Source organism: Streptomyces olindensis (assembly GCF_040645895.1).
Classification (GTDB): domain Bacteria; phylum Actinomycetota; class Actinomycetes; order Streptomycetales; family Streptomycetaceae; genus Streptomyces; species Streptomyces olindensis.
In genome coordinates this window covers 54,712-99,586 of the sequence record NZ_JBEYZD010000017.1, presented here as the reverse complement: position 1 = coordinate 99,586, position 44,875 = coordinate 54,712, and the positions used below count along the sequence as shown (strand labels likewise).

Genomic DNA, 44,875 nt, shown 5'->3' with positions numbered 1-44,875 from the left:
GGGGACCGGGCCGGGGCGCGAGACCGGGGACCGGGCCGGGGCGCGAGACCGGGGACCGGGCCGGGGCGCGAGACCGGGGACCGGGCCGGGGCGCGAGACCGGGGACCGGGCCGGGGCGCGAGGCCGGGAACCGGGGTCGCCGGGACTACCATGGTCATGCCGCTGAGCTGCGGCGCGGGTCGAAGGACGTGGCGGGGAGGACTCCTGAACAAGGTCACCATCAGGGATGTCGCCGAGCTCGCCCGGGTGTCCCAGTCATCGGTGTCGAACTACTTCCACAAGCCCCACAAACTCTCCGAGGCCACTCGGGAGCGCATCCGGCAGGCGGTGGAAGCGCTGGGGTTCGTGCCCAACGACGCCGCCCGCATGCTGCGCACCGGCGTCAGCCCGGTGATCGGGTACCTCGCGTTCGAACTCGCCAGTGCCACCACGCCGCAGATCGCCGCGGCGATCGAACAGCGCGTGTCCGCACGCGGCATGTACCTGTTGATGGCCAACGACACCGGCTCTCGGCAGCGGGAGCGGGACTACCTGCAACTCTTCGAGCAGCAGCGCGTCGGCGGCATCATCGTCTCGCCCGTGGGCGATGTCGAGCCGGAACTCGACCGGCTGCGCCGGCGCGGCATCGCCAGTGTGCTCAGCGCACGGCGCGCGGTCTCCCCCAGGCAGGCCTCGGTCTCGACGGACCACGTCGCCGGCAGCCGGCTGGCGGTCCGGCACCTGATCGGACTGGGCAGGCGGAAGATCGGGTTCGTCGCCTCCTCACTGGACCTGCGACAGGTCGCCGACCGGCAGCGCGGCGCCCTGTCCGTGATCGAGAACGTGCCGGACGCGAGCCTGGAGATCATCTCCGTACCGGAGCGGTCCGTGCAGGCGGGCATCGCCTGTGCCGACCGGCTCGCGGCCCGTGCCCCCGCCGACCGCCCGGACGCCCTGTTCTGCGCCAACGACCTGCTGGCCATCGGTGTCATCCAGTCCTTCGTGACCGGCGGGCGGGTGCGCGTCCCGGACGACATCGCCGTGGTGGGCTACGACGACATCGAGTTCGCCCAGTCGACCGTGGTACCCCTGACCTCCGTGCGCACCCCGCACGCCCGGCTGGGTGCCGCGGCGGCCGATCTGCTGATCGACGAGATCGCCGCGCTGCGCGATCCCGGCGCGGCGGGTGAGGGACGCACGGTGCCACAGATCGAGTTCTCGCCCGAACTCGTGGTACGCGCCTCCACCGGCGGCTGAACCCCCGTCTCCCCGGGAAGCGGGCCTTTGCGGTCCACCCTGCTAGTAAATCGTTTCACCTTTTGCCGACCGACCCCTTGACGGGTGCACGGACTGTCGGGCTCCCTTGTACGCAACCTTGGTAAAACGTATTACCAGCGGAGGCGCGGGACTGCCTCCGTGCAGAATGGAGCACCTCATGGCGCAGATCAACGCGACGCCGCCGCAGCTCGACCGGAGACACTGGATGCTGGCCGTGGCCGCAGGGATGGCCTCGTTCCTGGACTCCGGAGCCATCATCTCGGTCGGGCTGGGGCTGGCCCTGTGGCAGGACAGCTTCGGGCTCGACCTCTGGACGGTCGGCCTCCTGGGATCGGCGCTGACCCTGTTCATCGCCGTGGGCGCGCTGACCGGAGGCCGGCTGGCGGACCTCCTCGGCCGCGGCCGGGTCTTCTCCCTGACGATCCTGCTCTACGCGGTGGCCGCCCTCGCCGTGGCGTTCGCACCCGGCGCGGGCGTGCTCGTCGTCGGTGTCATCGTGATCGGTGTCGCCGCCGGAGCGGACCTCCCGACCTCCATCGCCGTCCTCTCCGAGCGGGCGCCGGCCGGTGCCGAGGGCAGGCTCGTCGCGTTCACGCACGTCATGTGGACCGCCGGGGTGGTCTTCGCGACCTCCCTGGGCTTCGCCGTCGCCACGCTCGGCACGTTCGGCATCCGGCTGATCTTCGCCACCCTCGCGGTGCTCGCCGTCGCGACCTTCGCCTTCCGGGCGTTCTACCCGCCGTTCCGGCAGCTGGAGGCCGAAGCCGACTCCCGACACACCGCCGAGGGGGTCGACCCGTCCCGCGCGCTGCCGCTGCGCGCCCTGTTCCGCGACCGCCGCCTGGCCGCCATGATGCTGCTGACCGCGCTCTTCTACCTCTTCTTCACCCTGGTCGCCAACACCTTCGGCTCGTTCAAGACCTACTTCCTCGTCACGGTCGGCGGCTCCTCGCAGTCCTTCGCGACCGGCCTGTCCTTCGGGACCACCCTCATCGGCCTGGCCGGCACGATCGTCTTCACGCGCATCGCCGACACCCGGTGGCGCAGCCGCTTCTTCGCGGCGGGCGTCGTGATCTTCACGTCCTGCCAGCTCCTGATCGCCGTCACCGGCGGCGTCGTCCTGCCGGTCATGATCGTCGCGCTGGTGCTGTACAACATCGGCTTCCCGTTCGTCGGTGAGGCGCTGTACAAGATCTGGACCCAGGAGTCGTTCCCGGTGAACGCGCGGGCCACGGTGCAGGGGGCCACGATGGCCGTCGCCCGCCTCGTCGCGTCCGGGTTCGCGCTCGTCACCCCGGCGCTGATCGACTGGAGCCCGTCGGGCCTGTACGTCCTGCTGACCTTCTTCGCCCTGGTCTCCGGCGGGATCGGCATGCTGATCATCCGGCGTGTGCAGCGGCCCCCGGCCGGGACAGGGGCGACGGCCGGCGCCCTGACCGCCACCACCACCGGAGACGCCCGATGACCCGTGCCGCCATGGTGCAGGCCGGAGCCCCGCGCATCGGCCACAGCGACGAACCGTTCGTCCCCGACTCCCGTCCCCCGCTGTCCTGGAAGACCACGACGGAGCTGCCCTCATGGGTGCAGGCCGCCGCCGACATCGAGGTCACCCGTGCCGGCGGGACCACGACGGCGCGGGTCGACGGACCCGAATCCGTGCTGGTCGACTGGCCCTTCACGCCCCTGCGGCCGTGTGAGACGGTCCAGGTCCGCGTGCGGGTGCACGGCAAGGACGGCTCCGTCTCCGAGTGGAGCGCGGCCACCGAGGCGACCGCCGGGTTCCTGGCCCCCGGCCAGTGGCACGCCCGGTTCGTCGGCTCGGGATCCGAGGAGCCGCAGCTCCTGCGCGTCACCTTCGAGGTGCCCCGCCCGGTCCGCCGCGCCCTGCTGCACTCCACCGCGTTCGGCGCCTACGACCTCCGCCTCAACGGCGCCCTGGTCGACGACGCCGAGCTCAAGCCCGGCTGGAGCAGTTACCAGTGGCGCGTCCTCCTCGACGTCGCCGACGTCACCGCGCTCCTGCGCCCCGGCCGCAACGCCCTCGGCATCACGCTGACCGGCGGCTGGTACACCGAGCGCTTCGGGTTCCGCGACGCCGCCGCCCGCTTCTACGAAGGACCGCCGGCCGCCGCCGCGCAGCTCACACTGGAGTACGAGGACGGCGGTGCGGAGACGGTGCTCACCGACGAGCGGTGGCACTGGGCGCGGGCGCCGGTCGTGTCGGCCGGTCTCTACCAGGGCGAGACCTACGACGCCCGCCTGGCCGTCCCCGGCTGGTCGGACCCGTCGTTCGACGACGCGCGCTGGAGCCCCGTCCGACTGCCGGGCGTCCCCGAGGTGACGCCGGTTCCCCGCTCGGCACCGCCGGTCCGCGTGACGGAGCACCGTGCCGTCGAACGCGTCCTGACCTCACCGAGCGGCCGGACCATCCTCGACTTCGGCCAGAACCTCGTCGGGCGGGTCCGGATCCGGGTCACCGGTCGGGCCGGGCACACCGTCACCCTGCGCCACGCCGAGGTCCTGGAACACGGAGAACTCGGCACCCGGCCCCTGCGCAACGCCGCCGCCACCGACCGGTACACCCTGAGCGGCGACGGGGAGGAGGTCTGGGAACCGAAGTGGACCTTCCACGGTTTCCGCTACGTCGAAGTCGGCGACTGGCCGGGCGCGTTCGCACCCGAGGACGTGACGGCCGTCGTGCTGCACACCGACATGGTCCGGACCGGCGACTTCAGCACCTCCCACTCGCTGTTGCAGCGCTTCCACGACAACGTCGTATGGGGCATGCGCGGCAACTTCCTCTCCCTCCCGACCGACTGCCCGCAGCGCGACGAACGCCTCGGCTGGACCGGCGACATCCAGGTCTTCGCCCCGGCCGCCGCCTTCCTCTACGACTGCGACGCCTTCCTGCGGTCCTGGCTGGAGGACGTCAGGCTCGAACAGCGGGCCGCGGACGGGGTCGTGCCCATGGTCGTGCCGGCGGTGATTCCGCAGGTGCCCGGGCTCCTCAAGCCGGTCGCGGCCTGGGGGGACGCCATCACCGTCGTGCCGACTGTGCTGTGGGAACGCTTCGCGGACCACGAGACGCTCCGGGACTGTTACGCCGCCATGGCGGCCTGGGTGGACGTGGTGCGGGACCGGGCGGGCAGCGACCTGCTGTGGGAGGAGGGACTGCAGTTCGGCGACTGGCTCGACCCCGACGCGCCGCCCGAGCGGCCCGGTGACGCCAAGACCGACGCGGGCATCGTGGCCACCGCCTACTTCCACCGCTCGGCACTGCTGACCGCCCGGGCCGCGGCCCTCCTCGGCCGGGAGGCCGACGCCCGGCACTACGGCGACCTGGCGGAGCGGATCGCCGAGGCCTTCCGCGGCGCCTACGTCACACCGCACGGACGCATGATGTCCGACTCCCCCACCGCCTACGCGCTCGCCATCGTCTTCCGTCTCGTCCACGGCGAGCGGCGGCAGGCCCTGGGCGACCGGCTGCGCGACCTGGTCCGCGCCGCCGGTTACCGCATCGCGACCGGCTTCGTCGGGACCCCGATCGTCTGCGAGGCCCTGACGGAGACCGGCCATGCCACCGCCGCCTCACGCCTGCTGACCCAGACGGAATGCCCCTCATGGCTGTATCCCGTCACGATGGGCGCGACCACGGTGTGGGAACGCTGGGACTCGATGCTGGAGGACGGCTCGATCAACCCGGGCCAGATGACGTCCTTCAACCACTACGCCCTGGGTGCCGTGGCCGACTGGCTGCACCGCGACGTCGCCGGACTCGCCCCGCTCGAACCGGCGTACCGCGTCATCAACATCGCCCCGACCCTGCTCGACGACCTGGACGACGCCTCGGCCCGGCACGAGACCCCGTACGGGCCGGCGGAAGCGGGCTGGCGGCGCGACGGCGACGAGGTGTCCTTCCACGCCCGGGTCCCGCCCAACACGCGGGCCGTCGTCGAACTGCCCTCCGGAGCACGGCACGAAGTCGGCAGCGGGACGTACACCTGGGTCGAGCGTCATCCCCGGCCGTCGTCACCGCGCGGCAGGCTGACGCTCGGCAGCGGCCTGGACACGATCATCGACGACCGGGCGGCGTACCAGGCCGTGCTGGACGCCGTCCGCGGCATCGACGAGGCGCGCGCGGAGGCGTTCCGCCGTACGACGCGGTGGTGGCGGGGCCGCGAGCTGCGCGAGCCTCTGGACAAGGCGCCGCTGCCGGTCCTCGCGGCGGTGGAGGAGGCGCTCGCGGACCTCCCGGCCCTCGACCGGTGACGCGAGGGCAGTCGGCTCCGTCGCCCGTGGGCTGCGCTGTCGCGGCCTGAGGCTCCGGTGCTGTGAGCGCTCGGGCACCCTCTCCCCGGGTGCCCGAGCCAAGATCGATTGTCAGTGGTGGGTGAGAAGGTGAGAACACCTAGCCGGAACGAGGGGGAGCTGTGACGACCGGAACCCAGAACTACATCAACCACGTTGCGCTCGTGCTGGATGCCAGCTCGTCCATGTCGCATCTGAGCGGCAAGGTGGTCGAAGTCGCCGATCAGCAGATCGCCTATCTCGCCCGCCGTTCGAGGGAGTTGGACCAGGAAACGCGCGTCACGGTGTACGTCTTCGCCGACAAGGTGGAGTGCGTCATCTACGACAAGGACGTGCTGCGCATGCCGTCGCTGAAGCAGCTGTACCGCCCTGGTGGCATGACGGCCCTGCTGGCCGCCGCGCTGAAGTCGCAGCGGGAACTGGCCCAGACGGCCCAACTGTACGGCGACCACAGCTTCTTGACGTTCGTCCTGACCGACGGACAGGAGAACGCCAGCCATCGGAGCGCGGACTCCCCCACCCGGGATCCGCGTGAACTGGTCAAGGCCGTCGCCGAGATGATGGCGACCCAGCAGGACAACTGGACGCTGGCCGTCCTGGTGCCCGACCAGATGGGCAAGCGCGAGGCCATGCAGTGCGGCTTCCCCAAGGACAACATCGCCATATGGGACGCCACCAGCACGCAGGGCCTGGAGGAGGCCGGGCAGGTCATCCGGCAGGCCACCGAGAACTTCATGGTGGGGCGCACCCAGGGCATCCGCGGATCGCGGGCGGTGTTCTCCACCGGCGCGGACGCGGTCAACAAGGACACCATCAAGGCGGCCGGTCTCATCCCGGTCGAACCCTCGAAGTACCAGCTGATCCCGGTGGCTCGCGACGCGGGGATCCGGGAGTGGGTCACCGAATGCGGGCATCCTTACCGCACCGGCGCGGCCTTCTACCAGCTGAGCAAGTCCGAGAAGATCCAGGCGCAGAAGCAGATCGCGGTGCTGGAGAAGAAGACGGACCGGGTGTACACGGGGCCGGCCGCCCGAAGCCTGCTCGGCCTGCCGAACACGGAAGTGCGCGTCAAGCCGGACCACAACGACGACTTCACCATCTTCGTGCAGAGCACCAGCGTCAACCGGAAGCTGGTGTCCAACACGCGGCTGTTGCTCATGCTCTGACACCTCGTCGTTCCCGGGGGCCGGAGGCTTAGCCGTCACCGGCCCCCGCCATCAGCGACGTGTCGTCCGTCGTCGGTGCGGCTCGGCACCGACGGGCCGTACCGGCCCGTCCCGAGTCGCGCCTGCGACGGTCGCGCTCACCTGGCATCCTCCGCAGAGGCGTCGGACGGCGCCGCGAGCCCCGGTTCGTGCCGGAGGCCGGCACCGCTGAAGAACCGCTCGACGTCGGCGTCGGTGACCTCGGCGAGAGTCTTCGGCGACCAGCGCGGCCTGCGGTCCTTGTCGACGACCTGGGCGCGGATTCCCTCGACCAGGTCGGGTGTGCCGAGCGCGGCGCAGGACACGCGGTACTCCTGCTCCAGGACGCGGTCCAGCGAGCCGAGGGCCCGGGCCCGGCGCAGGGAGGCGAGGGTGACCTTGAGGGCGGTCGGTGACCTGGTGAGCAGGGTCTCCGCGGCCTCCTTGGCGGCGGGGTCGCCGTGCGCGAGGAGCCGGTCCACGATCTCTTCGACGGTGTCGGCGGCGTAGCAGGTGTCGATCCAGTCCCGCTGGTCGGCCAGGGCTCCCTGCGGGGGCGTCCGCACCAACCCGGCCAGCGCCTCGCTCGCGGGCAGCTCGGTCAGAGAGTCGAGGAGGCGCGGCAGCGAGGCGGAGGGCACGTAGTGGTCGGCGAGCCCGCACAGCAGCGCGTCGGCGGCGCCGGCCTGGGTCCCGGTCAGGGCGAGGTGGGTGCCGCACTCGCCGGGTGCCCGGGCGAGCAGATGGGTGCCGCCGACGTCCGGTACGAAGCCGATGCCGGTCTCCGGCATGGCGACCCGGGACCGCTCGGTGACGACGCGGACGCTGCCGTGGGCCGAGACACCGACACCGCCGCCCATCACGATGCCGTCCATCACGGCGAGGTACGGCTTGGGGTAGCGGGCGATCCGGGCGTTGAGGCGGTACTCGTCGCGCCAGAACGCGCGGGACGCCGAGCCGTCGCCGTCGCGGGCGTCGTCGTGGATGGCGCGGATGTCACCGCCCGCGCACAGGCCGCGCTCCCCCGCGCCGGTGATGACCACGGTCTCCACGGCCGGGTCGCCTTCCCACGCGGTCAGTGCCTCGTCGATGCGGCGGACCATGGTGTGGGTGAGGGCGTTGAGGGCCCGGGGCCGGTTGAGCGTGATCCGGGCGGCGCGTCCGGTGACGTGGAAGAGGACGGGGTCCTCGGCTCCGCTCATCGGAACGCCTCCTCCAGGTCGTGGACCGGGATGGTGCGCATGTGTGCTGCTTCCTTCCGTCTCCGGTGGCGGACACCGCGTCCGCCACCGCCGGCGACGACCGTCTCGTCACCAGGTCCCACGTTGCCTGATGGCCGGCGTGGGCGACCCGGCGGGGGTGGGTGAGGCCGGTTTCCCGGAGAAGGCCCGCGAGCGGGGCCGGCCCCACCGGCGGGCCGGAGGCCGGACCCGGCGCACGCTCTCCCTCCCCCTCCCGCCTGCGCCTTCCCGGTGCGGCCGGTCACCGCACGGAGGGGGTCGGTCAGGACACCGTGCGGCCGGTCACCGCACCGTGGGGCCGGTCACCGCACCGTGGGGCCGGTCACGGCAGGAGTTCGACGTACCCGTCGCTGCCGTGGACGCGGATGCGCTGGCCGTCCCGGATCAGGCGGGTGGCCTGGTCCACGCCGACGACGGCCGGCAGGCCGTACTCGCGGGCGATCACCGCGCCATGGGTCATCAGGCCGCCCACCTCGGTCACCAGGCCCGCGATGCCGACGAACAGCGGCGACCAACTGGGGTCCGTGTAGGCCGTGACGAGGATGTCACCCGCCTGGAGATCGGCTTGCGCCATGTCGAGGACGACGCGGGCCCGGCCCTCGACGGTCCCGGCGGAGACCGCCAGGCCGATCAGGGCACCGTCCGGCGCGTCGTCGCGCCGGTAGGCGCCGTTCAGGGCCTCGCCGTCCGAGGTGAGCACCCGGGGCGGTGTGAGGGCCTGGTACGTGCGGAACGCGTCCTCGCGCTGCCGGATGAGCCGGTGATCCACCCGCTGCGAGCGCACCACCTCGTGGAACTCCTGGAAGGTGAGGTAGAAGACGTCCTCCCGCTCGGCGAGCACGCCGGCCCGCACGAGCCGCTCGGCCTCCTCCAGCAGGGCCTGCTTGTAGACGAAGTAGCGGCTGACGATGCCGTACTTCGGGTACTCCCGGTACCCGATGAACGTGCGGACCCGGTCGATCATCCGCTTGGTCTCGTCGGCTTTCCGGTCCCCGTCCGGCAGGGCACGCAGGCGTGACAGCACGTCCTGCTCCTTCTTCCGCGCCTCCCGCAGACCCTGCTCGAAGCGCTGCCGGGCGGCGCCCGGTGCGAAGTTCCTGACGTTGTCGAGAATCGCCGGCACGAGCGTGCCGGGGCGCTCGCTCCAGCGGGGCCTGGTGATGTCGATCTCGCCGGCGCAGCGCATGCCGTACCGGTCGAGGTAGGCCTCGATCGCGTCGCGCGCTTCGGTCCCGCCCGGGAGTTTCGCCAGCTCGTCCAGGAAGTTCTCGTCCCCGACGCCTTGCAGGAAGGCCACCACCTGGGGATGCGGGCGGATGACGTCCGCGACGTCGAGCAGTTCCAGTCCCATCTCCGACGTGATGTTGCCGGGGGCGGACAGCGTGAGCGTGTCGGCCGCGTTCTTCTCCCCCAGCCACTCCTGCAGCTTGTCGTTGAGCCACCATGTGGCCTCCATCCCGGCCATGATCACCTGCATGCTCAGCCGATCACCGAGGACCCGCTTGTGCTCCGCGAAGGCCTCCAGGAGGAAGTCGAACAGCTCCGGTCCGCTCTTCGTCCGGATGTCGCGCCTCAGGGCGGCGACGGATTCCTGGCTGCGCTCGATCAGCTCGGTGACGATCGCCGGGTCGGTCTCGATCGGGGCGGAGGCGCCGCCGCGCGGCGGTCCGGCGGGGCTCTGGTCCGGCCGCGACGGGACGAAGTCGCCCCGGTCGAGGACGGTTTCGAGCGCGTCCCTGACCAGTGGGTCGCCCCTGCCCACGATGTCCAGGAGGCCCGCGCGGGCCGCGGGCGAGGCCAGGCGCGGCGTGACGTCGACGAACAGCCTCCCGCCGGCCTCGTGCATGGGCGCCATGGCCGTCAGCCGCCACATGGAGAGCCCGAGGGGCTTCATGGCATCGGTCATCATCTGCTGGTGACCGACGGAGACATAGACGTGATTCTCCTGATCTCCGGTCTCGGGGACGGGGAACAGTGTCGTGATCGGCCGACTCTGCACGATCCGGAAGTCGTCGTCGACCAGGCACCACTCGATGTCCTGGGGACGGCCGAAGTGCGCCTCGATCCGCCGCCCGAGCCGCACGAGCCGCACGGCCTGCGCATCCGTCAGCGCCGGCTGCTCCTGCCGCTCGGCGTCGATCGTCACTTCCTGCGTGCCGCCGCCCGGCAGGGCGTGCACGGCGCGCTGTTTGGCGGCGATCTCCTTGGCGACGACTTCGCCGTCACGCACCTTGAAGACGTCCGGGTTCACCAGGCCGGAGACCAGGGCCTCGCCGAGGCCGTAGCCGGCGTCCACGGTCGCGACCTTCCGGTTGCCCGTGACGGGGTCGGCCGTGAACAGGATGCCGGCGGCCTGCGGGAAGACCATCCGCTGCACGACCACCGCCATGTGGACCGTGCGGTCGTCGATGCCGTTGCGCCGGCGGTAGGTCACGGCCCGCTCGGTGAAGAGCGAGGCCCAGCACCGGCTGACGTGCCGCAGGATCGCCGGTGTGCCGACGACGTTGAGGTACGTGTCCTGCTGGCCGGCGAACGAGGCCGTCGGCAGGTCCTCCGCCGTCGCGCTGGACCGGACGGCGCAGGCCGTGTCCTCGCCGAGGCGCGCGAGCGCGTGGGTGATCGCCGCCGTGATGTCGTCCGGGACGGCCGTCTCTTCGATGGTGCGGCGGATCCGCGCGCTGAGGGTGCGGATCGCATCCCGGTCGTCCGGGGCCACGCGTGCCAGTCGGTCGAGCTCGTCCTCGATCGACGGTGCCTGCGCCATGGTCCGCCGGAAGGCGTCCGTCGTCACGCAGAAGCCGTCCGGGACCCGGACGCCCTCGATCCGGGACAGCGCTCCCAGGTGCGCGCCCTTGCCGCCCGCGACCGCGAGCTGCGTCCGGTCGATCTCTCGAAGGTCCAGCACATACTGCTCGTTCACCGCCGCACCTCCGCTACCGCCGTGCTCCGATGCGACAACAACTCACGCATGTAGTGCCCCGTTTCCGCAGGTGCTGGTCTTGGTCGCCGATGATTCTGCGCCGTGCCCCGGGCCTTGCCGCAAGCCCCCCTATGCGCTATAACTTGAGACAGGCAAGGAGAGGTCTCCTTGCCTTCGCTGTTTTCTGCCGCCGGTTCGCGCCGCCTCGTCGACCAGATCGACTTCCGAGCGCACCGCATCGCACCGAGGCCGTCACGTCAACGCGGGTTCTCCATACGCTCGTTGACGCCGCTGATTAACGTCGATAAGTTAACGCCGGTAAGTTAACTTCGTTCATTCACAGCGCTGACAGGGGTGGCGGATGCTGACGATCGACGCCGAAGAGGTGTACGCGCTCGCGCCGTACGCGAAGACGCTCGGAGTCGTGTTCGACGAGATCACGCCGGCCGCCGTCCGGGCCACGCTGGTGCACGACGTCTCCCTGTCCACGGTGGGCGGAGGGCTCCACGGCGGAGCGCTGATGGGACTGGCCGACGTCTGCGCTGCCGTGTGTGCCGCGCTCAACGGCCCGCCCGGCGCCGCACCGGCCACCGTGGAGTCGACGACGCACTTCCTCAGTCCGGCCCGCACGAGCGTCGTTGCGACAGCCAGCCCCTTGCGTACGGGGCGCAACACCGTCGTCGAGGTCGACATCCGTGACGCCGAGGGCGAGCTGTGCGCCAAGGTCACCCAGGTGGTCACCGCGGTCACGCCACGGTCGTCCTGACCCCGCCTCACATCCCGCGGAGTCCCAGCTGTGACCAGCTCCCGAGTTCGCGCCGCGAAGGGCCAGGGCGGTGCGCTCCGGAACCAGTTCCTCGACATCGCCGGTGAACTGCTCGAAGAGGGCGGCGCCGACGCGTTGACGATTCGCGCGGTGGCGGCCAGGGCGGGGGTCAGTCCCCCGGCCGTCTACCTCCACTTCGCCTCGAAGACGGAGCTCGTCCACGCGACATGCCTGCGCGTGTGGGCGTCGCTGTTCGCCGAGTTGGAGGCCGTGTCCCGGGCGGTCCCGGACCCCGTGACGGCGCTCTACGAGAACTGCGCCGCCTACATCTCGTTCGGACTTCGCCACCCCGCCCAGTACCGGCTGGTGATGACCGGCGAGGCCACGGAAGCCAGCCGCCGGAACGCGGACGCGTGCTTTCGGCACTTCCGCGAGAAGGTCGTGGCCTGTCTCGAGTCCGGAGTGCCGGTCGAGAGCCCGACCGAGACCGCGAGGCAGGTCTGCGCCGGTGTGCACGGGGCGGTCTCCCTGCTCATTCACCAGGAGCACGACGTGTGGCCGCCCGATGTCGCCGTGTACGTCGGCCGAGCGGCTTCCTCGGCCGTCCACGGCGCGCTTCTCACCGCGTCCCACGCGTCCGGGCCACCGTCGGTCGGCGCCGTGACGCGGTTGCACGCGGCTCGTTGAGGTCGCCTGCGCGGCGCGTGGTCAGGTCGCGCCGCGCAGGTGCGGGCAGGGGTCAGAGATCAGGATGGGGTGTCGCAGTTGCTGGCCGAAGTCCGGGCGCGCGGTGCCGTCTTCCGGCAGACGATCATGCGACCGCCCTGGGCCCTGCGCATCGCCACCGGCGCTCCGCTGACGCTGGCCGTGATGCTGCGCGGCCGGGCCTGGATCGTTCCCGACGGGCACGAGCCGGTGCCCGTCGGGGTCGGAGACATCGCGGTCGTCCGTGGCGACGCTCCCTACACGGTGGCGGACGACCCCGCGAGCACACCCTCGGCGGTGGTGACCGGCGCCGACTACTGCCCGGGGGCCGGGGCGCCGGGCAGGCCACCGGGCCCGCCCGGACGTGCGGGACACCGGCTGACGGAGCCCCCGTGCTCCTCAGCGGGGCTTTCGAGAGTCGCGGGGAACTCAGCGAACGACTGGTGCGGGCGCTGCCTCCCGTGCTGGTGGTGCCGGGCGAGGACAGCCCGCACCCGGCGGTGCAGCTGGTGGCTCAGGAGATCGCCCGGGAGCGGCCGGGACGGCAGCTCGTGCTCGACCGGCTGCTGGATCTGATGCTGGTCTCCGCGCTGCGCGGCTGGTTCGACGATCCCGATGCCGATGCCCCGGCCTGGTGCCGCGCGCTGGACGACCCGGTCGTCGGCGCGGCGCTGCGGTTGCTGCACGCGGCGCCCGCCCGCCCCTGGACGGTCGCGGACCTGGCCGCCGGGGCGGGGGTGTCGCGGGCCGCGCTCGCCCGGCGGTTCACCGCGCTGGTCGGCGAACCGCCCATGGCCTACCTCACGAGCTGGCGCATCGCCCTGGCCGCGGACCTGCTGCGGCAGACCGACCACACGGTGGGCACGATCGCGAGGAAGGTGGGCTACTCCAACGCCTTCGCGCTGAGCATGGCGTTCAAGAGGCTGCGGGGCACGAGGCCCAGCGACCACCGCGCCGCCGGGTCAGGGCCGGCGGCCGGATGAGGACCGCCCACCCCGGCCGGGACGGGTCAGGAGCGGACGTTCGCCCGGACCGCCTCCTCGATGGGCGTCGAGCCCGTGTTCAGTTCGAGGATCTGCCGGCCGATCCGGGGCTCGTGGAGCAGCTCGGCGAGGGTGGCGGCCACGTCCTCGCGGGTGATCTCACCGTGGAACTCGGCCGGCCCGAGGGACACGGCGCCGGTGCCCGGGCCGTCGAGGAGGAGCGAGGGGCGCAGGATCAGCCAGTTCAGGTCGCTGCGGCTGACCGCGATGTCGGCGTGCTTCTTGACGGCGAAGTAGTACTCGACCTCTTCGCCGAGGTCGCGCTCCCGCCATGACTCGGGGAGGACCGACACCAGCACGAAACGCTCCACACCGGCCAGGCGCGCCGCGCCCATCGCCTTGACGACCCCGTCGCCGTCGACGGCCTTCGTGACCTGCGTGCCGCCTCCGTTCGATCCGGCGCTGAAGACGATCACGTCGGCGTCACCGAAGGCCGCCGCCAGGTGTTCCTCGCTCAGGGTGGAGAGATCGCCGACGTGTGCGCGCACGCCGTGCGTCGCGAGTTCGGTCCGCTGCTCGTCCCGGCGGACGAGCCCGTGGACGTCGTCTCCTCGCGCCCGCAGTTTCCGCGCGAGCAGGCTGCCGATGCCGCCGGTGATGCCGATGATGAAGACGTCCACGGTGGATACTCCGTTCTCTCGACAGGACGCTGTTCTCCCGACAGGACGCCTCGGCTCCGTCGTCGGACCGATGCACCAGCGATCAACCGGCCGCGCCGTAGGGGCTATTCCGCGCCTCGAGGGGCCGGTGGGCCGGTCTCTGCGGGTGGGCTGACGGCGGCGTGGGCCAGGGCCGCGGTCTCCTCGGGCGTACCGTCGATCGGTACGGCCGCCCCCGCTTCGTCCTCCCCGAGCGGTTCGAGGTCTGCGTACTGGGTGCGGAGCAGCTCGGGCGGCATGAAGTGGCCCCGCCTGGCGGAGAGCCGCGCGGCGATCAGCTCGGGTGAGCCGTCGAGGTGCAGGAAGAACACGCGCGGGGCGGCGGAGGACAGCCGGTCACGGTAGCGGCGCTTCAGCGCCGAGCAGGTCACCACACCCCCGCTGTCCGCGTGATCGGCCAGCCATCGTGCGATCTCCTCCAGCCAGGGGCGGCGGTCCTCGTCGTCCAGGGGTTGACCGGAGCGCATCTTCGCCACGTTGGCTTCGGGGTGGAAGTCGTCCCCCTCGGCGTAGGGAACACCGAGGCTCTGTGCCAGCGAGCGGCCCACCGTGGTCTTCCCCGAGCCCGACACACCCATGACCACGACCAGCGGAGCGGAGTTCCGGGACATCCAGAACCTTCCCTTCGAGATCTCGTTGCCAGTGTCTAGAGATCGACGACTGCCTTGACGTCGTCCGGTTGCGGCGTGAACGCCTCCGTCGCGCGGTCCAAGGGCACCCGGCGGGTGATCAGGCGCTCCAGCCATGCCGGGTCGGCCTCCGCGAGGGCGTCGGCGGCCTGCCGGTAGTGGCGCAGGTTGGCGTTGACGGAGCCCACCACCGCGTCGTTCTGCAGCACGATCTCCCTGTTGATCGCACCCGCGTCCACGGTGATCCTGCGTCCTGCGGGCGACACGCCGGTCAGGCACACCACTCCGTAGGGCGCGGTGCCGGTCAGCGAGGCCAGCACGGGCTCGTTCGCGCCGGTCGCCTCGATGACGACGTCCGGGCAGACGGCCGCGACGACCTCCTCGACGTCCCGCGCGTGGTAGGTGGCGCCCAGGTCCCGTACCAGGCGGGGTTTGGGGCCCTCGGTCATCCGGTCGAGGACGTGCACGTCCAGTCCTCGCCGGGTGCCGAGGAGGGCGGCCAGCAGGCCGATGGGGCCCGCGCCGGTCACCAGGACGCGCCGGGGCTCGAACCACGAACGGCCGCCGACGCGCTCGACCTGTTCCCACGCCTTGGCCACCACGGTGGTCGGTTCCATGAGCACTCCGGCGCGGTCCAGGTGCGGGGCCAGCTTCACCGCGTAGTCGGCCTCCACGCACCACGCCTCGGCGCCGTAGCCGTCGATCTCCTTGATGCCGCGCTCGGTGTAGCGGCCGTTGCGGCACATGTCGAACTCTCCGCGGGCGCACGCCCCGCACGGCTCGGGATCCGGGCGGCGCACCACCCCGGCGACCAGGTCCCCGGCCGCGAAGCCGCTTCCGGGAGGTGCCTGCCGCACCCGCCCGAGGGACTCGTGTCCCAGGACCAGCCAGTCACGTCCCGGCGGGGCCGAACCGTACTCGCCGCGGACGATCTCCTTGTCCGTTCCGCACACCCCCACCGCCAGGCCGTCCACCAACAGCTCACCCGCGGCCGGGGCCGGATCGGGCACCTCCCTCACCGCCACGGAGTTCCTGGTGCCGGGTCGCACAGTCACCGCACGCATCACTCACCTCATCCCTCGCTCGGGCGGCGCGGGACGGGCACGCGCCGCTTTCCGACCGTCTGTCCCGTTCAGAGGGTTTCAGCACTGACCGGCCGTTCCCCGGGGGACACGGCCGTGTCGGTGTCTCGGTGTGCCGCGGGGTGCTCCCTCCAACTGCCGGCGGCCGCATCCTGGGCTGCCGTTCCGTACCCTGACGGCATGCGCATGCGCCCCACCCTGAGCTGGACACCCGACGGGGACCTGCCGCCGGGGACCACGGACCTGGAGCCGGTCGCCGACGCGCTGGGCACCGGCGGTGTGCTGGTGCTCAGCGGAGCGGGCATCTCCACGGAGTCGGGCATCCCCGACTACCGGGGCGAGGGCGGGAGCCTGAGCCGGCACACGCCGATGACCTACCAGGACTTCGTCGCCGGTGCCCAGGCCCGGCGCAGGTACTGGGCGCGCAGTCACCTCGGCTGGCGCACCTTCGGCCGGGCGCTCCCCAACGCGGGGCACCGGGCCGTGGCCGCGTTCGGGCGGCAGGGCCTGCTCTCGGGCGTCATCACCCAGAACGTCGACGGCCTGCACCAGGCCGCCGGCAGCGAGGACGTCGTGGAGCTCCACGGCGCCCTGGACCGGGTCGTCTGCCTGTCCTGCGGCGCCCGCAGTCCGCGCCGCGAGCTCGCCCGGCGGCTGGAGGAGGCCAATCCGGGGTTCGAGCCGGTGGCCGCCGGGATCAACCCGGACGGTGACGCCGACCTCACGGACGACCAGGTCGCCGGTTTCCGCGTGGTGCCCTGCACGGTCTGCGGCGGCATCCTCAAACCGGACGTGGTCTTCTTCGGTGAGACCGTGCCGCCGCAGCGCGTCGAGCACTGCCGTGAGCTGGTCCGGGCGGCGTCCTCGCTGCTGGTCCTGGGTTCCTCGCTGACGGTGATGTCCGGGCTCCGCTTCGTCCGCCAGGCGGCTCAGGCCGGGAAGCCGGTGCTGATCGTCAACCGGGACCCGACCCGGGGCGACCGGCACGCCCTCGCCCGGGTCTCGCTCCCGCTCGGGACGGCCCTCACGGCCGTGGCGGACCGACTGGGCATCGCGGTCGACCGGCAGGCGGCGCCGCGCCCGTGACCGTGCGGGGCTTCGGCGGACGCCCGCGGGAAGCAACTCCCACCTCACAGTGAACGCACAGCCTCTGTCCTTCCTCTTGCAGGGCGAAGCCCCGCAACTGAGAGGAACGTGCTGTGCGTTCACGTACACGTATACGTCCGCGCCTGTATCCGGCCGGGTCCCTGGTGCTCGCCATCGCCGCCGCGGGATCCGTGCTGGCCGGGCCGGCCGGCTCCGCGCTCGCCGCCGAGACGGCGGGGCGCGCCGATCTACGGGCGGATGTGAACCGCGACGGGCGGGTCGACGTCACCGGTGGCAGCGACAAGAGCGGTGAGGACGGCTGGTCCGTCGAGCGTGGCGCCGTCTACCTGCCCAACATCGACGACGACGCCAAGCGGTGCCCGGTCACCGGGCCCGGCGGCAGCCCGCTGTCCGACGCGAAGCTGGCCGCGTGCAACGACGGTTCCGACGCGAAGGTCAACGGCGCCGAGGACGCCGCCGACCTCGCCCGGGTGCGTTCCGTGCCCCTGCCGGGCCTTCCGGCGGACGCCAAGGGCGCGTTGAAGGTCACCACGGGAGGCGACCACGCGCACCTCTTCCTCAAGCGTGCCGGGAAGTGGGTGCTGGTGACGGCCCAGACCCGGCTGACCGCCGCCGAGTTGCGTGCCGGTGTGGAGTTCGGTGTCGAGGCCACCGACGTCGTCCGGGACAGAGCGAAGTGGGACGGACGCGCGGTGGTCCGGCTGACGGTGACGTCCGGCGGCAAGTCCACCTCCGACGCCGTGACCCTGCGCGTCGCCCCGCTGCTGACGCACCACCATCTGCAGAACACCCAGCAGGTGATGGTGACCGAGGTCCAGGGGCAGGGCCCGTACAGCCGTCTCCAGCAGAAGTTCGTCGCCGAGCTCGCCAAGGAGGTCGAGAAGGCCGGGGTCACCACGCCGCTGGTCAAGTTCACGAAGTACGCCGACCCCTGGGCCCAGGACTTCGTCGAACCGGCCTACGTCAGCATGACCGGGCCGGGCGGCCGGCGGCACGTGATGCGCGTGATGCTGCGCTCCGCCCAGCCGGACCGGGACGCGGGCCGGGAGCTGTTCGAGAAGGTGCGCGGCCGGGACATCGGTGTCGTGCAGGTGACCGACCGGGCGGAGCCCGACGACTGGTCGCTCAACTCCATGGGGAACCTGGAGACCATCCCGCCCTACGCGCACAACGGGCGCTCTTTCCCGGCCGGGCGGATCATCATGGGCGAGCGCAAGGACAGCGGGGCGCGTCCGTCGAAGGTGATGCGGACGCTGCTCGCGTCACAGGGGCTGCAGGACCCGCTGCTGCTGGACACCTCCTGGCTGGGCGTCGGGCACGTCGACGAGTTCGTGCAGTTCCTGCCCGCCGACACCCCGCGCGGCTGGCGCATCGGGCTCGCCGACCCGGAGGCGGGGCTGCGGCTGCTGCGCGACGCCCAGCGCGACGGCCACGGCAGGACGAAGATGTTCTCCGTGCCCGGCCGCAGCGACAGTCCGGCGCCCAAGGAGACCATCGACCAGGCGCTCGCCTCCCGTCACCTGGTGGCCGACAACCAGATGGCGGCGCGGCGCATCGCGGCCAACCTGGAGGTCCTCAAGCGCGAGACGGGGATCACCGACGAGGAGATCGTGCGCGTGCCCGCGCTGTACACCCGTGATTCGGAGGCCGTGACCGCCGAGGGCGAGGAGATTCCGGTGCCGCGGCTGACGCGGATGGGCGCCGGCTCCGACCTCGTGGACAGCCTCGGGGAGCGCGGCCAGCAGAAGTGGCTCGCCGAGAACCCGGCCGCCCCGCGCGCGGCGGCCGCGCCGACGGTGACGACCAGCGCGTACGTTCCGGGCGCGGTCAACGGCGTGCTCCTGGCGCGCGATCGCTACCTCGCCCCGCGCCAGTGGGGGCCCGTCATCGGCGGCAAGGACATCTTCACGGAAGCCGTCACCGCCGCCTACGAGCGGATCGGGCTGCGGGTGTCGTACATCGACGACTGGTACACGTACCACCTCGGGATGGGTGAGGTGCACTGCGGCACCAACACCCTGCGCGACGCGACGGCGGCTTGGTGGCAGCGTCCGGCGGCGGGCCCCGACGGCGCCTAGGCGGCGGGTGGTTCGGGCTCTGCCGCCCCTGGGGCCGGATCGTCCGGCGATCTCCTCGCCGGCCGATCCGGGGGACGGGCGCGTCAGTCCACGATCAGCTCGGCGCGCCCCGCCGGATTCCGCTCGGCGAGCACGCCGCTGAAGTTGCCTTCGACCTCCGTCTTCTCGGCCGCGTTCGGGTACGGGTTCGTGCACGAGACGCCGGCGCTGGAGCCCGACATCAGGCTCGAGCACGGGCCGGGCTTGCGGTCGGGCAGGCCCAGGATGTGCCCGAGTTCGTGGGAGGAGATCCGGACCGTGTCGTACCCCTGGTCGACGGCCTGGCGCCCGATGTAGACGGTTCCGTTGCCCAGGGTGGTGGGCAGGGCGCGCGGCCAGCCGTTGTCCGCCAGGACCCGTATGTTCGCGCGCTGTCCGGCGGTGACCGGCCGGAGCTCGACGGCGTCGACACTCGCGTTCCAGATGGCCGCGCCCCGGTCGACCGCGCTCTTGAACTCCGCGGCGCCGGCGGCGTCGTAGGTGAGGACCCGGGCGGCGAGCGTGGCGTCGGCCGGGCCTTGCGCAACGGCCGCGGCCTGGCCGCCCGTCAGGGACAGGGCCACCAGACAGGCGGCGGCCAGACCGCCGGTCAGCGTACGGACGTGCATGATCGACCTCCTTATGGGGGAAGGGCAGTCGTGCTCATGACATTCGCAAGGAGCGTACTGCCCGAGGAGGGTGGCGAGGAATCCGGATGACCCGGTGCCTTGTCCGGAGACCGGCCGGCTGCTTGTCCGTCCCCTGCTATGGTGCGCCGATGTCGTCGATCAAGAAGTTCCAAGTCACCTTCGACTGCGCGGAACCGGCGCGCCTCGCCGGCTTCTGGTGCGAGGTGCTGGGGTACGTCGTGCCGCCGGTCCCGGAGGGGTTCGCCACTTGGGAGGACTACCACCACTCGCTGCCGCCTGAGGATCAGGTCGTCTACTTCGCCTGCAGCGATCCCTCGGGGGAGGGCCCGCGCCTGCTCTTCCAGCGCGTGCCCGAAGGGAAGGTCGTCAAGAATCGGGTGCATCTCGACGTGCGGGCCGGCACCGGACTCGTGGGGGAAGAGCGCCTCGCCACGCTGGAGGCCGAGTGCGCACGGCTGGTCGCGCTCGGTGCGGTGCACGTGCGGACGCTGCTCGCCGATGGCGAGAACGAGTCGTGCATCGTCATGCAGGACATCGAGGGCAACGAGTTCTGTCTCGACTGAGATTCCGCAGCGCACCGCAGGCTGGACATCGGCCTCCCCACGGCGGTCCCTCGTGCACCGTGGGGTCAGAGTCGGTGCACGGGCGGGCAAGGGGCGCTGGCCTGCCGGATCTAGCGTGGCCGTGGCGGCCGGGGGGATCTCCGATTCCCCGCGGCCGCACGCGCCGGAGACACCGGCAGGCACTGAGTCTCAGGAGTCCCTATGTCCTCCACCTTCGAGCCGGTTCAGCCGGTCCTGGAGCCGGCCGCGGCCAAGTTCGCCGAGGCGACCGACCATCCGCCCTACCTGTTCGACCTGCCTCCGGCCGAGGGTCGCAAGGCCGTCGACGAGGTGCAGTCCGGTGACATCGCCAAGCCCGCCGTCGACGAGCGGTGGATCACCGTCCCGGGCGGTCCGACCGGCAGCGTCCGCGCCCGCGTCGTCAAGCCGGCCGGCGCCGAGGGCACCCTCCCGGTCGTCCTGTACATCCACGGCGCCGGATGGGTCTTCGGCAACGCCCACACCCACGACCGTCTGGTCCGCGAACTCGCCGTGGGCGCCCACGCGGCCGTGGTGTTCCCGGAGTACGACCTCTCCCCCGAGGTCCGCTACCCGGTCGCCATCGAGCAGAACTACGCCGTCGCCCAGTGGGTCGTCCGGCAGGGCGCGTCCCAGGGCCTGGACGGTTCGCGGCTGGCCGTGGCCGGTGACTCGGTGGGCGGCAACATGAGCGCGGCGCTGACGCTGATGGCCAAGGAACGCGGGGACGTCGAGCTGGTCCAGCAGGTGCTGTTCTACCCGGTGACCGACGCGAGCTTCGACACCGGCTCCTACCACCAGTTCGCGACCGGCTACTTCCTGCGCCGCGACGGCATGCAGTGGTTCTGGGACCAGTACACGACGGACGAGTCGGACCGCGCCCGGATCACCGCGTCCCCGCTGCGTGCCACCACCGAGCAGCTCGCCGGTCTTCCCCCGGCCCTGGTCATCACCGCCGAGGCCGACGTCCTGCGCGACGAGGGCGAGGCCTACGCCAACAAGCTCCGCCAGGCGGGCGTGGCCGTCACGGCCGTGCGGTACCAGGGCGTCATCCACGACTTCGTCATGCTCGACGCCCTCCGTGAGACCCACGCCGCCGACGCGGCCATCACACAGGCCGCCACCGTCCTCCGAGCCGCGCTGCACCCCCGCTGACCCGGCGGCTCGACCGTTCCGAGGCACACGGACGGGGCCGCCGCACTCCGTCCGTCACTCCTCGCCCAGGTCGCCGCGCTCCGGGTACGATTCCGGAACCACATCCCTGGCGTGCCCCCACCGCGAGCGCAGGTACAGCGAAGCGAGCCGGCTGTGAACCACACACCCTTCCCGCCCGAACCCTGGCACCTGCGCGGCACCATGCATATGGCCGTGTGGCGGATTCCGGCGGCCGAGCTGCCGGAGTGGCCGCTGCCTCCCGGCGTCCGGCCGCTGGCTCTGGGCCGCCACGGCTGCGTCGTCACGTTCTGGGTCGACTACTTGCCCGGCGGCACCCTCGCCTACCGGGAACTGCTCGTCGCGCAGGCGGTGCGCCACCGCCGCGCCGTCGCGGCCACCGCGGTGGCCGCCTGGGTCGACAGCGAGCGGTCCCGGGCCGGCGGCCGCACCCTGTGGGGCATCCCCAAACAACTCGCCGTCTTCGACTTCCCGGACCCGGAGCCGTCCGCCGGCGCCCACGGGCCCTTTCAGCTGTACGACGACACCGGCTCGGGCCGGCCGGCCGTGACCGGCCGGCACCGCACTCGATTCCGCCTCCCGGGCCGGTGGTTCCTGCCCGGCCGCCTCATCCAGCCGGGCCCCGACGGCACCCCACGCGAAGTCCCCCTGCGGCTCACCGCCTCCGTCAGCCTCGGAACGGCGTCCCTGACGGCCGCCCCCGACTCGCCCCTGTCCTTCCTCAACGGCCGTCGCCCCCTGCTGGCTCTGACCGCCGACGGCTTCCGGTTCACGGTCGGCCGTCGGCCCTCGGCCCGCAGGTCCACGCCATGATGTGAGGGACCGCTTCGCGCAGACTGCCGAAGTGGCGATGCACGCCCTCCACCGCGGCGGCGGCGTTCACGCCCCACACCGTCATCCCGGCACGGAGCCCGGACCGCACTCCGGACGGGGCGTCCTCGATGACCAGGCAGTCCGCCGGCTCGGCGCCCAGCCGTGCGGCGGCCTGCAGATAGGGCACGGGTGAGGGCTTGCCCTCTGCCACGGCGGCCGCGTCCACGATCACCTCCGGCACGGGCAGGCCCGTCCGTTCGAAACGGCCGCGCACCCGGTGCTCGTAGTTCGAGGTGACCAGCGCCCAGGCCCCCGGCGGCAGGCCGTGCAGCAACTCCGACGCGCCGTGGAAGGCCGTATAGGCGCCGGACCGGACGTCCTCGTCCTCCAACTCGTGCAAAAGGGCCAGGCACGCGCTCGGATCATGGCCGGCGGCGACCTGGGCGAACGTCTCCATCGGCCGTGTCCGCAGAGCCACCCGGTAGACCTCGTCCGCGTCCAGCCCGTGGTGCCTCGCCCAGGTCTCCCAGACACGACGCTGGTTGCTCACCGCGTCGATCAGCGTGCCGTCGACATCGAAGAGCACGTACTTCATGCGGCCCGGCCGCCCAGGTTCACTCGTCACGCGTCGATCATGCCAGGCAGCCCGCGGGCGGTTTCCGGACAGCGGCCCGAAATATACCCAGCACGCAAACTTTTGGGCGGTCTGACCGAATAGGCCGCCATATTGCAGCTTCCGCGGGAACGGGTGTGACGCGGGAGCAATAGCGGTGCGCTGTAAAGAGCGAAAGGGCCGGCCTCAGCTGAATCGCACCGCCATGGGCGACCGGCCGACGAACCATCGCGCCAGACGGGATTTCCTGTGAACAACACCGGACCGGCTTCCGGATACCAGACGTACGACGAGCCCTCGGGGCCCGACCACTCCGCCCGCAATCAGGCCGCCGCGCGGAGGACCGCCCTCACCATCTGCACGATCGCCGACGTGGCTGCCGGTGTGCTGGGCCTGTGGATCGTGCTGTATCTGCTCGACGCCAACCAGTCGAATCCGTTCGTGGAGTTCGTGCGGGGAACCGCGAACTGGTTGTCCGGGTGGGCACAGGATATTTTCACGATGGACACAGAAGGCCTGCGGGTCATCCTCAATTATGGGCTTCCGGCCGTCATTTATTTGCTGATCGGTCACGGCATCGCCGCCCGCATCAACCGGGCCTGACGGCACCGGGGAACTCACTCCGCATCCGGGAAACCGTGAATGCGCGCCGAGCACGACAGTGGAAAGGCCAGCACGGTGACAGGCACTCCGAGCGAGAGAGATCAGGCGCCGATCTACCAGGAACTGGTGCGCGAGCGAGGAGACGTCGTGGCGGAGGCCCAGTCGGCCGCCGAGCACACGCAGCAGCAGGCGGCCCGACTGCTGGGCGGTCACCACGCCGACCAGCCGTATCCCGGCGAACCACTCGGGCAACCAGCGCGTTTCCCCTCGCCCCCACAGCTGTGATCGTGCCGCTGGGGGGCGGTGCCGCGCCCGGGGGCACTCGGCTCGTGTGACGTCCGTGGCGCACGCTGCGCTGTAACAGGTGGGTCGCGAGGGCGACCCCGTGAGGTCCGCTTTCCCCCCGTGAGCGGGCACTCGCGCGGGGGCGGGCAGGCGCGCATCCCCCCGTCGCCCGCCCGCCCCACGCGCATCCGGCGCACCGACCGAGCCGGAGAGTCGCGGCGGAGCCGACGTCGGTGGCGGTGGGCGGCCCGGGGCACCCCGTTGTTCTCCAGGGGCGAAGGCGGGGTGGCGAGGCCGATGAAGACGCCGATCTTGGGCAGACGTCGGTGGTGATCTTCCCGTCGGTCCCATGAGAGGGGGGCATGCCGTGACCGCACCCGCGCGTCCCGCGCCGCCTGCGAGGCGTCGTCGCCGGTTCGACCTTCGCGCGACCGCCCTGTTCTTCGTCTTTCTCGCCGTGGTCGTGAGCGTCGTCGGCCTCGCCGTCCGCGTGCTGGCAGGCGCTGTCGAGCGGCGTCCCGCCTGGATCTTCGTCCTGGTCGTCGTGGGTGTCGCGGGCTTCGCCGGCCTGGGGCGACGATGGCACCTGGCGCGAGCGGCCCGCCGGGCCGCGGCCGCACTCGACGCAGCGGCACGAGAAGCGGCCGACGCGTTGGAGGCGCCCGCGATTCCCCGCCAGCCGGCGGCTGTCGAGATCCCGGTGGACTACGACGCCCTGACGGCCGAGGAGTTCGAAGAGGCGATCGCCGCGCTCTGCGAGCGCGACGGCTGCTCCGGCGTCGAGGTGGTGGGGGGTGCCGGGGACCTGGGCGCCGACGTCGTCGCCATGGCCCCCGACGGGCGCCGGGTCGTCGTCCAGTGCAAGCACTACGGCGACTCCCACCGGGTCGGCTCCCAGGACCTCCAGCGCTTCGGCGGCACCTGTTTCACCGTCCACGAGGCCGATGTCGCGGTGCTGGTCACCACGAGCGACTTCACCACGCCGGCGGTGGAGTACGCCGAGCAGTGCGGGATCGTGTGCGTGGACCGGGAGGCCCTGCGGACGTGGACGGACGGCACCGGTCCCCGGCCCTGGGAGTCCGCCCCGGAAGACCGGGCGACGGGGTGGGAACGAGCGGCTGCCGAGTCGTGACCAGGGCGGGCGACGCCGCGCCCCGGTCACGTCCCACTGAAAACGGTCAGTTGAAAGGGTCGAGGGTGAGGTAGGCCTGTCGGGGGTTGCCGTCGTGGACGAGGGACTCGTGGTGGCCGACGTCGTCGAAGGCGAACGCGTAGGCCTTGCCGTCGGCCATCTGGGCGTGGATCTTGCGGGCGTAGTGGTTGGTGACGTTGTCCTTGTAGAACGCGTCGGCGGTGGTGTCCGGCTGGTTGGGGTTGGTCAGCAGCGTGGAGCGGTTGAAGCCGGCGCACAGGGTGCGGGAGATCGGGCCGCGCACCTGGTCGTTGGGCGCGTCGAGCAGTCGGTGGCAGCCGAAGACGGAGGACGCGTCCGGCTTCTGGAAGCTGGTGACGACGGCGCCGGCACCGTCGGTGAAGTGCATGACGCCGCCGGAGACCCGGCCGTAGTACTTGGTGCCCGGCCGGTCGGCGAACGGGGTGACCGTCAGGGTCGAGGTGGAGTACTTCTGCCAGACGCGGTTGATGTAGTCGTCCATGACGGTGGCGGGCAGGGCGCCGGTCTCCAGCCCGTACAGCGGCGACAGGGCGCGCAGTACGGTGCCGTCGGAGCGGGTCTGGATCAGGTTGGCCCAGCCTCCGGGCTGTCCCCGCAGGGCCGTGAAGAAGCCGTTGTAGCCGCCGGGCCTGAGCCGGCCGGTGCTCGCGGTGGTGCCGTCGGCGCGCTGCACCCCCACCGCGTACGGGGCGGAGAACATGTCGACCTGTGTGCTGTTGATCCACAGGCCGGAGTCGTTGAGTGTGTACTCCGACCAGTTGAACAGGATGTTGCGGTTGGGGTCGGTGGGGTTCTGCACGGCGGGCTGGACCAGGCCGCCGGTGGTGAGCCTGAAGACGAGTTTCTGTCCGTAGGAGAAGTACACGCGGCCGGAGAACTTCGGCATGCGGATGGTGGTCGACTGTCCCGCGGCGGGGCCGGGGATGGAGGCGTCGGGGGCGGGTGTCGGCGGGTTTCCCCCCGCCGGCCACGGGTGGAAGGTGCCGCTCGCGTCGGCCCAGCCCTGGCGTCCGGTCGACAGCTCCGTGCCGAGGTTGTAGATGTACACCGGCTCGTTGCGCGCCGAGTTGTTGGTGATCTTCAGGGGGATCGTCGCCGGGACCGCGGCCTCGGCCGGCGGGACCGCGGCCTGAGCAGGTGTGCTCGCTCCGGTCGCGAGCAACGAGCCGGCGAGCGCCGTGGCGAGGGCCAACCTCACCGCTCTGGACTGGCGCCTGAGGGTCCGTAACATGCGGTGCCTCCGTTCGACGAGGGCCGGTACAGGACGCTCTGAGAGCGCTCTCAGCGTTGCGCTTTGGTCCGGACCTGTCAATGAGGTCGACGTGAAGCCGTGGTGGAGGTGCGCCGCCGGGGGCGCACCTCCAGGCGGTGCGGTGCCGTCAGTCTTCGAGTGCCCGGGCGGTCTCCTCGCGCAGGAGGGCGACGTAGTCACGGGTCCAGGACTCGATCGTGTCGCGGTCCCACAGGTCGGCCGAGTACTCCACGAAGCCCCGCAGTTCGTCCCCGGCCGGGACGAGACCGAAGGTGAGGTCCGTGCGCGCCGCGGCGGGGGCGAGGTCCTCCACGGCCGTGGTGAGGCCGGGCAGTTCGACCTCCGCGTCCAGGGAGTTCTGGTACGCGAAGCCGACGTCCAGCCGGTCCGGCACGTCGGCGCCCGTGCGCTCCCGCAGCGCCGGGGCGATCAGCCGCACCGGCATGGCCTGGTCCATGCACTCCACCGCCGTGCGGGCGACCCGGTCCGTCAGCGCGGTGAAGGAACCGGCGGCCCCCTCCCGGACCGGCAGGGCGAAGCCGGTGATCGTGCAGGCCAGCAGGGATTCGAACGCGCGGCGCTCGCGGTTGGCGTAGGAGATGTTGAACACGACGTCGGCCTGCCCGGCCTTCCGCGCGAGCATCCGCCCCAGGGCCGCCGCCGTGACGGCGAACGGCGTCGTGCCCCGCTGCCTCGCGAGGCGTTCGACGGCACTCCGCACGCCGGCCGGCACGGTGAAGGGCACGGCCCCGCCCCGGCCGCTCGGCTTCTCCGGTCTGGGCCGGTCCAGGGGCAGGCCGACGGTGAACGGCACTCCGTCGAGTGCGTCCAGCCAGAACCGCAGCTTGCGTGCGTCGGCGGCCTCGTCGGCCTGCTCCCGCTGCCATCGCGCGTACTCCACCGGCTGGCACCGCACGGTCGGCAGCGCGTGGGGCTCGCCGCGCCGGGCGGCACCGTAGAGCGCGGCGAGTTCCTTCAGCAGCAGGCTGACGGACCATCCGTCGCAGGCGGAGTGGTGCAGGACGAGGAGCAGGACCCAGGTGGTGTCCGAGGTGCGCAGGAGGCGCAGGGTCATCGGCGTGCCGTGGCCGGGGTCGATCGGTGTTTCGGCGGCCTCGGTGCTCGCCTCGTCGAGGGCGGCCTGGCGTTCGTGCTCGGCTCGTGAGGTGAGGTCGTCGAGCGGCAGGTGCACGGGGCCGGGGCGCAGGACCCGCTGTTCCCAGCCGTCCGCGCCGCGGGTCAGGCGGGTGCGCAGGCCTTCGTGCCGCTCGACCAGCTGGGTCACGGCGGTGCGCAGGGCCGGGACGTCCAGGGTTCCGGTGAGGGTGATGCGCAGGGCGACGTTGAACACCTGCGGCAGCGGGTGGTCGGCGTGCACCGTGGCGAAGCGGGCCTGCTGGGCGGTGGCGGGTGCCTGGTGCTCGACCGTGCCGGGGAGGCCGGCCGGCTCGGACGGCGGCTGGTCGGCTGCCCGGGCCAGTCGGGCCGTCATGGCCCGCAGGGTCGGCTCCTGGTAGAAGCTCAGCATCGGGTAGTCGGTGCCGAACTCCTCCCGAACCTGGTTGACCAGCCGCATCGCGGTGATCGAGTGGCCGCCCAGGTCGAAGAACGAGGCGTCGGCCGTGAGGGCGTCGGGGTCCGTGCCGAACTCGGCGGCCCAGAGTTCCCGGACGCGCCGCTCGACGCCGGTTCGGTGGCCGGACGTCGGTTCGCCGCCGGTGGTGGGGGCCGGTCCGTGGCTCGGTGCGGTCGTGACGAGGTCGGGTGCCGGGAGCCCGGCCCGGTCCAGTTTGCCGTTGCCCGTCACGGGCAGGGCGGGCAGGATCCGCCAGGCGCGCGGCACCAGGTACTCGGGCAGGCGGGCCGCCAGTTCCTCGGCCAGGAGGTCGGCGAACGCCTGCCGGTCGTCGGCCGCCGCGCCGATCGGGTCGGCGGGGACGGCGTAGGCGGCGAGGTAGGCCTCGCCCCGGTTGTTGCGGCGGGCCAGGACGGCCGCCTCGCGCACGCCGTCCAGGGTGGCAAGGACGCGGGAGACCTCCTCCGGCTCGACGCGGAAGCCCCGGATCTTCACCTGGTCGTCGGCCCGGCCGCGGAACTCCAGGGTGCCGTCGCCCCTCCAGCGGACCAGGTCGCCGGTGCGGTACCTGCGGGCGTCCGGGGCGCCGTCCGGGTCCGGCAGGAAGCGCTCCTCGGTCAGTCGGGGGCGGTGCAGATAGCCGAGGGCGACGCCCGGGCCGCCGACGTACAGCTCCCCCACCGCACCGACGGGCACCGGACTGCCGGCGGCGTCGAGGACGCTCAGCGTCACGTTGTCGGCCGGCCTCCCTATCGCGATGGGCCGGCCGTCCTCCTGGCCCTGTGGGGAGACGGTCTCGGTGGTGCACAGCACGGTGACCTCGGTGGGCCCGTACACGTTCACCGTCTCGTACGGCGCCTCGGGCCGCGGCCGGGTGCGCAGCACGTCGCCGCCGAGCAGCAGGTGGCGCAGCGGCGGCTGCTCGGCCGGTGGGAGACGCAGCAGTTGTTCGCCGAGGGCGGTGGGGAGGATCGAGAAGGTGACGCCCTGCTCGGCGTACCAGCGGGCCAGGGCGAGCGGGTCCCGGCGCAGGTCGTCGTCGGCGATCGTGACCGACGCGCCCGCCGTCAGCGCCGGCCAGATCTCCAGGAGGGAGGCGTCGAAGCTCTGGCTGCACACCACGGCGCTGCGGTCGGCGGGGGTGAAGGCGAAGCGCCGGTGCTGCCACCCGCAGAGGTCGACGACACCGCGGTGCGACACCACGACGCCCTTGGGGGTGCCGGTGCTGCCGGAGGTGTAGAGGACGCAGCACGGTGCCTGGCTGTCGGCGGTGGACTCGGCGCCTTGCCTGTGCGGCGCGGTCGCGTCCGGCGGTACGGCGGTCACGTCCGGCGGTACGACGGTCGCGTCCGGCGGTACGACGGTCACGTGCCCGGGGAGCTTCAGGGCCGCCGCCTCCTCGCGCGTCGACACCAGCGTCCGGGCGCCGCACTCGGCGATGACCTGCTCGGCGCGCGCACGGCCGAGGGAGGGGTCGAGCGGGACGTAGGCGCGGCCCGTTCTGAGCACGGCGAGCATGGCGACGACGAGGTCGGCGGAGCGGGGCAGCCACAGCGCCACCGTCTCGGCGGCGTCCGCCGCGTGCCGTTCCCCCAGTGCGGAGGCCAACCTGGCGGCGCGGTCGTCCAGTTCGCGGTAGGTCAGCCGGGTGTCGCCACTGATCACCGCCGTGCTGTTCGGCTGGGCTGCGGCCTGCTCGGCGACGAGGGCGTGGACGGTGGTGCCCGCGGACGGGCGGGACGGGCCGTGCTGCCAGGACCTGGGCACGGGCTCTCCGTCGGCCGCGGGGCCGGCGGCCTGCGGGGCGAGCCGGGACAGGGGGGCCTCGGGATCGTCGACCGCTGCCGCGAGCAGGTCCCGGTAGGCGTCGAAGAACCCGTCGACGGTGTTCCGGTCGAACAGGTCGGTGTTGTACTCCAGATGGCAGCGGATGCCGTGCGGCTGGTCGGTGAAGTAGACGGTGAGGTCCGTCAGGGACTTGTCCGGGCCCGCGTCCAGTGGCGTGGCCTCGATGCCGGGCAGGTCGAAGCGGAACGGCTCGGCTCGCTGGAACTCGGCGAACGTCTGGAACACGGGCGTCCGGTCGACCGCCCTGGCCGGGGCGAGCTCGCGCACCACCGTCTCGAACGGCACGCGCGCGTGGTCGTACGCGTCGAGGGCGACCGTGCGCACCCGGTCCAGGAGGGTGCCGAACGCGGGGTCGCCCGACAGGTCGAGGCGGAGCGCGAGGGTGTTCACGAAGAAGCCGAGCACGTGCTCGGCGCGTTCGGGCCGGTCCGAGATCGGGGTGCCGACGACGAGGTCCGTCTGCCCGGTGACCCGGTGCAGCATCGCCGCGTATCCGGCGAGCAGGGTCATGAACAGGGTGCTGCGGCGGGTGCGGCTCATCTCGCGCAGCCGCCGGGAGAGTTCCGGGTCGAGGGTGTGGAAGACCGCCCGGCCGTTCGACGTCATCGTCGCCGGGCGGGGCCGGGCGGTGGGCAGTGCGAGGACGGGCAGTTCGCCGCCGAGGGTGGTGCGCCAGTACGCCAGGTCCTCCTCGGCGTCCCGGCCGTGCGCGGACGCGGCCCGTTCCCGGGCGTGGTCGGCGTAGCTCCACGTCAGGGCGGGGAGGTCGGGCGCGGTGCCGTCGCGTTCGGCCCGGTAGAGGGCGGACAGGTCGCGGGCGAGGACGGTGGCGGAGGCGGCGTCGACGACGATGTGGTGCAGGGACAGGACGAGCACGTGCTCCGTCTCGGCCGTCCGGACCAGCCGGGTGACGAACAGCGGGCCGTCCGCCAGGTCGAAGCGGCGGCCGCTTTCGGCGGCCAGGACGTCCCGCAGTGCGGCGCCGGGAGCGCCGGTGGCGTCCACGACCTCGAAGTCGGGCTCGGCCGACGCCCGTACCACCTGCCGGGGCTCTCCCCCCGCCTCCCGGAAGACCGTGCGCAGGCCTTCGTGCCGGGCGACGAGACCGCGCAGGGCCGCGTGCAGGGCGGGTACGTCGAGGGGCCCGTCGAGGCGGATCGCCTTGATCTCGTTGTAGGCCGTACGTCCCGGCAGGAGGCGTTCCAGGAACCAGATGCGTTCCTGACCGGGTGACAAGGGCGCCTCGGCGGGGGCCCGACGGACCGGTGCGGGGCGCGGCGGTGCCGAGGCGGCGGTGGCCCGCCGGTGGTAGTGCCGACGCAGGGCGTCCAGGCGCGGCAGGCCCTCGCGCAGGTGGTCCGCCGCGACACCGAAGTCCACGAGGGCCACGATCTCGTCGGCTCCGGCCGCGGTGACCGCGTCGACCACCGGGCGGACGCTGTCCGCCGTGCCGATCAGGGCGCGCTGGTCGCAGTAGCGGCCGTAGGCGCGGCGGAACAGCGTCTGAAGGTCGTCCTCGCTCAGGGCGGCCAGGTCGACGCTGTGCCCGAGGCTGCTGGTGACGCCGCTGAACAGGGACAGCGACGCCCGCATGTACCGGGACAGGGGCTCGTAGGCCTCGGTGCGCGCGGTGTCGTGGTCCTCGGCGAGGAAGGTGTGCAGCAGGACGGCCACCCGGCCGGCGTCCGGGTCCAGGCCGTGCCGGGCCCGGGCGCTCCGGTAGCGGGCGATGTTCTCCCGGAGCTGTTCGACGCTCTGGGTCATCAGGTTGGTGACGATGCCGAGGTCGTGGCCGGCGGCCCGTTCGTAGGAGGCGGGGTTGCCGACGACCGCGGTGTACAGGGGTGGGGTGTCCTGCACCGGGCGTGGGAAGAGCCGCAGGTCGGCCTCGCCGTCGCCGGTGGAGCGGCGCAGGGCGGCACCGCGCCAGAACCTCCGCACCTCTTCCAGCTGTTCGTACATCAGCTCCTTGTGCCGGCCGAAACGGTCGGGGAAGAAGGCGAAGTCCTTGGAGTTCCAGCCGCCGGCGACGCCGATGCCGACGCGCCCGCCGGAGAGGTTGTCCACCATCGACCACTCCTCGGCGACCCGGATCGGGTCGTGGAGCGGCAGGACGACGGAGCCTGCGTTGAGGCGGATGCGCTCGGTCTCCCGCGACAGTGCGGCGGCCAGGACCGCCGGGTTGGGGAAGAGGCCGCCGAAGGAGTGGAAGTGGCGCTCGGGCATCCAGAGCGCGTGGAACCCGTGCCGGTCGGCGAACCGGGCCGTCTCGATGAGCAGTTCGTACTGGCCGTGGCGCGGCGCGGACGCGTCCTGCGGGTAGTCGCCGAAGAAGTAGACGCTGAAGTCGGGGGTGCGGGGGGCGGCTTGCGTCGCCGGTTCGGTGTGGGGTGCGCCGTCCCTCGCCGGTGCGTCGGCGTGTGCGGTGGCCGTCGCGGCGGCGTTCCAGGGCATGGAAGCCACGGGGGTGGGCGCGGGTGTCGGTGGGGGCGCGGGGGCGGACGCGGGCGCTTCTGAAGTCGCTCGGGGTTCCGGCTCCGGTTTCAGCTCCGGTTCCGGCCTCGGTGGCGTGGCCTTCGGCGCCATGATCGGCCCGCCCGGGAAGAACCCCGCCGACCGCAGCTCGCGCAGCGAGTCCCGTACGGCGTCCGCCACGAACTCGATGTCGCCGTCCGAGTGGGCGGTGGACAGGAAGAAGTTGCGCCACTCCCAGACGTGCACGCCGCGCAGCATCAGGTGGTGGTAGAGGAGCTCCATGTCGGCGCGGTGCTCGAAGCGGAACTGGGAGCCGAAGTGGCTCATCCGCAGCGGGTACTCCTCGGCCTCGAAGAAGCCGTTGAGCGTCGCGGCCAGTTCGGCCGTGCGCGCGTTGAGCCGCTCCTGGAGGCGGGGGCTGTGTTCCTTCAGGTGGGCGAGGACGGCGCGGGCGGCGACCATCGACACCGGGTGCTGGATGTACGTGCCGCCGAAGAAGGTGGTGTCGGCGGTCGGGTAGCTGTCGTCGCCGTAGGACCAGTGGCCGCCGTCGACGCCGTCCATGATGTCGGCGCGGCCGGCGATGGCGCCGATGGGGAACCCGCCGCCGAGGAGTTTGCCGTACGTGGCGAGATCGGGTGTGACGCCGTACAGCTCCTGCGCGCCGCGCGGGGCGGGGCGGAAGCCGGTCAGCATCTCGTCGAAGAGCAGCACGATGCCGTGGCGGCGGGTCAGCTCCCGCAGCTTGCGGACGAACTCGGCCGGCTGCAGCGCGGGGTGCCTGCTCTGCACGGGCTCCACGACGACCGCGGCGATGTCGCCGGCGTCGCGGGCGATCGCCTCCAGGGCGCTGTCGCTGCCGTAGTCGAGGACCAGCAGATCGGCGACGGCGGTCTGCGGGATGCCCCGGGAGACGGGGACGGTGAGCTGCTCGCTGCCGCTGCCCGAGGCACGGCCCAGGACGTTGTCGGCGTGGCCGTGGTACGCGCCGAGGAACGTGACGATCTTGTCGCGGCCGGTGGCGGCGCGGGCCAGGCGGATGGCTGCCGAGTTGGCCTCCGTGCCCGAGTTGGCGAAGGCCACGCGCTCCAGGCCGGTGAGTTCGGCGAGGAGTTCCGCCGCCTCGCCGGTCTCGATTGCGCGGGGGCCGAGCTGGATGCCGCGGGAGAGGTGCTCGCGGACGGCCTCGGTGACGAAGTCCGGCTCGTGACCGAAGAGGAGGACGCCGAAGCCCATCGTGATGTCGACGTACTCGTTGCCGTCGACGTCCTGGAGCCGGGCGCCGCTCGCCCGGCGGCCGGCGATCGGGTACAGCATCTCCTTCGTGCCGCTGCGGAACCCCACGACGGCACGGCTGTCGGCCAGGACACGGCGGTAGCGCTGGGCGATCCGCTTGGAGGCCGGGGTCTTCGCGGTGTAGCGGCGGACGAGGTCGGCGAGGTGTGCCTGCTGGGAGTGGGGGGAGGCGCCGCGCACCATGCCGGAGGTCCTCGTGACCGACACGCGGGGGCCGTGGACGCGCGGCGGCTCCGGGGCCTCGGGGGCGGGCGTGCCCATCTGGTCGGCGATGCGCCGCGAGAGTTCGGTCATCGCCGCCAGGTCCCGGTCGAGTGCGGCGGAGATGCCGTTCAGGCCGGTCACTTGACGACCGTGCCGTTGAGCCGGTCCGTGACCGAGGCGGTCTGGAGGGCGAGGAGTTGGGAGAGCTGGGACATCATCTGCAGTTGTATCTGGGACATCTGCTGGATCTTGTGGGCGAGATCCTCCAGTTCCTCGCGGGTCGCGTACGCGGGAGCAGGGGCGGCGGGGGTCGCCGCGGGCTCGGGCGCGGGCTCGGGATCGGAGGCAGAGGGGGCGGGCTCGGGTGCCGGTGCACGCTCGGGTGCGGGTGCGGGTGCGGGTGCGGGAGCCGGGGTGGTGGCTCTGGGCACGACGGGCTCCGTCGCAGAGATCGGTTCGGCCCGCTGAACCGTCTCCGGCATGCGGGCCACGATGAACTCCGCGAGCCGCCGCGGCGTGCCCGTCTCCTCCAGGAGCTGCCGCATCGTCACCCTGACCTGGTGCTGCTGCTCCAGCTCCCGCAGCACACTGATCATCTGCAGCGAGTCGGCGCCGAGATCGAAGAAGTTCGCGTCGCCGTCGATCGCCGACGGATCCCCGCCGAGGTGCCGGGCGGTCGCCTCGACGATGCTGTGCAGTACCCGTGCGGCCGCTGCCTCTTGCTGAACCACTGCGGTTCCCTTTCTCGCTGATGGTGCCGTGCCGAGGACCGTCGGCTCGGGCCCGGTCCAGTGCTGCCGGTGCTGGAATCGGTATCCGGGCAGCGGGATGCGCCGGCCCCCGCTGCCGGCCAGGAGCGGCTCCCAGTCGAGGTCCGCTCCCGCGCAGTGCAGTGCCGCGGCGGCGCCCCAGAGGGTGCCGAGCCCGGTGCCGCGCCGCAGCGAGGGCACCGCCGGCAGGTCGGGCAGTGCCCGGCGGGCCAGTCCGCTGAGGGTGGTGTGCGGCCCGATCTCGAGCAGGACGTGGGGCCGCTGGGCGCCGATGCCGCGCAGCGCCTCGTCGTAGCGGACGGGCTCGCGGGTGTGCCGCAGGAAGTGGTCCGGGTCCGGGATCCAGCCGGGCGGGCGGACCACCCCGTCGAGGGTGCTGGCGAACGGGATCCCGACGGGTCGGAACTCCACGTCGTCGAGGACCTTCCGGAACTCCTGGAGCATGGGTTCCATCAGGGCGGTGTGGAAGGCGCGGGTGACCGGCAGCCGGTGCCCCGGTGTGCCGCGCTCGTCCAGCAGGGCGCACGCCCGGTCGACGGCCTCGACCGGTCCGGCGAGCACCTGGGCGCGCTCCCCGTTCGACACGGCGGCCTCCAGCCCGGGCACCTCGGCGGCCAGGGCGAGCGCGGCGGCCCTGTCGATCGGCGCGGCCACCATCGCGCCCGGCGCGCAGCGCCGCCGCATCAGCCGGCCGCGTTCGGCGGTGAGGCGCAGTCCGTCCCGGAGCGACAGGGCTCCTGCCGCGTGGAGTGCGGCGTACTCCCCGACGCTGTGCCCGGTCACGGCGCACGGTTCGATGCCGGTCTCGCGCCAGAGCCGGACGAGGGCGCACTGCAGGGCGAACAGCGCGGGCTGCGCGATGTCCGTGTCCCCCGGGCGTCCCTCCCCCGGTGCGTGTTCCGTGGTCAGCTCAGCGTGCAACGAGACGCCGGTGAGGTCGCGGTGGTGCTGCTCGCACGCGTCGAGGACGTCGCGTACGGCGGGGAAACGCGCGTAGACGGCGGCCGCCATGGCGGGGTACTGGCTGCCCTGGCCGGTGAACTGGAACGCCACCCGCGCCGTGCCCTCTGCCGGTGCCGCCCCCGTGGTCACCGCCGTCCGGGCGGTTGACGCGAGCCAGTCGTCGAGGGCGTCGGCGAGGGCCGCCGGGGTGGAGCCGCGGGCGGCGAGGCGGTGGGGGCCGTGCCTGCGGCCGAGGGCGGCGGTGGTGACCAGGTCGGCCGGATGCGGTGCGGGCGGCCGGCGCAACCGGTCACGGAAGGCGCGGGCGTTGTCCGCGAGGGCCTGCGGGGTGCTACCCGAGACCAGCAGGACGTCCGGCGGGGAGTCCGCGGCGCTCCTGGGCGCCGGTTCGGGAGCCTGTTCCAGGATCAGGTGGACGTTGGTGCCGCCGACGCCGAGTGAGGTGAGGCCCGCGCGGCGCGGCAGGTCGGTCTCGGGCCAGGGCCGGGCGGTGCGGGGGATGTAGAAGGGGCTGCGGTCGAGGTCGAGCAGGGGGTTGGGCTCGGTGAAGTTCGCCATCGGCGGGATCACGCCGTGGCGCAGGACCAGCAGCGTCTTGACGAGGCCGGCCAGTCCCGAGGCGGCGTCGAGGTGGCCGAGGTTGGCCTTGGTCGAGCCGAGGGCGCAGTAGCCCTCGCGGTCGGTGTCCTCGCGGTAGGCGCCGGCCGCGCCGTCGAACTCGATGGGGTCGCCCTTGAGGGTGCCGGTGCCGTGGGTCTCCAGGTAGCCGATGGTCTCGGCGCCGACGCCGGCGCGTCGCAGGGCCTGCCGGATGGCCGTGCGCTGGCCCTCGGCGCTCGGGGCGCTGAACGCCGTCTTCCCGGCGCCGTCGTTGCCGATGCCCCAGCCGCGGATGACGCCGTGCACGGTGTCGCCGTCGGCGACGGCCCGGGACAGCCGCTTCAGTACGACGGCCAGCACGCCGGTGCCTCCCACGGTGCCGTCGGCCCCGGCGTCGAAGGCGCGCACCCGACCGGACCTGGACAGGATGGAGCCCTTGACGTGGCGGTAGCCCAGGACTTGGGGGACGTGGACGGCGGTGGCGCCGACGAGGGCGATGTCGCAGTCGCCCATGAGCAGCGACTGCGCGGCCGCCTGCACGCCGACCAGGGAACTGGAGCAGCCCGTCTGGATGTTGACGGCGGGGCCGGTCAGACCGAGCCGGTAGGCGACACGGGTGGCGGTGAAGTCGGCGAAGTTGCCGATGATCGTCTGCATGCCCGACGGCCAGTCGGTCGGGGGCAGGCTGGGCAGGACGTTGTTCAGCAGGTAGCTCTGCAGGGTGTACAGGTGGTAGCCGGTGCTGGCGTAGACGCCGACGCGGGTGCCGTTCCGTTCCCGCGCATGGCCGGCGTTCTCCAGGGCGTGCTGGGCGCATTCCAGGAACATGCGCTGCTGCGGGTCGGTGAGGCGGGCCTCGTGGGGGCTCATCGCGAAGTGCCGCGCGTCGAAGCCGGCGAGGTCGTCGAGGATCCCGGAGGCGCCGACGAAGTCCTCGGACGCGTACTCCTCGGCGGGGATCCCGGCGGCGGCCAGTTCCTCGTCGGTGAAGCGGGTGATGCAGTCGGTGCCGTCCCGGATGATCCGCCAGAAGTCCTCGGGCGTGTCGGCGCCGGGCAGCCGGAAGGCCATGCCGATGACGGCCATCCGCGGGTCGGGATCGCTGGTGGTCATCAGCCGCGTCCCTCCGTCACCGCCGGCCGGTCACCGGCCGGTTCCGCACGGGGCGGTCCGGGTCTTCTCCTGCCCTTGGCGGCCAGCACCAGGAGCAGGGCCGTGCACAGGGCGATCGCGAGGCCGTGGAAGGCGGCCACCACGTGCAGCGGCGAGAAGCGTTCCAGGAGTGCGCCGCTCACGAGCATGCCGAGGCCGAAGCCGGTGTTCTCGGCCGAGGCGGAGAGGCCGAACAGCCGGCCGCGCTGGTCGTCGGGGGCGGCCTGCAGCCGCGACACGTAGACGGTCTCGGTGAAGCCGTCGGCGGCTCCGGCGACGAGCGCGGCGATGACGGCGGGCAGGGTCGGCAGTCCGCAGAAGACCACGATGAATCCGGCCGACATCACGCAGGCGCCGAGTGCGAACGCCCGCTCCCCCGGGGTCCGGCCCGTCCTGGCGGTGACCCGGCCGAGCACCTGCTGGGCGACGATGTTGCCGATGGCCCACGTGGCCCAGAACTGGCTGATGAAGGTGGCCGGGTGGTCGGGGTCGAGGCTGCTGGAGTACAGGGGCAGGGCGACGTTGTGGGACGAGGAGCCCAGTCCGTCCACGGCCCGGACGGCGATCATCGCCATCAGCAGCGGGGCCGTGGCCAGCAGTATCCGGACCGTGCCGCGCGCGGCGCCCGAGGCTTTCGCGGAGCCGTCGGCCGCGGGGTCCCCGGCCGCCCGGGTGCGCACGGGGAGGAGGAACAGCACGGTCGCGGAGACCAGGAACGTCGTCGCGTCCAGGGCGAAGGCGGCGGAGTACCCGAACTCCGCCACCACCACGCCCGCCGAGGCGAAGCCGGCGATCATGGCGAGCGAACGGCCGGTCACCAGCAGGCCGTTCGCCCGGACCCGGTGCTCCGCTCCGACGATCTCGGGGATGCTGCTGCGCAGGGCCACCTGGGAGAGCGTCGAGCAGCCGCCGGTGACGACGGCCAGGACGTACAGCAGCCCGGGGCGCACCCCGTCGGGGGCGAGCAGCAGCGTCAGCAGTGCCGCGGCCTGGCACAGGTCGGCTCCGACCATCAGGCGCTTGCGGTCGTACACCGAGACGAGCCGCCCGCTCACCCAGCCGGACACGACACTGGTCCCGAGCCGTACGGCCATGAAGAGGCCGGCGGCGAGCGCGCTGCCGGTGGCGTCGTACACGAAGACGTTCAGCGCCACCATGTTCAGGTAACTGCCGTACGCCGAGATGCCGTTGCCCAGGACGAGCAGACGGAAATGCCTCATGCGCCTTCCCCTGGTCTGCATGAGGGGTGCGCGTTCCCCCCGATAGGCCGCCGGTCGGCAGCCATTGGTCCGTCACCCAAGCAGAACCGGACAGGCGTCTTCAAGACTCGGAAGTGGTCCAGACGACTTCCGGTCTTGTTTTGGCGCTTTCGGAGCGACCGGCCAACCCACCGCGGCTGCTCAGCGTCGCAGGTCCGCCTCGTTCACCGCCGAGAGGACCCGGTCGTGTCCGGTGCGGGCTAGCAGGTTCTGACGGGCTCGGAGCGGGTGAAGTAGGCGTGGTAGGGGGTGTCGTCGCCGATGTGGAAGGGGGCGAGGGTCAGGCCGTGGGTGGTGAAGTGCGGGGGGCGGGAGGCCGGACTGATCGCGTTGGCACCTTGCTCCGGGCTCTGGGCCGTCAGCAGGAGCGGGCCGTGGAAGAGCGCCTGGGTGGACGGGTCGTCCAGGGCGCGTTCGACGCGCAGGCGGTAGGTCGTCGAGACGCGGTCGCCGGGCCGCCAGTTCCTGTTCAGGGTGAGGCAGGTGCCGGGCCGGGCGGGGCCCCGGTGCGGGGCTCCGTTGACCGTGACCGTGACGCCTGCCGTGGCCCAGGACGGGATCCGCAGTTTCAGGGCCAGCCGTCCGCCGCCCTCACGGAAGGTCAGGGTCCGCACTCCGTCGGCCGGGTAGTCGCTCGTCTGCTCGACGACGAGGCCGCGTTCCGGCCAGCGGAGGGTGGCGGCGAGGGGGAGGTTGACGTAGAGGGCGTCGCCGTCGGTGGAGCGGAAGTAGACGGAGTCCTGGTACTTGGTGTGGTCCTCCAGGCCGGTGCCGCCGCAGCAGGTGCCGGTGTTGCCGAACGCGCGCCGGACGCCCGGGCCCATGCCGACGAAGTAGGTGACCTCGGGGCTGTCCGTGCCGGGGGTGTCCCGGCGGGAGGCGAGGATGTGGTTGGTCAGGGCCCGCTCGTAGTAGTCCATGGAGGCGGGGTCCGGGTCGCGGAAGACAGCTGCCGGCTCAGTTTGAGACGTCCGGCGCGATCACCCGGCGTGGCCGCGGATCGGCCCGCCCGCGCCGCTCACGACACGTGTCGGTCCAGGGCCGTCAGGACGGGTGCCACGCCGTCCTCCTCGGCCAGGCGGCGGGCGAGGTCCCGGGCGCTGTCACGGTGGCCGGGGTCGTGCACGGCCCGGCGCAGGGCGGGGGCGAGGGTGTCGGCGGTGAGGCGGCGCAGGGGGACGGCGCAGGGCGCGGTGCCCAGCGCGACCAGCCGGGCCGCCCAGAAGCCGCCGTCGAACTGCACGGGCGCCGGAACGGTGGGGACGCCGGCGCGCAGGACGGCGGCGGTGGTGCCGGCTCCGGCGTGGTGGACCACGGCGGCCGTCCGGGGGAACAGCAGCGCGTGCGGCACGTCGCCGACGGTGATCACGTCGTCGGTGCGGGCGGCCAGCCCCGCCCAGCCCTGCTGGACGATCCCGCGCAGTCCCGCGGTGCGCAGGGCGCGCACGATCGCGCCGCTGAGCCGCTCCGGATCGGGCACGGTGGCACTGCCCAGCCCGATGAAGACCGGGGCGGGCCCGGCGGCGAGGAACTCCTCCACCTCGCGGGGCAGTTCGCGGCTGTCGTGCGGCCACCAGTAGCCGGCGATCTCCAGTCCGGGCCGCCAGTCCCGGGGCCGGGGCACCACCTGCTCGCTGAAGCCGTGCAGCACCGGCCACAGGGCCCGCTCATGGGCCCGGCGGCTCGCGACGGGACCGCGCAGGGTCATGCCGTGCCGCGTGCGGAGCCTGCGCATGGCCCGGGTGTAGACGCGGTCGACGGCGGTGGTGACGGCCAGTCCGCCCAGGCGGTTGCCCACGGTGCCGAGCGAGCGCCCGCCCAGCATGGGGGCGCCGAACTCCCGTGTCGGGTGCTGGGGCTGGAGGAACAGGCCCAGGCTCGGCAGCCGCAGCCCCTCGGCGATGGCGGCGCCCAGGGGGGCCACGGCGCCGGCGGCCAGGACGACGTCCGCGCCGCGGGCCGCCTGGACCAGGGCGTCGGTCATCTCCTCGGCTGCGGACCGGGCCATCGACGCCGCGCGCAGCAGTTTGCCGAGCCCGGTGGTGCTGGCGTGCAGGCTGCGGCCGCGGTCGGAGTGCGACACGGCGTGCGGATCGACGGGGGTGGGGTGGAAGCGCACGCCGGAACCGGCGGTCAACGGCTCGAACAGGCCGTGTGTGGCGAGCGTGACCTCGTGCCCGCTCCGCACCAGCCCCGCACCCAACCCGGTGTACGGCGCGACGTCGCCGCGCGACCCCGCCGTCATGATCACCACCCGCATGCGTCCCAGTGTGGACCGCCCGGGGCGGGGACACGCAGTGTACGGCGGCATGTGGACGAAAATCGCCGGTGCAGGTGAGGGCCGGCCGGATCTCCTTACGGCGGGTCGAACACCGGGCCGGTGTCCAGCGCTTCGATGAGGCCGCCGGCGGCTTGGCGGACTCGGAGCGAGGCGTCCGTGGTGAGCGCGGCCAGCCGGACGCGGGCCTCATCGCCGCCGGGCGGCAGGGATCCGGTGGCCTCCACCCAGCGGGTGAGCCCGAGGACGGCCTCGTAGCGGACCGCCTCGTCCGTGTCGTCCAGGCTCCGCAGGAAGCGCCGCACGTCGTGCCGGGCCCGCTCGTCGGTCGGGTCGTCCCCGTCGAGCAGGGACAGCGCGGCGGCCCGGACCTCGGCCGACCGGCTGCCGTCCGCGAGGCGCCGTACGGCCGGGAGTGCCTGGGCTAGACCCCAGAGCGCGTTGCGGGTGTGCCAGATGTGGCGCGGGTCGGTCTCCAGGTGGGCGGTCAGGGCCCAGGCGACGGGGTGCCGCTCCCAGAGACGGAGCCCGTTCTCGACACGCGCTTCGAGCCCGTCGAGCGCGCCCGCGCGCAGGTCGTCGTCGGGGTCGTCGAGGAGGGGCAGCAGGAGCCACACGGCGTCCCAGCGGCCCCCGGCTCCGATGGCCGTGGCGCAGGCGGCCCGGGTGCGGCCGGGCAGCGTCTCGTCGGCCAGGGCCGTGCGCAGGTGCTCGGCGGCCGTGTCCGTGTCCAGTCCGCCGAGGGCTTGCGCGGCCGACGGCCCGGCGACGGGGTCGCGCAGCCATCGCACCGCCGGTTCGCCGACGCGCTGGTCGCCTTGCCCTCCGAGGCCGCGCAACAGTCTCGCGGCGACCTCGGGGTCCCGCTCGGTGCGCAGCGCCTCGGCCAGCTTGTCTTGTACCTGCCGTTGTTCCACGTGGAACAACCGCCGGGCGACCGCGCTCCGCACCGCGGGAGAGGGATCGCGCAGCCCGGTGAGCAGCGAGTCGAGGAGCTGCTCGGTGTGGCGCTCCGGCAGCCAGTCCAGGGCTCGCGCGCGGGCGGTGCCCGAGCCCTGGCGGGCGGTGCGGATCACTTCGGCGCGGACGGTCTCGTCGCCGGCACACCCGTAGATCAGGGTCCGGGCCCGCCCCCAGACGGCCGGGTCGGGATCGCCGAGGAGCCGGACCAGGGCCGCGGCGTCCCCGGGCGCGCCCAGGACGATCAGCCCCTCCAGGGCGTTGATCCGCACGCGGCGGTCCGGGTCGGCCAGTTGACGCGCGAAGGCCCCCACGACCGCGGGACTGTCGAGTCCGAGCCGGCTGGCGGCGACCGAGGCCCGGCACCGGACGCCCGGGTCCTCGTCGCCCATCAGCAGGGGCAGCACCGCGCGGCCCGCCTCCGGGTCCCCCAGGCGGGCCAGGGCCAGGGCGGCGGCCGCGCGTACCGAGGGCGCGGGATCGCCGGCCGCCTCGACGGCCACGGGGGCGTACTCGGACCGGCCGGTCCGCCCCAGCCCCTTCAGCGCCGCCGCGCGCCGCTCGGGATCCGGAGCCGCCGACTCCCGCAGGAAGAAAGCGATGTGATGGTCCGCCCCCATGGACACCTCCACGAAGAAAGACCCGCGAGGGACGGGAAGGTTGTTCCCGTGCATCCTTCCGGAGGGTCGGCCGCCTGGGGCGTCAGCCGACAGGCGGGGTGATGCCCGCCTGTTCCGCGTGGAGTTCGGAGCGGACGACTTCCAGCAGGCGGCCGGTCCAGTTGCGGCCGCGGCCTCCCCGGTCGCCCCAGTGCTCGGAGTCCGCGTCGTCGTAGACGAGGGTCGCGTCGGCCGTGTCCAGGAGGACCCGGGCGAGCGCCGGGTGCTGGGTGAACTTGGCCCTCAGCAGGGAGGTCATGACCGCCGTCCGGGCGTGCTCCCACCCCTCGCGCCGGGGGGCGCCGGCGGCCGCGGCGCGGGCGTCGAACGTCGAGTCCGCGTCCCGGGCGGCGGCCCGGGCCTCGGGATCGGCGGTGGACAGCGCCCAGTACGCGTGCGTGACCGTGGGGTAGGTGTCGCCGTCGATCAGCAGGGGCGCGGGGAACTCGTTGCGCAGGACCTCGGTGCCCGGGTCGTCCGAGGGCCTGAGGGGGTAGCTCTGGTAGAGGTGGATCGCCGGGGTCGTGGGTGTGGCGGGGCCGTCGGACGGGACGCGTGAGGGCCGTTCGGCGATCCACTTGGCCCGGTCCTCGAAGTAGGCCACCGCTTCGTCGTACTCCTCCTGCGTGACCGGTTCGTCGGGCAGGGCCTCCAGGACTCCACCGGGCCCGGTCACCAGGACCTGCAGCGGTCCGTCCTTGCGGTCCATGTCCCCGAGGGCGTAGTGGCGCTGGGTCTCCGGGATGGCGAGGTAGGCGGCGCGGGCCGCGGCCCGGTTCTCCTCGGTCCGGTCGGTGAGGAACACATCGACGGCGGCCAGGCAGCGGTCCGTGGAGTCCGGGCGTCCGTTGAGCTGGTCGATGGTGTCGCGGATCTCGGCGAGCAGCAGCTCGGGGGTGAGCCAGGTGCGTGGCTCGCTGAACTTCCACACCGCCAGCTCGTGCGCGGAGACCCGGGCGCCGTCCGGGAGCCGGGTGGCGACCCAGCCGCACCGCAGCTTCTCCTCGAACTCCTCGAGGGTGACCAGGCCCCAGCAGTCGATCAGCCCATCCGCGTAGATGAACAGGTCGGTGAGGAAGTAGTCGCCGTTGCGGATGAAGGCGTGGCGCCAGGTTCCGGGGACGCGTCTGCCGTCCGCCGTGCGATAGGTGATCCGATGGCCGATCATGCCCGGCATTCTGCCGTAACCGCTGGTCAGCGCAACGGGTTTATCGTCGCCGCGGATCATTGCGGATCATCGCGGATCACGTGGAACGCCGGGAGCCGGGTCCTCCGCCGGGGTGCGGCGCAGGACCCGGCTCCCGTTGGGGCGGTGGGTCAGGACGACTGGGCGCTCTGGTACAGGTTCTGCGCGTCGGCGCCGAAGTACGGGCCGTACATGGCGTTCGGCAGGAAGTTGTACTTGAAGCTGTTCACCGAGGACTGCAGGCCGGTCCCGGTGGCCTCGTCGAACTGCGTGAACCACGGGCCCCCGCTGGAACCGCCGGTCATGTTGCAGGTCATACCGTGGTCGCTGGACAGCAGGAAGTCCCGGTAGGTGGTGCCGCTGCAGTAGATGAACTTCGAGCCGTCGTACGGTGCCGCGGCCGGGAAGCCGAAGGCGTACATGGCCTTGTTGTAGCCGGTGTTGAAGGCGAGCCCCTGGCCGCCGACGACGTCGGTCAGCCTTTTCCCGTCGAGCGGGGCGACCACGGCCGCGCCGATGTCGTAGTTGATGTCCTCACTGGCCGTCCACTGCGGCGTGGACAGGGTCTTGGACGCCGTCCAGGTGCCGTACGGGGCCTGCCCGTCGTGGTAGCCGGGCACGAACACCCAGTTGGTGTGCCAGGCCCCCTCCATCTTCACGCAGTGCCCCGCGGTGAGCACGGTGGACTTGTTGGCGCTGGTGACGGCGTTGCCGGAGCAGGAGGCGGTGCGCCCCTGGAAGGTGAAGAACACCCGGCCCGCGGTCTTGACCACCGCTCCCCCGCCGGACCAGGGCCCGCCGCTGTGGGGAATGGCCAGGGGCCCCACGGCGGAGGCGGAGGCGCTGGGGGCGATGACGGTCGCCTTGCCCTTGCGCGGCGTCGCCGGCGGCACGTCGGAGCGGTCGACGGACAGGACGTCGAGCGGGGTGGCCTCGCGCATCCGCTCAGGGGTCCAGAAGGCGCGGGCGCGCTCCTGCGCCGTGAGTGCCGTCGTTCCCGGTTCGGGGGCGGCGCTCGCCGGTGCGGCGGTGACGCCGGTCGCCAGCATCGCGGCGATGCCGGCGAGCGCGCCGAGGAGGGTGCGGCGAACGGGCGCGCCGGGGCCGGACGAACGGAGGCTACGGGGTCTGCCTATCACGCGGTCTCCTTCTGCTGTGGGGGCCGGGCGGAGGGTCCCTCCGCCCGGTCAGGCAGGGGTGTCGCTGCGGACAGCCAGAGGGCAGCGTGCCACCGGGAGACCGATAGGGACAGGTGCATGTCATGACGATGGCCGAAACGTCACACGCTCTCCGCGTGAGGCACACGCGGGCATGAGAGAACCCGGCCTCCACGCTGGGGGCCGGGTCCGGGACGGAGAGCGGGGTTGATCAGAGGGCGGGGCCGGGGCCGGTGCCGCCGCCCGGCTGGATGCGTCCGCGCCAGGCGCCGGACTCGGTTCCGCGCTCCTCGATGTACTGCTTGAAGCGCTTCATGTCGCCCTTGACCCGCCGGTCGATCGTGCCGATCA

The 44,875-nt window shown here is 72.7% G+C and carries 31 protein-coding genes and 1 pseudogene (1 of these 32 cut by a window edge); 15 read left to right on the top strand and 17 right to left on the bottom strand.

Features of this window, described 5'->3' with window-relative positions; all coding sequences use genetic code 11:
- Positions 1-156 precede the first annotated feature (156 nt).
- The 4 genes from ABZ948_RS13655 (at position 157) to ABZ948_RS13640 (ending at position 6,731) form a co-directional block, all read left to right on the top strand.
- Positions 157-1,236, top strand: coding sequence for a LacI family DNA-binding transcriptional regulator (locus ABZ948_RS13655; RefSeq protein WP_359759099.1), 1,080 nt, complete (start codon positions 157-159; stop codon positions 1,234-1,236).
- 178 nt (positions 1,237-1,414) lie between these two features.
- Positions 1,415-2,722 carry an MFS transporter gene (locus ABZ948_RS13650; protein ID WP_359759097.1) on the top strand — a complete coding sequence of 436 codons (1,308 nt, stop codon included), beginning with the start codon at positions 1,415-1,417 and terminating at the stop codon, positions 2,720-2,722.
- Positions 2,719-5,526, top strand: a complete 2,808-nt coding sequence (locus ABZ948_RS13645; RefSeq protein ID WP_359759095.1) for a family 78 glycoside hydrolase catalytic domain — start codon at positions 2,719-2,721, stop codon at positions 5,524-5,526. Before ABZ948_RS13650 ends, ABZ948_RS13645 begins: the two co-directional genes overlap by 4 nt.
- A 224-nt stretch (positions 5,527-5,750) precedes the next feature.
- On the top strand, positions 5,751-6,731 hold the full coding sequence (locus ABZ948_RS13640) for a vWA domain-containing protein (protein WP_359759195.1): 981 nt from the start codon (positions 5,751-5,753) through the stop codon (positions 6,729-6,731).
- 137 nt (positions 6,732-6,868) lie between these two features.
- On the opposite strand, the gene ABZ948_RS13635 is transcribed toward ABZ948_RS13640, so the two are convergent.
- Both ABZ948_RS13635 and rph read right to left on the bottom strand, forming a co-directional pair.
- Positions 6,869-7,951, bottom strand: coding sequence for an enoyl-CoA hydratase/isomerase family protein (locus ABZ948_RS13635; protein WP_359759093.1), 1,083 nt, complete (start codon positions 7,949-7,951; stop codon positions 6,869-6,871).
- Positions 7,952-8,312: 361 nt separating this feature from the next.
- Positions 8,313-10,910: a rifamycin-inactivating phosphotransferase gene (rph, locus tag ABZ948_RS13630; protein WP_359759091.1), complete on the bottom strand. Its 2,598-nt coding sequence runs from the start codon at positions 10,908-10,910 to the stop codon at positions 8,313-8,315.
- Between the two features lie 361 nt (positions 10,911-11,271).
- Between rph and ABZ948_RS13625 the strand changes: the two genes are divergently transcribed.
- From ABZ948_RS13625 to ABZ948_RS40920, 3 genes and pseudogenes are all read left to right on the top strand, one after another.
- A complete protein-coding gene (locus ABZ948_RS13625; protein ID WP_359759089.1) occupies positions 11,272-11,676 on the top strand; it encodes a PaaI family thioesterase in 405 nt (134 codons plus the stop codon).
- Positions 11,677-11,706: 30 nt separating this feature from the next.
- Positions 11,707-12,363, top strand: coding sequence for a TetR/AcrR family transcriptional regulator (locus ABZ948_RS13620; RefSeq protein WP_359759087.1), 657 nt, complete (start codon positions 11,707-11,709; stop codon positions 12,361-12,363).
- A 39-nt stretch (positions 12,364-12,402) separates the two neighbouring features.
- Positions 12,403-13,364, top strand: a pseudogene (locus ABZ948_RS40920) (AraC family transcriptional regulator).
- Between the two features lie 26 nt (positions 13,365-13,390).
- Here ABZ948_RS40920 and ABZ948_RS13605 read toward each other — a convergent pair.
- From ABZ948_RS13605 to ABZ948_RS13595, 3 genes are all read right to left on the bottom strand, one after another.
- Positions 13,391-14,044, bottom strand: a complete 654-nt coding sequence (locus ABZ948_RS13605; RefSeq protein WP_359759084.1) for an SDR family oxidoreductase — start codon at positions 14,042-14,044, stop codon at positions 13,391-13,393.
- A gap of 104 nt (positions 14,045-14,148) precedes the next feature.
- Entirely contained in the window at positions 14,149-14,694 is a 546-nt protein-coding gene (locus ABZ948_RS13600) for a gluconokinase (RefSeq protein WP_359759082.1), read from the bottom strand.
- Positions 14,695-14,729: 35 nt separating this feature from the next.
- Positions 14,730-15,776, bottom strand: a complete 1,047-nt coding sequence (locus tag ABZ948_RS13595; protein WP_359759081.1) for a glucose 1-dehydrogenase — start codon at positions 15,774-15,776, stop codon at positions 14,730-14,732.
- 198 nt (positions 15,777-15,974) lie between these two features.
- Between ABZ948_RS13595 and ABZ948_RS13590 the strand changes: the two genes are divergently transcribed.
- Together ABZ948_RS13590 and ABZ948_RS13585 are read left to right on the top strand one after the other, a co-directional pair.
- Positions 15,975-16,880, top strand: a complete 906-nt coding sequence (locus ABZ948_RS13590; RefSeq protein ID WP_359759079.1) for an NAD-dependent protein deacetylase — start codon at positions 15,975-15,977, stop codon at positions 16,878-16,880.
- Positions 16,881-16,993: 113 nt separating this feature from the next.
- A complete protein-coding gene (locus ABZ948_RS13585) occupies positions 16,994-18,979 on the top strand; it encodes a protein-arginine deiminase domain-containing protein (RefSeq protein WP_359759077.1) in 1,986 nt (661 codons plus the stop codon).
- 83 nt (positions 18,980-19,062) lie between these two features.
- Here ABZ948_RS13585 and ABZ948_RS13580 read toward each other — a convergent pair whose 3' ends face one another.
- Entirely contained in the window at positions 19,063-19,626 is a 564-nt protein-coding gene (locus ABZ948_RS13580) for a snapalysin family zinc-dependent metalloprotease (protein WP_359759076.1), read from the bottom strand.
- Between the two features lie 149 nt (positions 19,627-19,775).
- On the opposite strand from ABZ948_RS13580, the gene ABZ948_RS13575 reads away from it, so the two are divergent.
- The 3 genes from ABZ948_RS13575 (at position 19,776) to ABZ948_RS13565 (ending at position 22,214) form a co-directional block, all read left to right on the top strand.
- A complete protein-coding gene (locus ABZ948_RS13575) occupies positions 19,776-20,210 on the top strand; it encodes a VOC family protein (protein ID WP_359759074.1) in 435 nt (144 codons plus the stop codon).
- A 201-nt stretch (positions 20,211-20,411) separates the two neighbouring features.
- Entirely contained in the window at positions 20,412-21,383 is a 972-nt protein-coding gene (locus ABZ948_RS13570) for an alpha/beta hydrolase (RefSeq protein WP_359759072.1), read from the top strand.
- Between the two features lie 153 nt (positions 21,384-21,536).
- Positions 21,537-22,214 (top strand): acetoacetate decarboxylase family protein, encoded by a 678-nt coding sequence (locus tag ABZ948_RS13565; RefSeq protein WP_359759070.1) that lies wholly within the window; start codon positions 21,537-21,539, stop codon positions 22,212-22,214.
- On the opposite strand, the gene ABZ948_RS13560 is transcribed toward ABZ948_RS13565, so the two are convergent.
- Complete coding sequence (locus tag ABZ948_RS13560; protein ID WP_435857491.1) at positions 22,171-22,809, bottom strand: HAD family hydrolase; 639 nt, start codon at positions 22,807-22,809, stop codon at positions 22,171-22,173. The genes ABZ948_RS13565 and ABZ948_RS13560 overlap by 44 nt on opposite strands.
- A gap of 267 nt (positions 22,810-23,076) precedes the next feature.
- On the opposite strand from ABZ948_RS13560, the gene ABZ948_RS13555 reads away from it, so the two are divergent.
- From ABZ948_RS13555 to ABZ948_RS13545, 3 genes are all read left to right on the top strand, one after another.
- A complete protein-coding gene (locus tag ABZ948_RS13555; protein ID WP_359759067.1) occupies positions 23,077-23,430 on the top strand; it encodes a hypothetical protein in 354 nt (117 codons plus the stop codon).
- 75 nt (positions 23,431-23,505) lie between these two features.
- Complete coding sequence (locus ABZ948_RS13550; protein ID WP_359759066.1) at positions 23,506-23,715, top strand: hypothetical protein; 210 nt, start codon at positions 23,506-23,508, stop codon at positions 23,713-23,715.
- 367 nt (positions 23,716-24,082) lie between these two features.
- Positions 24,083-24,847 (top strand): restriction endonuclease, encoded by a 765-nt coding sequence (locus ABZ948_RS13545; RefSeq protein WP_359759065.1) that lies wholly within the window; start codon positions 24,083-24,085, stop codon positions 24,845-24,847.
- A 46-nt stretch (positions 24,848-24,893) separates the two neighbouring features.
- Here ABZ948_RS13545 and ABZ948_RS13540 read toward each other — a convergent pair whose 3' ends face one another.
- The 10 genes from ABZ948_RS13540 to ABZ948_RS13495 all read right to left on the bottom strand — a co-directional run.
- Positions 24,894-26,120 (bottom strand): glycoside hydrolase family 64 protein, encoded by a 1,227-nt coding sequence (locus ABZ948_RS13540; protein WP_359759064.1) that lies wholly within the window; start codon positions 26,118-26,120, stop codon positions 24,894-24,896.
- A 148-nt stretch (positions 26,121-26,268) separates the two neighbouring features.
- A complete protein-coding gene (locus tag ABZ948_RS13535; RefSeq protein WP_435857490.1) occupies positions 26,269-33,630 on the bottom strand; it encodes a non-ribosomal peptide synthetase in 7,362 nt (2,453 codons plus the stop codon).
- Positions 33,631-33,677: 47 nt separating this feature from the next.
- Positions 33,678-36,986 (bottom strand): type I polyketide synthase, encoded by a 3,309-nt coding sequence (locus ABZ948_RS13530; RefSeq protein ID WP_359759062.1) that lies wholly within the window; start codon positions 36,984-36,986, stop codon positions 33,678-33,680.
- Positions 36,986-38,245 (bottom strand): MFS transporter, encoded by a 1,260-nt coding sequence (locus ABZ948_RS13525; RefSeq protein WP_359759061.1) that lies wholly within the window; start codon positions 38,243-38,245, stop codon positions 36,986-36,988. Before ABZ948_RS13525 ends, ABZ948_RS13530 begins: the two co-directional genes overlap by 1 nt.
- A gap of 239 nt (positions 38,246-38,484) precedes the next feature.
- A complete protein-coding gene (locus tag ABZ948_RS13520) occupies positions 38,485-39,204 on the bottom strand; it encodes a beta-L-arabinofuranosidase domain-containing protein (RefSeq protein ID WP_359759060.1) in 720 nt (239 codons plus the stop codon).
- Between the two features lie 98 nt (positions 39,205-39,302).
- Entirely contained in the window at positions 39,303-40,544 is a 1,242-nt protein-coding gene (locus ABZ948_RS13515) for a glycosyltransferase (RefSeq protein ID WP_359759059.1), read from the bottom strand.
- Positions 40,545-40,639: 95 nt separating this feature from the next.
- Complete coding sequence (locus ABZ948_RS13510; RefSeq protein ID WP_359759058.1) at positions 40,640-42,142, bottom strand: HEAT repeat domain-containing protein; 1,503 nt, start codon at positions 42,140-42,142, stop codon at positions 40,640-40,642.
- An 82-nt stretch (positions 42,143-42,224) separates the two neighbouring features.
- Positions 42,225-43,349 (bottom strand): DUF7638 domain-containing protein, encoded by a 1,125-nt coding sequence (locus tag ABZ948_RS13505; protein WP_359759057.1) that lies wholly within the window; start codon positions 43,347-43,349, stop codon positions 42,225-42,227.
- Between the two features lie 149 nt (positions 43,350-43,498).
- Positions 43,499-44,506, bottom strand: coding sequence for a trypsin-like serine peptidase (locus ABZ948_RS13500; RefSeq protein ID WP_435857486.1), 1,008 nt, complete (start codon positions 44,504-44,506; stop codon positions 43,499-43,501).
- Positions 44,507-44,735: 229 nt separating this feature from the next.
- Positions 44,736-44,875 carry the 3' end of an SRPBCC family protein gene (locus tag ABZ948_RS13495; RefSeq protein WP_359759056.1) on the bottom strand. Its footprint extends 346 nt past the window's final position, so 140 of the gene's 486 nt are visible here — the last part of the coding sequence; the start codon falls outside the window, past its right edge — the gene reads right to left on this strand; its stop codon occupies positions 44,736-44,738.

What these genes read in the sequence shown, in the direction of transcription:
- ABZ948_RS13655 (WP_359759099.1), top strand. Translation starts at nt 157, where the DNA reads ATGCCGCTGAGCTGCGGCGCGGGTCGAAGGACGTGGCGGGGAGGACTC.
- ABZ948_RS13650 (WP_359759097.1), top strand. Translation starts at nt 1,415, where the DNA reads ATGGCGCAGATCAACGCGACGCCGCCGCAGCTCGACCGGAGACACTGG.
- ABZ948_RS13645 (WP_359759095.1), top strand. Translation starts at nt 2,719, where the DNA reads ATGACCCGTGCCGCCATGGTGCAGGCCGGAGCCCCGCGCATCGGCCAC.
- ABZ948_RS13640 (WP_359759195.1), top strand. Translation starts at nt 5,751, where the DNA reads ATGTCGCATCTGAGCGGCAAGGTGGTCGAAGTCGCCGATCAGCAGATC.
- ABZ948_RS13635 (WP_359759093.1), bottom strand. Translation starts at nt 7,951, where the DNA reads ATGAGCGGAGCCGAGGACCCCGTCCTCTTCCACGTCACCGGACGCGCC.
- ABZ948_RS13625 (WP_359759089.1), top strand. Translation starts at nt 11,272, where the DNA reads ATGCTGACGATCGACGCCGAAGAGGTGTACGCGCTCGCGCCGTACGCG.
- ABZ948_RS13600 (WP_359759082.1), bottom strand. Translation starts at nt 14,694, where the DNA reads ATGTCCCGGAACTCCGCTCCGCTGGTCGTGGTCATGGGTGTGTCGGGC.
- ABZ948_RS13595 (WP_359759081.1), bottom strand. Translation starts at nt 15,776, where the DNA reads ATGCGTGCGGTGACTGTGCGACCCGGCACCAGGAACTCCGTGGCGGTG.
- ABZ948_RS13590 (WP_359759079.1), top strand. Translation starts at nt 15,975, where the DNA reads ATGCGCATGCGCCCCACCCTGAGCTGGACACCCGACGGGGACCTGCCG.
- ABZ948_RS13580 (WP_359759076.1), bottom strand. Translation starts at nt 19,626, where the DNA reads ATGCACGTCCGTACGCTGACCGGCGGTCTGGCCGCCGCCTGTCTGGTG.
- ABZ948_RS13575 (WP_359759074.1), top strand. Translation starts at nt 19,776, where the DNA reads ATGTCGTCGATCAAGAAGTTCCAAGTCACCTTCGACTGCGCGGAACCG.
- ABZ948_RS13570 (WP_359759072.1), top strand. Translation starts at nt 20,412, where the DNA reads ATGTCCTCCACCTTCGAGCCGGTTCAGCCGGTCCTGGAGCCGGCCGCG.
- ABZ948_RS13560 (WP_435857491.1), bottom strand. Translation starts at nt 22,809, where the DNA reads ATGAAGTACGTGCTCTTCGATGTCGACGGCACGCTGATCGACGCGGTG.
- ABZ948_RS13540 (WP_359759064.1), bottom strand. Translation starts at nt 26,120, where the DNA reads ATGTTACGGACCCTCAGGCGCCAGTCCAGAGCGGTGAGGTTGGCCCTC.
- ABZ948_RS13535 (WP_435857490.1), bottom strand. Translation starts at nt 33,630, where the DNA reads ATGACCGAACTCTCGCGGCGCATCGCCGACCAGATGGGCACGCCCGCC.
- ABZ948_RS13530 (WP_359759062.1), bottom strand. Translation starts at nt 36,986, where the DNA reads ATGACCACCAGCGATCCCGACCCGCGGATGGCCGTCATCGGCATGGCC.
- ABZ948_RS13525 (WP_359759061.1), bottom strand. Translation starts at nt 38,245, where the DNA reads ATGAGGCATTTCCGTCTGCTCGTCCTGGGCAACGGCATCTCGGCGTAC.
- ABZ948_RS13520 (WP_359759060.1), bottom strand. Translation starts at nt 39,204, where the DNA reads ATGGACTACTACGAGCGGGCCCTGACCAACCACATCCTCGCCTCCCGC.
- ABZ948_RS13515 (WP_359759059.1), bottom strand. Translation starts at nt 40,544, where the DNA reads ATGCGGGTGGTGATCATGACGGCGGGGTCGCGCGGCGACGTCGCGCCG.
- ABZ948_RS13510 (WP_359759058.1), bottom strand. Translation starts at nt 42,142, where the DNA reads ATGGGGGCGGACCATCACATCGCTTTCTTCCTGCGGGAGTCGGCGGCT.
- ABZ948_RS13505 (WP_359759057.1), bottom strand. Translation starts at nt 43,349, where the DNA reads ATGATCGGCCATCGGATCACCTATCGCACGGCGGACGGCAGACGCGTC.